The organism is Hansschlegelia quercus, assembly GCF_004310425.1.
In the GTDB taxonomy this organism is placed as follows: domain Bacteria; phylum Pseudomonadota; class Alphaproteobacteria; order Rhizobiales; family Methylopilaceae; genus Methylopila; species Methylopila quercus.
In genome coordinates this window covers 1-57323 of record NZ_SIUB01000012.1, presented here as the reverse complement: position 1 = coordinate 57323, position 57323 = coordinate 1, and the positions used below count along the sequence as shown (strand labels likewise).

51 protein-coding genes and 2 tRNA genes (1 of these 53 running past the window's edge) are annotated in these 57323 nt (G+C 65.4%); 6 read left to right on the top strand and 47 right to left on the bottom strand.

Going from position 1 to position 57323, the window contains the following annotated elements; all coding sequences use genetic code 11:
* From bamA to EYR15_RS16585, 34 genes are all read right to left on the bottom strand, one after another.
* Nucleotides 1–1435 carry the 5' portion of an outer membrane protein assembly factor BamA gene (gene bamA, locus EYR15_RS16750; protein WP_428977146.1) on the bottom strand. It extends 800 nt beyond the left edge of the window, so the window shows 1435 of its 2235 coding nt (coding positions 1–1435); the start codon lies at nt 1433–1435; its stop codon lies beyond the left edge, outside the window.
* 326 nt (nt 1436–1761) lie between these two features.
* Nucleotides 1762–2910 (bottom strand): RIP metalloprotease RseP, encoded by a 1149-nt coding sequence (gene rseP / locus EYR15_RS16745; RefSeq protein WP_131004724.1) that lies wholly within the window; start codon nt 2908–2910, stop codon nt 1762–1764.
* Nucleotides 2911–2956: 46 nt separating this feature from the next.
* Nucleotides 2957–4150 (bottom strand): 1-deoxy-D-xylulose-5-phosphate reductoisomerase, encoded by a 1194-nt coding sequence (gene dxr, locus EYR15_RS16740; protein WP_131004723.1) that lies wholly within the window; start codon nt 4148–4150, stop codon nt 2957–2959.
* Nucleotides 4144–4995 (bottom strand): phosphatidate cytidylyltransferase, encoded by an 852-nt coding sequence (locus EYR15_RS16735; protein ID WP_131004722.1) that lies wholly within the window; start codon nt 4993–4995, stop codon nt 4144–4146. The genes dxr and EYR15_RS16735 overlap by 7 nt, the downstream gene beginning before the upstream one ends.
* Complete coding sequence (locus EYR15_RS16730) at nt 4992–5759, bottom strand: isoprenyl transferase (protein ID WP_131004721.1); 768 nt, start codon at nt 5757–5759, stop codon at nt 4992–4994. Before EYR15_RS16730 ends, EYR15_RS16735 begins: the two co-directional genes overlap by 4 nt.
* A 138-nt stretch (nt 5760–5897) precedes the next feature.
* A complete protein-coding gene (gene frr, locus EYR15_RS16725) occupies nt 5898–6461 on the bottom strand; it encodes a ribosome recycling factor (RefSeq protein ID WP_131004720.1) in 564 nt (187 codons plus the stop codon).
* 52 nt (nt 6462–6513) lie between these two features.
* Nucleotides 6514–7245 (bottom strand): UMP kinase, encoded by a 732-nt coding sequence (gene pyrH, locus EYR15_RS16720; protein WP_131004719.1) that lies wholly within the window; start codon nt 7243–7245, stop codon nt 6514–6516.
* Nucleotides 7246–7250: 5 nt separating this feature from the next.
* A complete protein-coding gene (gene tsf / locus EYR15_RS16715) occupies nt 7251–8174 on the bottom strand; it encodes a translation elongation factor Ts (RefSeq protein WP_131004718.1) in 924 nt (307 codons plus the stop codon).
* 96 nt (nt 8175–8270) lie between these two features.
* Nucleotides 8271–9296 (bottom strand): 30S ribosomal protein S2, encoded by a 1026-nt coding sequence (locus EYR15_RS16710; RefSeq protein ID WP_131004717.1) that lies wholly within the window; start codon nt 9294–9296, stop codon nt 8271–8273.
* A gap of 159 nt (nt 9297–9455) precedes the next feature.
* Nucleotides 9456–12905 carry a DNA polymerase III subunit alpha gene (gene dnaE, locus EYR15_RS16705; RefSeq protein ID WP_131004716.1) on the bottom strand — a complete coding sequence of 1150 codons (3450 nt, stop codon included), beginning with the start codon at nt 12903–12905 and terminating at the stop codon, nt 9456–9458.
* A 321-nt stretch (nt 12906–13226) separates the two neighbouring features.
* The gene (locus EYR15_RS16700; RefSeq protein WP_131004715.1) at nt 13227–13922 is read right to left on the bottom strand and encodes an ABC transporter ATP-binding protein; all 696 of its coding nucleotides are present in this window, start codon (nt 13920–13922) and stop codon (nt 13227–13229) included.
* Nucleotides 13919–15211, bottom strand: coding sequence for a lipoprotein-releasing ABC transporter permease subunit (locus tag EYR15_RS16695; RefSeq protein ID WP_131004714.1), 1293 nt, complete (start codon nt 15209–15211; stop codon nt 13919–13921). The genes EYR15_RS16700 and EYR15_RS16695 overlap by 4 nt, the downstream gene beginning before the upstream one ends.
* Before the next feature lie 8 nt (nt 15212–15219).
* Nucleotides 15220–16542 (bottom strand): proline--tRNA ligase, encoded by a 1323-nt coding sequence (gene proS / locus EYR15_RS16690; RefSeq protein ID WP_131004713.1) that lies wholly within the window; start codon nt 16540–16542, stop codon nt 15220–15222.
* Between the two features lie 508 nt (nt 16543–17050).
* The gene (locus EYR15_RS16685; protein ID WP_131004712.1) at nt 17051–18166 is read right to left on the bottom strand and encodes a methyl-accepting chemotaxis protein; all 1116 of its coding nucleotides are present in this window, start codon (nt 18164–18166) and stop codon (nt 17051–17053) included.
* 87 nt (nt 18167–18253) lie between these two features.
* Complete coding sequence (locus EYR15_RS16680; RefSeq protein WP_131004711.1) at nt 18254–18535, bottom strand: DUF1467 family protein; 282 nt, start codon at nt 18533–18535, stop codon at nt 18254–18256.
* A complete protein-coding gene (gene mce, locus EYR15_RS16675; protein WP_131004710.1) occupies nt 18532–18936 on the bottom strand; it encodes a methylmalonyl-CoA epimerase in 405 nt (134 codons plus the stop codon). Before mce ends, EYR15_RS16680 begins: the two co-directional genes overlap by 4 nt.
* A gap of 143 nt (nt 18937–19079) precedes the next feature.
* Complete coding sequence (locus EYR15_RS16670; RefSeq protein ID WP_131004709.1) at nt 19080–20744, bottom strand: ribonuclease J; 1665 nt, start codon at nt 20742–20744, stop codon at nt 19080–19082.
* A gap of 3 nt (nt 20745–20747) precedes the next feature.
* Nucleotides 20748–21548, bottom strand: coding sequence for a biotin--[acetyl-CoA-carboxylase] ligase (locus EYR15_RS16665; protein WP_131004708.1), 801 nt, complete (start codon nt 21546–21548; stop codon nt 20748–20750).
* A gap of 10 nt (nt 21549–21558) precedes the next feature.
* Complete coding sequence (gene nuoN, locus EYR15_RS16660) at nt 21559–23007, bottom strand: NADH-quinone oxidoreductase subunit NuoN (protein WP_382238341.1); 1449 nt, start codon at nt 23005–23007, stop codon at nt 21559–21561.
* 28 nt (nt 23008–23035) lie between these two features.
* Nucleotides 23036–24538, bottom strand: coding sequence for an NADH-quinone oxidoreductase subunit M (locus EYR15_RS16655; protein WP_131004706.1), 1503 nt, complete (start codon nt 24536–24538; stop codon nt 23036–23038).
* Between the two features lie 5 nt (nt 24539–24543).
* Nucleotides 24544–26655, bottom strand: a complete 2112-nt coding sequence (gene nuoL, locus EYR15_RS16650; RefSeq protein ID WP_131004705.1) for an NADH-quinone oxidoreductase subunit L — start codon at nt 26653–26655, stop codon at nt 24544–24546.
* A gap of 2 nt (nt 26656–26657) precedes the next feature.
* Complete coding sequence (nuoK, locus tag EYR15_RS16645) at nt 26658–26963, bottom strand: NADH-quinone oxidoreductase subunit NuoK (protein WP_131004704.1); 306 nt, start codon at nt 26961–26963, stop codon at nt 26658–26660.
* Nucleotides 26960–27595: an NADH-quinone oxidoreductase subunit J gene (locus EYR15_RS16640; RefSeq protein ID WP_131004703.1), complete on the bottom strand. Its 636-nt coding sequence runs from the start codon at nt 27593–27595 to the stop codon at nt 26960–26962. The genes nuoK and EYR15_RS16640 overlap by 4 nt, the downstream gene beginning before the upstream one ends.
* An 88-nt stretch (nt 27596–27683) precedes the next feature.
* Nucleotides 27684–28172 carry an NADH-quinone oxidoreductase subunit NuoI gene (nuoI, locus tag EYR15_RS16635; protein WP_131004742.1) on the bottom strand — a complete coding sequence of 163 codons (489 nt, stop codon included), beginning with the start codon at nt 28170–28172 and terminating at the stop codon, nt 27684–27686.
* A gap of 23 nt (nt 28173–28195) precedes the next feature.
* A complete protein-coding gene (locus tag EYR15_RS16630) occupies nt 28196–28429 on the bottom strand; it encodes a hypothetical protein (protein WP_131004702.1) in 234 nt (77 codons plus the stop codon).
* Nucleotides 28426–29436, bottom strand: a complete 1011-nt coding sequence (nuoH, locus tag EYR15_RS16625; protein ID WP_131004701.1) for an NADH-quinone oxidoreductase subunit NuoH — start codon at nt 29434–29436, stop codon at nt 28426–28428. The genes EYR15_RS16630 and nuoH overlap by 4 nt, the downstream gene beginning before the upstream one ends.
* 4 nt (nt 29437–29440) lie before the next feature.
* Nucleotides 29441–31501 (bottom strand): NADH-quinone oxidoreductase subunit NuoG, encoded by a 2061-nt coding sequence (nuoG, locus tag EYR15_RS16620; RefSeq protein WP_131004700.1) that lies wholly within the window; start codon nt 31499–31501, stop codon nt 29441–29443.
* A 10-nt stretch (nt 31502–31511) separates the two neighbouring features.
* Nucleotides 31512–32822: an NADH-quinone oxidoreductase subunit NuoF gene (gene nuoF / locus EYR15_RS16615; protein ID WP_131004699.1), complete on the bottom strand. Its 1311-nt coding sequence runs from the start codon at nt 32820–32822 to the stop codon at nt 31512–31514.
* Nucleotides 32823–32824: 2 nt separating this feature from the next.
* The gene (nuoE, locus tag EYR15_RS16610) at nt 32825–33724 is read right to left on the bottom strand and encodes an NADH-quinone oxidoreductase subunit NuoE (RefSeq protein WP_131004698.1); all 900 of its coding nucleotides are present in this window, start codon (nt 33722–33724) and stop codon (nt 32825–32827) included.
* A 25-nt stretch (nt 33725–33749) separates the two neighbouring features.
* Nucleotides 33750–34934 (bottom strand): NADH-quinone oxidoreductase subunit D, encoded by a 1185-nt coding sequence (locus EYR15_RS16605; RefSeq protein ID WP_131004697.1) that lies wholly within the window; start codon nt 34932–34934, stop codon nt 33750–33752.
* Nucleotides 34927–35355: a GFA family protein gene (locus tag EYR15_RS16600; protein ID WP_131004741.1), complete on the bottom strand. Its 429-nt coding sequence runs from the start codon at nt 35353–35355 to the stop codon at nt 34927–34929. The genes EYR15_RS16605 and EYR15_RS16600 overlap by 8 nt, the downstream gene beginning before the upstream one ends.
* A gap of 8 nt (nt 35356–35363) precedes the next feature.
* The gene (locus EYR15_RS16595; RefSeq protein WP_131004696.1) at nt 35364–36014 is read right to left on the bottom strand and encodes an NADH-quinone oxidoreductase subunit C; all 651 of its coding nucleotides are present in this window, start codon (nt 36012–36014) and stop codon (nt 35364–35366) included.
* Between the two features lie 4 nt (nt 36015–36018).
* Entirely contained in the window at nt 36019–36600 is a 582-nt protein-coding gene (locus tag EYR15_RS16590) for a NuoB/complex I 20 kDa subunit family protein (RefSeq protein WP_131004695.1), read from the bottom strand.
* Nucleotides 36591–36956 (bottom strand): NADH-quinone oxidoreductase subunit A, encoded by a 366-nt coding sequence (locus EYR15_RS16585; RefSeq protein ID WP_131004694.1) that lies wholly within the window; start codon nt 36954–36956, stop codon nt 36591–36593. The genes EYR15_RS16590 and EYR15_RS16585 overlap by 10 nt, the downstream gene beginning before the upstream one ends.
* 353 nt (nt 36957–37309) lie before the next feature.
* Between EYR15_RS16585 and EYR15_RS16580 the strand changes: the two genes are divergently transcribed.
* Entirely contained in the window at nt 37310–37459 is a 150-nt protein-coding gene (locus tag EYR15_RS16580; RefSeq protein ID WP_131004693.1) for a lmo0937 family membrane protein, read from the top strand.
* A gap of 76 nt (nt 37460–37535) precedes the next feature.
* Here EYR15_RS16580 and EYR15_RS16575 read toward each other — a convergent pair whose 3' ends face one another.
* The 3 genes from EYR15_RS16575 to EYR15_RS16565 are packed head-to-tail and all read right to left on the bottom strand — an operon-like array spanning nt 37536 to nt 40314.
* On the bottom strand, nt 37536–38318 hold the full coding sequence (locus EYR15_RS16575) for an SDR family NAD(P)-dependent oxidoreductase (protein WP_131004692.1): 783 nt from the start codon (nt 38316–38318) through the stop codon (nt 37536–37538).
* 38 nt (nt 38319–38356) lie between these two features.
* The gene (locus EYR15_RS16570) at nt 38357–39148 is read right to left on the bottom strand and encodes an SDR family NAD(P)-dependent oxidoreductase (RefSeq protein ID WP_131004691.1); all 792 of its coding nucleotides are present in this window, start codon (nt 39146–39148) and stop codon (nt 38357–38359) included.
* Nucleotides 39145–40314: a zinc-dependent alcohol dehydrogenase gene (locus EYR15_RS16565; protein ID WP_131004690.1), complete on the bottom strand. Its 1170-nt coding sequence runs from the start codon at nt 40312–40314 to the stop codon at nt 39145–39147. The genes EYR15_RS16570 and EYR15_RS16565 overlap by 4 nt, the downstream gene beginning before the upstream one ends.
* A 167-nt stretch (nt 40315–40481) precedes the next feature.
* Between EYR15_RS16565 and EYR15_RS16560 the strand changes: the two genes are divergently transcribed.
* Complete coding sequence (locus EYR15_RS16560) at nt 40482–40973, top strand: hypothetical protein (protein WP_131004689.1); 492 nt, start codon at nt 40482–40484, stop codon at nt 40971–40973.
* On the opposite strand, the gene EYR15_RS16555 is transcribed toward EYR15_RS16560, so the two are convergent.
* Nucleotides 40970–42757 (bottom strand): thiamine pyrophosphate-requiring protein, encoded by a 1788-nt coding sequence (locus tag EYR15_RS16555; RefSeq protein WP_131004688.1) that lies wholly within the window; start codon nt 42755–42757, stop codon nt 40970–40972. The genes EYR15_RS16560 and EYR15_RS16555 overlap by 4 nt on opposite strands.
* A gap of 292 nt (nt 42758–43049) precedes the next feature.
* Between EYR15_RS16555 and EYR15_RS17040 the strand changes: the two genes are divergently transcribed.
* Nucleotides 43050–43196 carry a hypothetical protein gene (locus EYR15_RS17040; protein WP_165455535.1) on the top strand — a complete coding sequence of 49 codons (147 nt, stop codon included), beginning with the start codon at nt 43050–43052 and terminating at the stop codon, nt 43194–43196.
* A gap of 250 nt (nt 43197–43446) precedes the next feature.
* On the opposite strand, the gene EYR15_RS17035 is transcribed toward EYR15_RS17040, so the two are convergent.
* Both EYR15_RS17035 and EYR15_RS16550 read right to left on the bottom strand, forming a co-directional pair.
* Nucleotides 43447–43584: a hypothetical protein gene (locus EYR15_RS17035; RefSeq protein WP_165455534.1), complete on the bottom strand. Its 138-nt coding sequence runs from the start codon at nt 43582–43584 to the stop codon at nt 43447–43449.
* Nucleotides 43585–43781: 197 nt separating this feature from the next.
* Nucleotides 43782–46406, bottom strand: a complete 2625-nt coding sequence (locus EYR15_RS16550) for a sensor domain-containing phosphodiesterase (protein WP_131004687.1) — start codon at nt 46404–46406, stop codon at nt 43782–43784.
* A 745-nt stretch (nt 46407–47151) separates the two neighbouring features.
* On the opposite strand from EYR15_RS16550, the gene EYR15_RS16545 reads away from it, so the two are divergent.
* The 3 genes from EYR15_RS16545 to EYR15_RS16535 all read left to right on the top strand — a co-directional run bounded on the left by EYR15_RS16545 (nt 47152) and on the right by EYR15_RS16535 (nt 50577).
* Complete coding sequence (locus EYR15_RS16545) at nt 47152–48216, top strand: ATP synthase subunit B family protein (RefSeq protein ID WP_131004686.1); 1065 nt, start codon at nt 47152–47154, stop codon at nt 48214–48216.
* A 766-nt stretch (nt 48217–48982) separates the two neighbouring features.
* Nucleotides 48983–49798 carry an alpha/beta fold hydrolase gene (locus EYR15_RS16540; protein ID WP_131004685.1) on the top strand — a complete coding sequence of 272 codons (816 nt, stop codon included), beginning with the start codon at nt 48983–48985 and terminating at the stop codon, nt 49796–49798.
* Between the two features lie 335 nt (nt 49799–50133).
* Nucleotides 50134–50577, top strand: coding sequence for a DUF3597 domain-containing protein (locus EYR15_RS16535; RefSeq protein ID WP_131004684.1), 444 nt, complete (start codon nt 50134–50136; stop codon nt 50575–50577).
* Between the two features lie 154 nt (nt 50578–50731).
* On the opposite strand, the gene EYR15_RS16530 is transcribed toward EYR15_RS16535, so the two are convergent.
* The 7 genes from EYR15_RS16530 to lon form a co-directional block, all read right to left on the bottom strand.
* Entirely contained in the window at nt 50732–50926 is a 195-nt protein-coding gene (locus tag EYR15_RS16530; protein ID WP_131004683.1) for a hypothetical protein, read from the bottom strand.
* Nucleotides 50927–51103: 177 nt separating this feature from the next.
* Nucleotides 51104–51430: a DUF2059 domain-containing protein gene (locus tag EYR15_RS16525; RefSeq protein WP_245498373.1), complete on the bottom strand. Its 327-nt coding sequence runs from the start codon at nt 51428–51430 to the stop codon at nt 51104–51106.
* A 281-nt stretch (nt 51431–51711) separates the two neighbouring features.
* Nucleotides 51712–52902, bottom strand: coding sequence for a DUF2252 family protein (locus EYR15_RS16520; RefSeq protein ID WP_131004682.1), 1191 nt, complete (start codon nt 52900–52902; stop codon nt 51712–51714).
* Between the two features lie 331 nt (nt 52903–53233).
* Nucleotides 53234–53310 (bottom strand) — tRNA-Asp (locus EYR15_RS16515).
* 179 nt (nt 53311–53489) lie between these two features.
* Nucleotides 53490–53565 (bottom strand) — tRNA-Val (locus EYR15_RS16510).
* Nucleotides 53566–53702: 137 nt separating this feature from the next.
* The gene (locus tag EYR15_RS16505) at nt 53703–53978 is read right to left on the bottom strand and encodes an HU family DNA-binding protein (RefSeq protein ID WP_131004681.1); all 276 of its coding nucleotides are present in this window, start codon (nt 53976–53978) and stop codon (nt 53703–53705) included.
* 203 nt (nt 53979–54181) lie between these two features.
* Nucleotides 54182–56608, bottom strand: a complete 2427-nt coding sequence (gene lon, locus EYR15_RS16500) for an endopeptidase La (RefSeq protein ID WP_131004680.1) — start codon at nt 56606–56608, stop codon at nt 54182–54184.
* Between the last annotated feature and the right edge of the window lie 715 nt (nt 56609–57323).

Sequence of the window (57323 nt, the reverse complement as noted above, 5' to 3'; positions counted from 1 at the left end):
CCTCGGAGACCGGGAACCCGAAGCGGACACCGCCGCCATAGGTGTCGACCTTGTACGAGGTGTAATCGGTGTCGTCGCGGCGCTTCACATAAGCGTCGACGCCGGCCGAGACGCGGTAGCCGAGGAAGTACGGCTCGGTGAACGAGAAGTCGAAGCCCGAGACGTTCTGACCGAACTGCGCCGCGATGCGTGCGTACTGGCCGCGGCCGAGGAAGTTGCGTTCGCCGAGCGCGATTTCGCCGATGATGCCATCCTGCGAGGAGTAGCCGCCGGCGATCGAGAACTCGCCGGTCGCCTGATCCTCGACGTCCACATTCACGATGACTCGGTCAGGCGAAGAGCCGGGCTCCGTCGTGATCCGCACGGTCTTGAAGAAGCCGAGCGCCTTGATGCGCCGCTCCGCGCGATCGATGAAGATCTGATTGTAGGCGTCGCCTTCGCCGATATCGAACTCGCGACGGACGACGTAATCGCGCGTGCGCGTATTGCCGCGCACGTTGATCCGCTCAACATAGACACGGGCGCCTTCCTCGACCACGAAGGTCAGGCCGATCGTGCGCTGTTCGAGATTGCGGTCGCCGCGGGGACGGACCTGCGCGAAGGCGTAGCCGCGCGAAGCGAGCTCGAGCGAAGCGGCTTCGACCGATTTGTCGACTTCGCTCGCATTATAGGTCGAGCCCGTCGAGACCTGGAGCTTGCTCCTGAGGGTCGCGGCGTCGATCTCGGCGACATTCGATTCGACCTCGATCGGGCCGTACCGGTACTGCGCGCCTTCCTCGACCACGATCTTCAGCGTGAAGGCGTTGGTCTCGCGGTTCAGGTCGGCGTTCGCAGAGATGACTCGGAAGTCGGCGTAGCCGTGGTTCAGGTAGAACTTGCGGATCGCCTCGAGGTCGGCGTTGATCCGGTCCGGATCGTAGACGTCGGAGGTCTTGATCCAGCTCAGCCAGTTCGACTCGGTGGTCGACATCTGGTCGCGAAGCGTACCGTCGCCGAAGGCCTCGTTGCCTTCGAAAGCGATGGACTGGATCTTGGTCTTCCCACCCTCGTTCACCTCGAAGACCAGGTCGACGCGGCCGTTAGGCTGCGCGATCGTCTTCGGCTCGACGGTCGCCTCATAGCGGCCGGAGCGACGGTAGATTTCCTGGATACGCTGGGCGTCGGCCTGCACGAGCGCGGGGTTGAACGGGCCACGCGCCTTGGACTGAACCTCGGCGATCAGCACGGCGTCCTTCACCTTCGAGTTGCCCTCGAAGGCGACGCGGTTGATGACCTGGTTCTCGCTGACAGCGACCACGATGCCGCCGCCCGAGCGAGAGACGCGCACGTCGGAGAAGAGGCCCGAGGCGTAAAGGCCCCGGATGCCCTCATCGATCACGCTTTGAGTGATCGGGCCGCGGCCCGTGAAGTAGGAGCGAACGGTTTCCGCGTCCACGCGTTGATTGCCACGAACGACGATCGCGCTCGCACTTTGAGCATGCGCCTCGGAAGCGCCGAGAACTCCGGCCCCGGCACCGATCGCCAGCGCCTGAACGGCCACCGACGAGGCGAGGGCGAGCCGCCCGACTACTCGAACCATACGCTTCATCGGCAGACGGACCCCCGTACCGTATTTGCGCCCGCAACCGTCAGAGACGGCAGTCGTCAGCGGTGCGACCACGTCCGCTTCTACAGAAGTTTCCAGCACGTGCAAACTCGCTACTCAACGCACACGAGACGATTGACCCAAGCCGTTGCGGCCGGGCAACGCCGCCTCAGAATTCAGCCTAATGATGAAAGATGAACGATGTCGTTCCAGGTCGCGAAGATCATGAGAGCGAATACGAGCGCGAGGCCGATCCGCATGCCCATCTCCTGAGTTTTGGGCCCGAGCGGCCGGCCCCTCAGCGCCTCGATTCCATAAAAAAGCAGATGTCCGCCATCGAGCATCGGAATCGGCACAAGGTTCAGAAGGCCGATCGAAACCGAGAGAATCGCGGCGAGACTCAGCAGCGCGACAAATCCGAGCGACGCGAAGTCGCCGGACGTTTTCGCGATGCGGATCGGACCACCCAGCTGGTCCGTCGGCTCCCGACCCACGAGCATACGGCCGAGGTAGGCGGTCGTGCGCGTCACCTGAGACCAGGTCTCCTGCGCGCCAGCCGCGACCGCCTCCAGCGGTCCGAAACGCTCAACCCGCACGTTCTGCGGATTGGTCGAGCGCTTGATACCGAGCAGACCGATTCGCATCTTGTTGCCGAAGCCGTCCGTGATCTCCTTGAGGCGGGGCGTCGCCTCGAGCCTCACCGGCGCGCCGCCGCGTTCGACCGTCACCTTCAACGTCTGGTCAGCGCTCGTCTCGACGATGCGCTGCATGTCGCCAAATGACGAAATCTTCGTCCCGTCGATGTCGACGACAAGGTCGCCAGGCGCAAATCCCGCGGCGGCGGCCGCGCTGCCGGGCTCGACCTCGTCCACGACTGCGTCGGTCACCGGACGACCAGCGGCCATGAAAATCCCGGCGAAGATCGCGATCGCCAGCAGGAAGTTTGCGATCGGCCCCGCCGCGACGATGGCGGCGCGAGCGGGCAGCGGCGCGAAGAAGAAGCTGCTGCGCCGCTCCTGCGGGCTCATCCGCGCCAGCGCATCCACATCCGGAGCGCTGCCGGCGTTCTCGTCGCCTGCAAATCGCACGTAGCCCCCGAGCGGAATCGCGGCCAGGCGCCAGCGCGTGCCCCGACGGTCGTTGAAGCCGAACAGCTCCGGGCCGAAGCCGATCGAGAAGGCGAGCACCTTCACGCCCGTCCAGCGCGCGACCAGGAAGTGGCCGAGTTCGTGGATGAAGATCACGAGCGTCAGCACGAAGAGGAACGGCACGAGGTAGCCGAGTGTCGCCGAGCCTGCGCCGATCATCTCGTTCAAAAAGGACATCGAAACCTCGATGGTGGACGCAGCCGGCGGCGCGTCGATTCTCAAGTTAGTGCGCCTGCAGCGCCGCCTCTGGCAAGCTGCTGTCGGCCAATCGGCGAGAGAGCGCGTCGAGTTCAAGCGCCTCCTCAACCGTCTGCGGGGCGTTCCGTAGGGTGGCGGCATCGGCATCGGAGAGCGCATCTTCGACCACGCCGGCGATCGCCGAAAAGCCGATCCGACCATCAAGGAAAGCCGCGACCGCCACTTCGTTGGCCGCGTTCAGAATCGTAGCCGCGCCGCCGCCGGCCTCGAGCGCCTCCCGCGCCAGACGCAGCGCAGGGAAACGGGTGAGGTCCGGGGCCTCAAAGGTAAGAGTTCCGATCCGCCCGAGGTCGAGCCGCGCGGCAGGCGTCGAAATTCGCTCGGGATAGCCGAGCGCGTGGGCGATCGGCACGCGCATGTCCTGCGCCGCCAGCCCCGCCGTCACCGCGCCGTCGCGGAACGTGACGAGGCCGTGGATGATGGATTGAGGATGCACGACGACCTCGAGCCGGTCAGACCCGATTCCAAAAAGATAATGAGCCTCAATAAGTTCGAGGCCCTTGTTCATCAACGTCGCAGAATCGATCGTGATCTTGGCGCCCATCGACCATGTCGGATGCTTCAAGGCTTCCTGAGGACGTGCGGCGGCGATCGCCTCCGCGGGCCACGTCCTGAACGGGCCGCCGGAGGCGGTCAGCGTCATCGTCTCCACGGTGTCGAGACTTTGCCCGCCGAGCGCCTGGAGGAGCGCGTTGTGCTCCGAATCGACGGGGAGCAGCGTGGCGCCCGCGCGCTCCACCTCCCGCATGAATGCGGCGCCGGCGCAGACGAGGCACTCCTTGGTGGCGAGTGCGATCGTCCCGCCACGACGCACGGCCGCGATGGTGGGCGCCAGTCCCGCAGCGCCAGAGATCGCGGCCATCGTCCAATCGACGGGCCGGGAGGCGGCGTCGATGGCGGCCGAAGGACCGGCCGCGCTGGCCACGCCCGAGCCTTCCAAGGCCCGGGCGAGCGCGCCGCCCTGTCTCTCGTCGGCGACGACCGCCAGGCTGGCGCCAAGCCTCACGGCGATCTCCGCAAGCGCGGCGGCGTCGCGGCCGCCAACGACCGCCTCTACCTTGTAGTCCGCGCCTCCACGCTCGATCAGATCGACGGTCGCACGGCCCACAGATCCGCTGGCGCCGAGCAGCGTGACGCTTCGGCGCTCGCGCCTCACCATCGCAGGAGCCCCTGCCCGGCTGCCTCGAAGCCGCCGCGCGCGACGCCGATCGCCGCTGCGAAGGTCGCCGCGACGAGGAAGCCGTCCAGGCGATCCATCAGTCCGCCATGGCCGGGAATCAGGCTGCTCGAATCCTTCGCGCCGAACGCGCGCTTCATGCCGGACTCGAACAAATCCCCCCATTCAGCCAAAATGGCCGCGAGAAATGAGATCGCGGCGACCGGCAGGAGAACGCTTTCGCCGCCCGCCGCGGCCACCACCGTCCCGGCCACCGTTCCCACGATGGCGCCGCCGATCGCTCCGGACCAGGTCTTGTTCGGCGAGATGCTCGGAGCGAGCTTCGGGCCGCGGAGCGATCGTCCGACGAAGAAGGCCGCGATGTCCGTCGCCCATACCACGGCGAACAGCCAGAAAATCGCGAGCAGCCCGTCTTCCGGGTCGCGGCGCAGCGCGATCGCGCCGAGGAATACGGCCGCGCCGTAAGGGACCGAGAGACCCACGAGCGCCGCCGGGCGGCCGAGGATCGAGACGAGCGCAGCCCCGACGATCAACACGCCGGCGATGGGCCACGGGCCGAGCGGTAGAAGCGTCACGAGCGCAGCCAGCGCGCCGGCGAGACCGAGCGTTACGCCCGCAGCGCGCGCGGCGCGACGACGCGCCCGCGGCTCGCGCGCGGCGAGCCAGGCCCACTCGACACCGACGGCGACGCCCGCGACGATCCAGAACGCCGCGAACACGAACCCGCCGACGATGGCGGCGAACAGCGCGGCGGCGATCATCACAATCGCCGACAGCACGCGCCGCTGGAGCTCCGACATTCGCGCGGCCGCCCGCGCCTCTGTCATGCGCCGACCCCGGCGATGCGCCCGCCATAGCGGCGCTGGCGCGACCTGAAGCTCGCGATCGCCTCCTCGAACGTCGTTCGATCGAAGTCCGGCCAATGATCGGCCAAGAAGACGAACTCGGCGTAGGCGCTCTGCCATAGAAGGAAGTTCGAGATCCGCAATTCGCCGCTTGTGCGAATGACGAGGTCAGGATCCGGCACGCCCACCGTATCGAGATGCGCTTCCACCATCGCCGCATCGATCCGGTCCGGATCGATCGTCCCGTCGCGAACCGCCTCGGCGATTCTTCGCGTGGCGCTGGCGATCTCCTGGCGGCCTCCGTAATTGAAGGCGACGACTAGCGTCAGGCCGTTGTTGCCCGCGGTGAGGGTCTCCGCCTCGACCAGTAACGCGCCGATGTCCTCTGGCAGACCCGCGCGTTCGCCGATGACGCGAACTCGAACGTTGTTCTTGTGCAGCTCGGACAGGTCCCGGCGAATGAAAAGACGCAGCAGATTCATGAGGTCTGAGACCTCATCTGCCGGACGCGACCAGTTTTCGGAGGAGAAGCTGTAGACGGTGAGGTAGCTCACGCCGAACTCGCCCGCGGCCCGCACGGCGCGCTTCAGCGCCTCGACCCCGCGACGGTGCCCTTCGAAGCGCGGAAGCCCGCGCGCCGCGGCCCAGCGCCCATTGCCGTCCATGATGATGGCGACGTGTCGCGGTGCGCCGTCGCCCTCGGCTACGGCGCCCTCCGGCAATCTTGAGGCGTTGATGGTGGGCATGGCGGGTTCGCCCGGCGAAGTGAGATCGAAGCCTGTCCCGCGCCTAAGGCGCGGGTTCGTCATCATCGCCGGCGATACAGGCTCAATCGCCCGTATCGGCTCCGGCGGGTCCGGCCTCAGCTGGACCAGCCCAGCCTATCACACCTGGAGGATGTCTTTCTCCTTGGCTGCGAGCGCCTGGTCGATCTCCTCGACCGCCGCGTCCGTGGCCTTCTGGACCTGCTCGGCCAGCCGCTCGTGGTCATCCTTGCTGAGGTCGCCGTCCTTCTCGGACTTTTTCAGCGTGTCGAGCCCGTCGCGCCGCACGTGACGGGCGGCGACCTTGGCGGCCTCGGCATATTTGTGCGCGACCTTGACCAGCTCCTTGCGGCGCTCCGCGTTGAGCTCCGGCAGCGGGATCCGCATCAGCTGACCTTCGGTGATCGGGTTGAGGCCGAGATTGGCCTCCCGGATCGCCTTCTCGACGGCGTTGACCATGCTGCGGTCCCAGACCTGGACGCTCAGCATCCGCGCTTCCGGTACGCTGACCGTCGCGACCTGATTGAGGGGCATCTCGGCGCCATAGGCCGAGACGACCACCGGGTCGAGCAGGTTCGTCGAGGCGCGGCCGGTGCGCAGGCCTGCGAGATCGTTCTTGAGGGACGTGACCGCGCCATGCATGCGGCGCTTTAGGTCGTCGAGGTCGAGCGCGGCGTCGGCCATTGTCTGGTCGCTTCCTGTTTTTGGTCGCCGGGACGCGCGCGTCGTGCAGACGTCAGCTTGCGACCGTGGTCGCCCGGCCCTCGCCGCAGATCACCGAGGAGATCGACCCGGGCTCGTGAATGGAGAAGACGATTACCGGAAGTGCGTTCTCGCGGGCAAGCGCGAAGGCCGCCGTGTCCATGACCTTGAGATCCTGCTGGATGACCTCGTCATGGGTGACGCGATCGTAGCGCGTCGCCGCCGGATCCTGTTTGGGGTCGCTCGTGTAGATCCCGTCGACCTGAGTGGCCTTCAGTAACGCGCCGCAGCCCATCTCGACGGCGCGCAGAGCGGCCGCTGTGTCGGTGGTGAAGAACGGGTTGCCCGTGCCGGCCGCGAAGATGACGACCCGGCCCCGGTCGAGATGGGCAAGCGCGCGGGGCCGTGTGTACGTCTCACACACCGCCGGCATGTCGAGCGCGGAAAGCACCCGCGTCTGCACGCCCTGACGCATCAGCGCCGCGGCAAGCGCGAGCGCGTTCATCACGGTCGCGAGCATGCCCATATAGTCGCCGGTCGCCCGGTCGACGCCCTGCTTCGACACCTGGACGCCGCGGAAGATGTTGCCGCCACCCACGACGACCGCCAGCTCCACGCCGAGCGCATGCGCCGCCGCAAGGTCCGCGGCGATGCGGTCGACGGTCTCCTGATGAAGGCCGTAGGCGGAGGGGCCCATCAGGGCCTCGCCCGAAACCTTGACGAGGACGCGGTGATAAAGCGGCTTCGTCTCGGTCGCGGGCGTCACCGCGATCAACCCTTGGCCGCCGCCGCGACTTCCGCTGCGAAGTCGCTCTCTTCCTTCTCGACCCCCTCGCCGAGCGCGAGGCGGACGTAACCGATGATCTCGATCGGGGCGCCGACCTCCGACTCCGCCGCCTTCACCGCCTGCGCGACGGTCTTAGAGCCGTCGTGCACGAAAGGCTGCTCGAGAAGCGTGTTCTCCTTGTAGAAGGTCTTCACGCCGTTCTCGACGATCTTCTCGATGACGTTCTCAGGCTTGCCGCCCTCGCGCGCCTTCGACGCCAGAACCTCGCGCTCACGGGCGACGATCGCCGGATCGATCGATGTGGCGTTGAGGCCCTGCGGGTTGGTCGCCGCGACATGCATCGCGATCTGGCGGCCGAGCGCGAGCAGCGGCTCAGCCTTGCCCTCGGACTTGAGGCCGACGATCACCGCGATCTTGCCGAGGTTCGGGCCCACCGGGGAATGTACATAGGAGCCGATGACGCCCGCCGGAACCGAGATTTCGGCTGCGCGGCGCAGGGTCATGTTCTCGCCGATCTTGGCGATGGTCGCCTGGATCTTCTCCGCGACCGTGCCGCCGCCCGGATAGCTGGCCGCTTCGATCGCCGGCACGTCCTGGCCGACGCCAATCGCGACGGTCGCGATCGTCGCCACCATCTCCTGGAACTCGGGATTGCGCGCGACGAAGTCGGTCTCGGCGTTGACCTCGATGGCGACGCCTTTGCCGCCGGATACTGCGAGCGCGACGAGACCTTCAGCCGCGACGCGGCCGGCCTTCTTCGCGGCTTTGGCCAGACCCTTCTTGCGCAGCCAGTCGACAGCCGCTTCGATGTCGCCTTCGACCTCACCGAGCGCGTTCTTGCAATCCATCATGCCGGCGCCGGTCTTCTCGCGAAGCTCCTTCACCATGGCCGCGGTCACGTTCGCCATCGTAGTCCTCTGAAAATGCCGTGCGCCGCCCTCAGGCGGCGCAAATCTCTAAGAGGTCCCGCGCGGAACATCGCGCGGGACCGAAGCGAAAAGTTTTCAGGCCGCCAGCAGAGCGAGGTGCTCGCGCGCCTGCGCCACCCAACCGTCGCGATCGAAGCGGCCGTTCAGCTTCATGTCTGAATCCGCCTTGGCGACGTCCTCGGGCTTCATCGCCGCAAGCTGCCAGTAATGGTAGATGCCGTACTCGTTGAGCTTCTGCTCGAGCTGCGGACCGACGCCCGTCAGTTTCGAGAGGTCGTCCGGCGCGCCGCGCGGAGCGGCGAGCAGCTCGTAGACGTCCTCGGCCTGCTCGAGCGGAACCGCCGGCTCGTCGAGCGCAGGCTCGATGATCACGGGCTCTTCCTGCGCGCCGAGGTCGACGCCGACATCGCCCTGGCCGCGGCCGATGCCGTCGATCGCGGCGCGGGCGATCAGATCGCCATAGAGCGCGAGCGCGCGCCCGGCGTCGTCATTGCCCGGGATCGGATAGGTGATGCCTTCGGGATCGGAGTTCGTGTCGAGGATCGCGGCGACCGGAATGCCGAGGCGCTGGGCCTCCTTAACCGCGATCTGCTCCTTGTTGGTGTCGATCACGAAGATCAGGTTGGGCAGACCGCCCATGTCCTTGATGCCGCCGAGCGTCTTCTCGAGCTTGTCGCGCTCGCGCGACAGCGTCAGGCGCTCCTTCTTGGTGAAGCCCTGGGCCTCGCCAGAAAGCATCTCCTCGAGCTTGCGCAGGCGCTGGATCGAGCCGGAGATCGTCTTCCAGTTGGTCAGCATGCCGCCGAGCCAGCGGGAGTTCACGAAATACTGAGCCGAGCGGCGCGCGGAATCGGCGACGATGCCGGCCGCTTGGCGCTTGGTGCCGACGATCAGCACGCGGCCGCCGCCGGCGACGACATCGCTGACCGCCTGGAGCGCGCGGTGCATCATCGGCACGGTCTGCGCGAGGTCGATAATGTGGATGTTGTTGCGGGCGCCGAAGATGTACTGGCCCATCTTCGGGTTCCAGCGGTGGGCCTGGTGGCCGAAGTGAACGCCAGCTTCGAGCAGCTGACGCATGGTGAAATCAGGGATCGCCATTGGTTCGTTCGCTTTCCGGTTAGGCCTCCGCGGGCGTCCGCCGGCTCGACCTTCGAGCCTTGGCGCCGGAACGGCTTGGTTATCGCCGTCAGACCCGCGTGTGGGATGGCGCGGGTATAGGCGAAGAAAGCCGCAGAAAGCAAGCCGCGCCGCCGTCTCTCAGGCGGCCTCCACCGCGACAACTCCCGGAGCGGTCTTGAGCGCGCCCGCAACCTGCGGCGAGACCCGGTAGCGGCCGGGAAGCCTGATCTCGACCTCCGTCTCCTCTTCGTCGAGCATCAGCACTATCGAGACCTCGCCGTCTCCCGCCTCCAGCCTGCGCGAAAGGCCTTCGAACGCATCTGGGCCGCGCAGGAAGACGCGCACCGACTTCTGCATCTTCTCCGCGGCCTGATCGAGCGGCTCGACGTGCTCGAGCCGGATGCGGATCTCGTCCCCCTCGACCACCGCCTGCACCGTCACGATCACAGCGGTGTTCGGCTCCAGGAGGTCGCGATAGGTCGCGAGACCTTCCGAGAAGATCACCGCCTCATAATGGCCTGTCGGATCCGAGAGGGTGACGATGCCCATGCGATTGCCGGTCTTCGTCTTGCGCTCCTGCCGCGTCAGGACCGTCGCCGCAAGACGACCCGCGGTTGCGCCCGCCTTGGCGGCGATCGCGAAATCGGCGTAGCGGCGGATCCTCAGCTTTTCGAGCAGCGGGCCATAGTCGTCGAGCGGGTGGCCGGAGAGGAAGAAGCCGATCGCCTCATATTCGCGCTTCAACCGCTCGCCGGCGGGCCAAGGCTCGTAGGGCTTCGGCAGGATCGGCTCGTCGACCGCGCCGAAGAAGTCTGTCTGGCCGATCGCCTCGTCGCCGCGCAGCTTCGAGGCGACGCCCATGATCGCGTCGACGCTCGCCAGCGCCCGCGCCCGATCCGGCTCCAGCGCATCCAGCGCCCCGGACTGAGCGAGGCTTTCGAGCGCGCGCTTCGGGAGCGCCTTGACGTCGAGCCGCTTGGCGAGATCCTGCAGGTTGCGGTACGGCCGCTCGCGCCGACCAGCCACGACGCCTTCGACCGCCTGGCCGCCTACTCCCTTCAACGCCGCGAGCGCATAGAGGATCTCGCCATTCTCGACGTCGAAGCTGACGCTTGAGCGGTTTACGCAAGGCGGGCTCACCGAAATCTTCTGCCGAACCGCCTCCTGCCGGAATTCCGCGAGCTTGTCGGTCGACCCCATGTCGAGCGTCATAGAAGCCGCCAAGAACTCGACTGGGTAGTTCGCCTTGAGATAGGCCGTCTGGTAGGCGACAAGCGCGTAGGCCGCGGCGTGGCTCTTATTGAAGCCGTAGTCAGCGAACTTCGCGAGCAGCTCGAAGATCGTCGCCGAATCCGCCTTGCCGATCCCGCGCTCGACTGCGCCCGTGACGAAGCGCTCGCGCTGCGCGTCCATCTCGGATCGGATCTTCTTGCCCATCGCGCGCCGCAGCAAATCGGCCTCGCCCAGCGAGTAGCCGGCGAGCGTCTGGGCGACTTGCATCACCTGTTCCTGGTAGATCACCACGCCGAAGGTCTCGCCGAGGATCGGCTCCAGCTTCGGGTGCAGGTACTGCGCCTTCTCTTGACCGTGCTTTCGCGCGCAATAGGTCGGGATGTTCGCCATCGGACCCGGCCGATAGAGCGCGACCAGCGCGATGATGTCCTCGAAGCGGTCGGGCTTCATATCGGCGAGCGCGCGCCGCATCCCTGCGCTTTCCAACTGGAACACGCCGACCGTCTCGCCGCGCGCGAGCATCTCGTAGGTCGGAGCGTCGTCGATTGGGATTTTCTCCAGATCGAGCGCCACCCCGCGCTTCCTGAGCAGCGCGACGGCGGTGGTCAGCGTCGTCAGCGTCTTCAGGCCAAGGAAGTCGAACTTCACCAGACCCGCGGGCTCGACCCACTTCATGTTGAACTGCGTGACCGGCATGTCGGAACGCGGGTCGCGGTAGAGCGGCACGAGCTCCGACAACGGCCGGTCGCCGATCACGATGCCGGCGGCGTGCGTCGAGGCGTGGCGGTAGAGACCCTCGAGCTTCAGCGCGATGTCGAGCATCCGCGCGACGGAGGAATCGGCGGCCCTGGCTTCGCTGAGCTTCGGCTCGTCCTCCACCGCCTGCTTAAGCGTGACGGGGTTCGCCGGGTTCTGCGGCACCAACTTGCAGAGCTTGTCGATCTGCCCATACGGCATCTCGAGCACACGACCGACGTCGCGCATGACGCCGCGGGCCTGCAGCGTGCCGAAGGTGATGATCTGCGCCACGCGGTCGTGACCGTAGCGATTCTGGACGTAAGCGATCACCTCCTCGCGCCGGTCCTGGCAGAAGTCGATGTCGAAGTCCGGCATCGACACGCGTTCGGGATTGAGGAAGCGCTCGAACAGCAGGCCAAAGCGGAGCGGATCGAGGTCTGTGATCGTCAGCGCGTAGGCGACGAGCGAGCCCGCGCCCGAGCCGCGGCCGGGGCCGACCGGAATGCCCTGAAGCTTCGCCCACTTGATGAAGTCGGCGACGATCAGGAAGTAGCCCGGGAACTTCATGCCCACGATGACGCCGAGCTCGAATTCGAGCCGGTCCTCATAGGCCTTCACGTCAAGATCCGGCGCGGGGCCGTGCGCGGCGAGGCGGACGGCGAGGCCCGCGACCGCCTGACGCCGCAGCTCCGCCGCCTCCTCGGCGGCGTCGTCGCCCTGCCCCGCCCCAACGGTGAAGCGCGGCAGGATCGGCTTTCCGGTCTTTGGGCGATGGGCCGAGCGGCGGGCGATCTCGACCGTGTTCTCCAACGCCTCGGGCAAATCGGCGAACAGCGCCGCCATCTCGGCGCGGGACTTCAGATAATGCTCCGGCGACATCTGCCGTCGCTCGGTCTCGGCGAGAACGCGGCCTTCCGCGAGGCAGATCAGCGCGTCGTGGGCCTCGTAATCGCTCCGCTCGGCGAAGCGCGCGCCGTTCGTCGCGACGATCGGCAGGCCGCGCTCATAGGCGAGATTGACGATCGCGGCTTCGACAGCTTTCTCGCTAGCGAGGCCGTGGCGCTGGATCTCGACATAGAGCGCGTCGCCGAACAGGTCAGCAAGCTTGGCCAGCCGGACGCCTGCGACGTCGTCGGCGCCGTCGCTAAAGGCGCGGTCGATCGGCCCTTCAGGTCCCCCCGTCAGCGCGATCAGGCCCTCACAGCGGCCGTCGAGCATGTCGAGCGTCGCGTAAGGCGATCCGTCCGAATCGCCATCAAGGAAGGCGCGGCTGCTCAGCGCCATGAGATTGCGGTAGCCCGTCTCGCTGCGCGACAGCAGCACGATCCCGGGCCGCCTCGTCTCCCGCACCGGCCGGCCGGCGCCGCGCTGTTCGCGATCCTTGAAATCGAGCGCCAGCGTCAAGCCGACGATCGGCTGGATGCCGGAGGATGAGAGCTTCTCGGAGAACTCAAGCGCCCCGAACAGATTGTCGTCGGTGAGCGCCACCGCCGGGCGCTTGTCGGCCTTCGAGCCGGCAGCGATCTTCGCGATCGTCAGCGCGCCTTCGAGCAAAGAGAAGGACGACCGGACGTTGAGATGCACGAAGCCCGGATCGGCCTTCAGTCCTTCGCTCATCGTCCGCCTCCCGCTGAGCCGCGATCCTAGCGCCTGCGGCGGGTCGCGCCCGGACGGAGGGCGCCCTCCTCCACAGAAAACGATCAGACGCGGCCGAGAACATCGGCCCAGACCCATAGGGCGCCGAGGAAGGTCGCGACGGAGCTGAGCTCAAGGCAGCCGATGGCGAAGGCGCGGATGGGATGCATGTCCATGACTGAAGTCCCTGTGTTCCGTTATGTTCTTTTTTTGTTCCATTCTTGTTTCTGCATGTCAAGCGGCATCGGCGACTCTGATGGATTTGCGGGAGCGTATTCTGGCGAGAAGGCCGGCTAGGTGGCGTCAGGCGTCGACGAGGACGCCGTCCCTGAGCGTAATCCGTCGGTCCAGCGTGCCGGCAAGCTCAAGATTGTGAGTCGCGACGATGGCGGCGAGGCCCGAGGCGCGCGCGAGCGCGATGAGGGTCGAGAACACATGGGCCGACGTTGTCGGATCGAGATTGCCCGTGGGCTCGTCGGCCAGCAGCAGTTTTGGGGCGTTCGCCACGGCGCGGGCGATCGCGACGCGCTGCTGCTCGCCGCCGGAGAGCTCGGACGGTCGGTGCTGGAGCCGCGCGCCGAGACCGAGATAGGACAGGAGATCCTTCGCCCGCGACTTCGCTTCGGACGAAGTCAGGCCGCGGATCAGTTGCGGCATGACGACATTTTCGAGCGCGGAGAATTCCGGCAACAGATGGTGGAACTGGTAGACGAAGCCGACCTCATTGCGGCGCATCGCGGTACGCTCGGCGTCGGACAGTCCGACCGTGGGCCGGCCCTCGAACCAGACCTCGCCGCTATCCGGCCGCTCCAGCAGCCCTGCGACGTGAAGCAGGGTCGACTTCCCCGTGCCGGACGGCGCGATCAGCGCGACGACCTCCCCGGCCTCGATCACTCCGGAGGCGTCGACCAGCACGTCGACGGTCGCCTCGCCCTGGACGTAGCGGCGAGCAACGCGGTCGAGCATCAGCAGCGGCGTGTGGATCGGCTCGTCGGTCATTCGTTTCTGAGCGCCTCGATCGGCTCGAGGCTCGCCGCCCGCCATGCGGGATAAAGCGTCGCGAACACGGAGAGCACGAGCGCCATCAGCACGACAGTCGCGGTCTCGCGCGCGTCGGGGTCGGCCGGCAGACGGCTGAGGAAATAGACTTCGGGCGAGAACAGCTCGGTCCCGGTTAGATAAGCGAGGAAGGCGCGGATCCCTTCGACGTTCCAGCAGACCAGCATCCCCAGGGCGAAGCCCGCGAGCGTCCCGACCACGCCGATGCTGGCGCCGGTGATCAGGAATACGCGCATCACCGCGCCGCGCGTCATGCCCATGGTGCGAAGGATGGCGATGTCGCGGCCTTTGTCCTTCACCAGCATGATCAGGCCCGAGATGATGTTGAGGGCGGCCACAAGAACGATCAACGTGAGGATCAGGAACATCACGTTCCGCTCGACCTCGAGCGCCGAGAAGAACGTCTTGTTCCGGTCCCGCCAGTCGAGAAGGTAGAGCGGCCGGTCCGCCGCCTCCTGCAGCTTCGGCTTCACGGCGTCGATCGAGTCCGGGCGGTCGAGATAAATCTCGATCCCGGTGACGTCATCCTCGCGGTTGAAATAGGCCTGGGCCTCCGACAGCGGCATGAAAACGAAGGCGCCGTCATATTCCGACATGCCGATCTCGAAGATCGCGGCGACCCGATAGCCCTTTATGCGCGGCGTGACGCCCATGGGCGTCACCGCCCCGCGCGGACTGACGAGCGTGATCGTGTCGCCGGCGTGCAGGCCGAGCTGCTCGGCGAGCCGCTTGCCGATCAGCACCCCGCCGCCGTCGTCGAAATTCTCCAGCGTGCCCTCGCGGATGGTTCGGGAGACCAGCGTCAGCTTGCCGAGATCCTGGGCGCGGACGCCACGCACGAGCACGCCGTTTGCGCCAGCCTGAGAGGACGCGAGCGCCTGGCCTTCCACCAGCGGGATCACGAACTTGACGCCGGGCACGCCCTCCAGGCGTTGGGCGACGGGCGCATAATCGGTCAGCGACCCGTCGAGCGGCTGGGCGACGACGTGGCCGTTGATGCCGAGGATTTTGTTGAGGAGTTCAGTGCGAAAGCCGTTCATCACCGCCATGACGATGATCAGCGTCGCGACGCCAAGCGTGATCCCTAAAAACGAGAACCCCGCGATGACGGAGATGAAGCCTTCCTTGCGGCGCGCGCGGAGATACCGACCGGCGATCAGCCATTCGAACGCCGCGAACGGCTTCGTGGAGCCCAAGGGAGAACCGGCTTCGACGCCGCGCTCCGCCATGCGCCGGGTCAGCCGAGGATCGCGGTGAGGGCGGCTTCGGGACTCAGCGTCTCCGCGGCCCCTCCCGCCCGACGCTTGAGCTCGACCTGGCCGGCGGCAAGGCCCTTCGGCCCGACGACGAGGCGCCAAGGCAAGCCGATCAGGTCGGCGGTCGCGAATTTGGAGCCGGGCCGATCGTCCGTGTCGTCGTAGAGCACGTCCACTCCTGAAGCCGTCAGCTTGGCGTAAAGGTCTTCGCAGGCGGCGTCGACGCCGGCGTCGCCCGGCTTCAGGTTGATGAGCCCGACCCGGAACGGCGCAATCGCATCCGGCCAGATGATTCCGGCGTCGTCATGGCCGGCTTCGATCGCCGCTGCGGCGACGCGGCTCGGCCCGATGCCGTAGGAACCCATGTGGACGGGCGTCTCCTTGCCGTCAGGCCCGGTGACGAGCGCCTTCATCGGAACCGAATATTTCGTCCCGAAATAGAAGATGTGGCCGACCTCGATGCCGCGCGCAGTGACCTGGGCCTCGGCGGGAATCGCGCCGAAGGCGGCCTCGTCGTGCATCTCTTCGGTGGCCGCGTATGACGCCGTCCACTTGTCGACGACCGCCTGCAGACCGGCCGCATCGTCAAAGTCGACGTCAGCGTCCGGCGCTTCGAAGCCGAGAAAATCCTTGTGGCAGAACACCTGGCTCTCGCCGGTCTTCGCCAGGATGATGAACTCGTGGCTGAGGTCTCCGCCGATCGGGCCGGTATCCGCCGCCATCGGGATCGCCTTGAGGCCGAGCCGCTCGAAGGTGCGTAGATAGGCCACGAACATGCGGTTGTAGGCGGTCTTCGCCCCCTCCGCGTCGAGGTCGAAGGAATAGGCGTCCTTCATCAGGAACTCGCGCGAGCGCATCACGCCGAAGCGCGGGCGGCGCTCGTCCCGGAACTTCCACTGAATGTGGTAGAGGTTCTTCGGCAGGTCCTTGTAGGACCGCACGCCGGCCCGGAAGATTTCGGTGATCATCTCCTCGTTGGTCGGGCCGTAGAGCAGATCGCGCTCGTTGCGGTCCTTGATGCGCAGCATCTCCTCGCCATAGGCGTCGTAGCGGCCGCTCTCGCGCCAGAGATCGGCGAGCTGGAGCGTCGGCATCAGCAGCTCGATCGCGCCTGCCCGGTTCTGCTCCTCGCGGATGATGTCGGAGATCTTATTCAGCACTCTCAGGCCGAGCGGCAGCCAGGCATAGATGCCGGCGGCCTCCTGCCGGATCATGCCGGCGCGCAGCATCAGCCGGTGCGAGACGATTTCCGCCTCTTTCGGCGCGTCGCGCAGGATGGGCAGGAAGTAACGGCTGAGGCGCATCGAGTGACCCAAGGACCTACGAACGAATCTTCGCCCGGCGCAGGCAGCATATCCCGGACGGCCGGCACGAAAGCCGAAGGGCCTGTGAAACACAAGTAAATGACGCTGAGGGGCGTTCGCTTCTTTTTTCGGCGCCACGTGCCTAGGGAGATGACAAGTCCCTGCGGGGCCGCTAGTCTCTCCGCATAACAAAGGAGCCAGCCGGCGGCTTTCGCCTCACCGGTCAACCCCGGCTCCGCACTTGGGAGGACGCCCGTCCCCGGAGCGCTTCACGGCGTTCCAGCCTGACGCCGAAAGTCCCGCACCACTCGCGGCGTCGGTCTTCGGACGGAATGCGCACTGAAAAGCAGCAAGGCTTCGGCCTTGCTTTTTTTTGCCTTCCATCGGCCCGTCCTCGCTTTTCAGGAGGTCGGTTGAGCGGATTCGACGGACGGCGGCGCTTATCCACGAAGAAGAGAGCGCCGCCCCCGCCTTGACCGAAAGCCGCCTCTTGGCCCGAGAAGCGACCTCAGCGGGCGAGCACGCGAGCTGCGTCCCGCGTAACGCCGACCGCCGCGGTCACCTGAGCCACGGCGGCGGAGATCGCGGCGACGTTGTCGAAGATGCCGTTTACCGCTCCTGAGGCGCTATGCATGTTCGACGACATGTCCCGGGTCACGCCGCGCTGCTGCTCCATTGCCGCGGCGGTTGCCGCCACATGCTCGCGCATCACTTCGAACGAACTTCCGATCGAGGCGAGAGATGAGACCACCTCTCCCGAGATCATCTGAACCTGATCAATTTCGGAGCTGATCTGCTCAGTCGCCTTCGCCGCATCGTTAGCCAGCTTCTTCACCTCTTGGGCGACCACCGCGAAGCCGCGGCCAGCATCGCCGGCGCGCGCCGACTCAATCGTCGCATTCAAGGCGAGCAAATTGATCTGCGCCGCGATGTTCTGGATCAGGTTGACGACTCCGCTCATGGAATCCGCGGCCTTACTTAGACGCTGCGCGGACTCGCCAGCCGCCATCGTGGTGGCGCTGGCGCTCGTTGTCGCCGCATGAGACTTGACCATCCCTTCCGCGATCTGCTCCACCGACGCCGCCAATTCCTCGGCCGCCGCCGCCATCATGCTGACGTTGCTCGCCGCCGCCTGGGTAGCGCCGGACGCAGCCGTCGACTGGCTTGAAGACTGGCCGAGCGTTTGATCAATCTCGGTGAAGTTATGGTCGATGATCCGCCGGAGATCGGTCAGCAGCTTGACCTGCGACGTCACGTCGGTTGCGAACTTCACAATCTTGTACGGTTTGCCGGACCGGTCCTTAAGCGGGTTGTACGAAGCCTCGATCCAGACTTCTCGTCCTCCCTTGGCAATGCGCTTGAACTGCGTCGCCTGGATTTCTCCGGATCGCAGACGCTGCCAAAAGGCGCGGTATTCCGGCCCCTGAGCCTCTATAGGATCGACGAACATGCTGTGATGTCGGCCGGTGATCTCCTCAAGCGAGTAGCTCACGACGCTCAGAAAGTTGTGGTTCGCGGTAATTACGTTGCCATCGAGATCGAACTCAATGATCGCCTGAACCTTGTTGAGGGCGTCGAGCTTGGCCTCCTGCTCCGCACCCGTCTTTGTCTTACGCCAAAACATCGCCTCTTCCCCCAGACCGCCTTTGTGGGCACACGAAAAGCTAGCCGGCGAAAGGTTAATAAGGTTGCAATTGGCTAGACCGGCAACCTAGCTGACCCGGTCGAAGCGAGGAAAAAGAGGGATGTCGTCGAGGGTAAACATTGTTTGGGTAAGCGAGACATAGACGACGCCGAAGACGATCGTCGCCACGATCGTGGTGATAATCGCGATGCGCGCGACCCGCGTGACCGTTGGTGCCCCGGGTTCCGTGCCGGGCGTGATCTCGCCAGCCTCGGACTGGCTGCGCACCCCGAAGGGCAACACCACGAACAGCGTTGTCCACCAGACGACGAAGTAGACCGCAAGCCAGCTGACGAAGGAGAAGATCAAGCCTGCTCGAGCTCCACCAGCGTCCCCAGCATGTCCTTGGGGTGAAGGAACAGGACGGGCTTGCCGTGCGCGCCGGTCTTGGGCTCGCCGGAGCCGAGCACGCGCGCGCCCTGAGCCTTCAGCTGATCGCGCGCCGCAATGATGTCGTCGACCTCGTAGCAAACATGGTGGATGCCGCCGGCCGGCGAGCGATCGAGGAACGCCTGGATCGGCGAGTTCTCGCCGAGCGGCTCAAGCAGCTCGATCTTGGTGTTCGGCAGTTCGATGAAGACCACGGAGACGCCGTGATCAGGCTCCTGGGCGACCGGCGTGACCTTGGCGCCGAGCGTATCGCGATAGACCGCGGTCGCGGCCTCGATGTCCGGCACGGCGATGGCGACGTGGTTCAGGCGGCCGATCATCGCAAAGTCCCTCCACAGAGCGACCGGGCGTCATCCCGGCTGGAGCGAAGCGTAGAGCCGGGATCGTACGCCGAGACAAGCGCTCCATTTTGATGACGATCCCGGATCGGCGTTCTGCGTCGTCCGGGAGGACGCTTTGGTTCTCAGACCTTCAGCACCGCCACGTGGCAAACCGGCTTCTTGCCCCAGACCAGGTTGAGTTCGGAGCGTAGCGCACGCTCGATCGCGGTCACGACCAAGCCGCGGTCCCGGCGCTTTTGCCGCGGCAAGCCATCGAGACAGTCGAGCACGGTGTCGCGAATGACCTCCAGCATCGGCGTGCCTTCGTCATCCCGCGGCGGCAGGCCGGTGAAGCGCACCTCAGGATCGCCGGCGACGCCGCCCTGCCCGTCAAGCGCCACCGCGACCGACACGACGCCGGCGAAGGACAGCTTGCGACGTTCGCCGACCGCCGGCTCAGTCGCGTGGATCATGACCTTGCCGTCCTTGAACATGCGGCCGGTGACGATCTGGTCGACCACCTCAGGGGCGCCGCCCGCGACGCGGATGACCTCGCCGTCATGCACCCGCAGGACCTTCGGCACGCCCGCCTTCTTCGCGACGATCGCGTGCTCGGCCATGTGCACCTCTTCGCCATGCACCGGGACCAGCAACTTGGGCTTCAGCCAGCCGTAGAGCAGCGTGAGCTCCTCCTGCTGGGGATGCCCGGAGACGTGGGTGAAGTGGGTGCGGTCAGTGATGACCTCGGCGCCGCCGGCGATCAGGCCGTTGATGATGGAGCCGACCGCCTTCTCGTTGCCGGGAATGGCGCGCGAGGAGAAGATCACGCGGTCGCCCTTGGCGAGCGTCACCAGCGGGTGGTCGCCCTGCGCGACGCGGGCAAGCGCTGCGCGTGGCTCGCCCTGACTGCCGGTCATCATCGCGACGACCTTGTCGCGCGGCAGGTAGCCGTAGGCGTCGGGCTCGAGGAAGTCCGGGATGCCGTCGAACATGCCAAGCGCACGGCCGACCTCGGCCGCCCGCCACATGGCGCGGCCGATCAGCACGACCTGGCGGTCGGCAGCCAAGGCGGCGTCCGCGACCGCGCGCAGGCGCCCCACATTCGAGGCGAAGGTCGTCACCGCGACGCGGCCCTTGGCAGCCTTGATCAGCCCCGCAAGGCTCGTCGCGACTTCCGTCTCGGACGGCGACAGGCCGGGCCTCGTCGCGTTGGTGGAATCGCCGATGACCGCGGCGACGCCCTCTTCACCGAGTTCGCGCAGGCGCTTCTCGTCCGTCGGCAGGCCGAGCACGGGCGTCTTGTCGATCTTCCAGTCACCGGTGTGGACCACGAGGCCCGCCGGCGTGCGGATCGCGAGCGCGCAGGATTCCGGGATCGAATGTGCGACCGTGACCATCTCGATATCGAACGGCCCGACGGTGAAGCGCTGGCCCTGATTGACGACGCGCACGTCGATCTTGGGCGCGCCGCGCTCGGCCGCCCGCTTCGACTCGAGCATCGCGGCGGCGAACGGCGTCGCGTAGACCGGGCAGCGAAGCTCGGGCCACAGGTCAAGAAGCGCGCCGTAATGGTCTTCATGCGCGTGCGTCAGCACCAGCGCGTCGATCTCGCCGCGCCTCGCTTTCGCAAAGCGGATGTCAGGCAGGATGAGGTCGATGCCGGGCGTCGCGGCGGCGTCGCCGAACATTACGCCGCAGTCGACCATCAGCCAGCGTCGTTTGTTACCTTCGCCATAGCCGTAAAGGCCGGCGTTCATGCCGATTTCGCCCACTCCGCCGAGCGGCGCGAAGACGAGGTCCGAAGCCATTTTCTATCCTTGCGCGGCTGGGGCCGAGGCGGCCGCGCCGAAATAAACGTCGCCGGCGGAGATCGCAGTGGCGATGCCGGTAGCAGCCCGTACGACGAGCCGGCCGCTGTCGTCGATCGATTCGAAGCGCCCGCGGATCGTTCGGCCGCCAAAATCGACCGAAACCTGTGCGCCAAGCCCTGCGGCGCGCGCCATCCAGGCCTTGCGGACCGCTGGCAGGCCTCGCCCGCTATCCCACACTTCGAGCCAGCCGACGAACGAGTCCGCAAGCGCCACGAACAGCGCTTCGGCCTCGACCGCGTCGCCGCGAGCCGCGAGCGAGGTTGCGGGATAAGGTAGACCTTCCGGCGCGGAGACGACGTTGACGCCGATCCCCACCACGACGGCGAGCCGGCTGTCCTTGAGCGCATTAGCCTCCAGCAGGATCCCCGCGAGCTTCGCGCCGTCGACGATCACGTCATTCGGCCATTTCAGCTCCGGCCGCGCGTCGCGTGCCTGAAGCGAGGGCGCGACCTGACGAAGCGCGGTTTCGAGCGAAAGCCCCGCGACGAAGCCGAGCGTCGCCGCGGTGGCGGGCGAGGCCTCGACAGTGGTCGCAAAGCTCGCCGCGAGATTGCCGCGCTCGGTCGACCATTCGCGACCGCGTCGGCCCCGGCCTTCCGTCTGCGCGCGCGCGACGACCCAAGCCGGCCCCCTGCCCTCGCGCGCAAGCGCCATGGCTTCGGCGTTGGTCGAGCCAATCGTGTCGTAGGCTTCCAGCGAGTGGCCGGCGGCGACCGCGACCGCGCCGAGCGCAAAGCTCATCGAGGCGGCCTTAGAACAGTGACTGCGCGGCTGAGGCCGCGGCGGCCGTCAGCGGGCTGGGATAGACGAAATAGAGGATCGTGAAGCCGCCCGAGACGGCGAGAACCACCTTCGCCGCGAAGGTCATCGGGGCGAACTCCACCGTCGCGTCGTCGAAATAGATGATCTTGACGATGCGCAGGTAGTAGAACGCGCCGACCACGCTCAGCACGAAGCCGATGACGGCCAGCGGGTAAAGCCCGGTGTTCACCGCGGCATAAAAGACGTAGAGCTTGGCGAAGAAGCCCGCCATCGGCGGAATGCCGGCGAGCGAGAACATGATCATCGCCAGCACGAAGGCCATGGCGGGTTTGGTGCGCGATAGACCGGCGAGGTCGCCGATGTCCTCGACGTAGCGATCGCCGATCCGCATCGAGAGGATGCAGGCGAAAGCGCCGAGCGTCATGGCGACGTAGATCGCGACATAGATCGCGACGCCCTTCACGCCTTCCGGCGTACCGGCGGCGAGACCGACGAGGGCGTAGCCCATGTGGCCGATCGAGGAATAGGCCATCAGGCGCTTGATGTTCTTCTGGCCGATGGCGGCGAACGACCCGAGCGCCATCGAGGCGATCGCGACGAACACCACGACCTGCCGCCATTCCGTCGTCACCGTCGGGAACGCCTCGGAGACCACCCGCACGAACATCGCCATGCCCGCGACCTTGGTGGCGGAGGCGAAGAAAGCGGTGATCGGCGTCGGCGCGCCTTCATAGACGTCCGGCGTCCACATGTGGAACGGCACGGCCGAGACCTTGAAGGCGAAGCCTGAGATCAGGAACACGATGCCGAAGATCAGCGCCATCGAGGACTGACCTGTCGACAGCGACTGCGCGATTTCGGCGAAGCCGATCGCGCCTGTCGCGCCGTAGACCAGCGACGCGCCGTAAAGCAGCATGCCGGAGGACAACGCGCCGAGGACGAAGTACTTCAGCCCGGCTTCCGTCGAGCGAACGTCGTCGCGGTGGATCGCGGCGATGACGTAGAGCGCGAGCGACTGGAGCTCGAGGCCGAGATAGAGCGCGATGAGGTCGCCTGCCGAGATCATCAGCGCCATCCCCAGCGTCGAGAGCACAACGAGGATGGCGTATTCGAACCGGGCGAAGTGCTGGCGCTTCATGTAGTCGAACGACAGCGCAAGCGCCGCGAAGGCTCCGATGAAGGCGAGCGCCTTCATGAAGCGCGCGAACGAGTCGAGCCTGAACGAGCCGCCGAAGCTGGCGACGTCGTCCACGGGCAGGACGAGGACCAGCACGGTCGCGAGCGCGAGCAGACCGAGCGCAAGCCCGTTCACGAGTTTCGTCGCGCGATCGCCCATCATGGCGCCGATCAGCACGAGAACGAGCGCCCCGACCGCGAGCACGATCTCGGGGAGCGCCGGGGCGAACGACGGGAGAGCGGTGGCTTCCATCGCGGTCAGGACTCGTTCTTGGGGCTGCGGGCTTCGGTCATCGCGCGGCCACCTTGCTGGCGGCGTCAATCGCCGCGTGCGTCGTCTGGAGCATCGCGTCGACGGTCGCGGCCGACATGTCGAGCACCGGTGCCGGCCACACGCCGTAGACGATCGTCAGCACGGCGAGCGGGACCAGCAAGGCGATCTCCTTGCGCGAAAGGTCCGGGATTGCCTCCAGCCCCGGCCTGATCGGCCCAAACACCACGCGGCGATAGAGCCAGAGCGCGTAAGCCGCCGACAAGATCACGCCCGTCGTCGCGAACAGCGCGACCCAGCTGTTCGCGCTGAAGGCGCCGATCAGCGTCAGGAACTCGCCGACGAAGCCGGACGTGCCGGGCAGACCCACGTTGGCCATGGTAAAGACCATGAAGGCCGCCGCGTACCACGGCATCTTGTTCACGAGGCCGCCGAAGGCCGCGATCTCGCGGGTGTGCATGCGGTCGTAGACCACGCCGACGCACAGAAACAGCGCGCCGGATACGAGACCGTGACTCACCATCTGGAACACCGCGCCCTGCACCCCCTGGGGGTTCAGCGCAAAGATGCCCATCGTCACGAAGCCCATATGGGCGATCGAGGAGTAGGCAATAAGCTTCTTGATGTCCTCCTGCATCAGCGCGACCAGCGAGGTGTAGATGATCGCCACCACCGAGAGCGTCCAGACGAGCGGCGCGAACTCCGCGCTCGCTAGCGGGAACATCGGCAGCGAGAAGCGCAGGAAGCCGTAACCGCCCATCTTCAGCAGGATGCCGGCGAGGATCACCGAGCCCGCGGTCGGCGCCTCGACATGCGCGTCGGGCAGCCAGGTGTGCACCGGCCACATCGGCATCTTCACCGCGAAGGAAGCGAAGAAGCCGAGCCACAGCCACCACTGCACGCCCGCCGGGAACTTGAAGGCGAGCAGCTGCTGGATGTCGGTCGTGCCCGCCGCGCCGTACATCGCGAGAATGGCGACCAGCATCAGCAGCGAGCCGAGCAGCGTGTAGAGGAAGAACTTGAAGCTGGCGTAGACCCGGCGCGCGCCGCCCCAGATGCCGATGATCAGGAACATCGGGATCAGCCCACCCTCGAAGAACAGGTAGAACAGCACGAGGTCGAGCGCCGAGAAGACGCCGATCATCAGCGTCTCGAGCGCGAGGAAGGCGATCATGTATTCGCGGACCCGGAACGTGATCGAGGTCCACGACGCCAGGATGCAGAACGGCATCAGGAACGCGGTCAGGATGATGAACGGGGTCGAGATCCCGTCCACGCCCATCCGGTAGTTGATCGCGCCGCCGAGCCATTCCGCGTTCTCGACGAACTGGAAGCCGGGATTCGACGGGTCGAACTTAGCCCACAGCACGAGCGAAACCGCGAAGTTCACCACCGTCGTCCAGAGCGCGACATGACGGACGTTCCTGAGCGCCGCCGCGTCGTTCCCGCGGATGATCAGCAGGAAGACGACGCCGACCATCGGCAGGAAGGTCAGCAGCGAGAGGATGGGCCAGTCGGTCATCGCCGTCACAGCCCCCGAACCATGAACCAGGTGAACAGGGCGGCCACGCCGATCAGCATCGCGAAGGCGTAGTGATAGACGAAGCCGGTCTGCAGCCGCACCACGCGGTCGGTGACGTCGATCACCCGCGCGGATAGTCCGTCCGGGCCATAGCCGTCGATGATCTTGCCGTCGCCGGTCTTCCAGAGGAAGCGTCCGACCCACTTCGCGGGCCGCACGAAGATCAGGTCGTAAAGCTCGTCGAAGTACCACTTGTTCAGCAGGAACCGGTAGACGGCTGGCGCCGTCCCGGCGAAGCGCGCCGGCAGGTCCGGCTGTTTGATGTAGAACAGCCAGGACAGCGCGAAGCCCAGCACCATGGCGACGAACGGCGAGTAGACGACCCAAGCCGGAACCTCATGCATGTGATGCATGATCTCGTTGTGCTCGCCCGTGAAGAGCGCCTCGCGCCAGAACTCCTCGTGCCCTTCGCCGATGAAAGAGCCGTGGAACACGATGCCGGCCAGCAGCGCGCCGATCGCCAGCACGAACAGTGGCGCCAGCATCACGCGCGGGCTCTCATGGACATGGCTCATGGTCTCAAGCGACGCCCGCGGCGCGCCATGGAAGGTCAGGAAGATCAGCCGCCACGAGTAGAACGAGGTCAGCAGGGCCGCCGTCACCAGCAGCACAAAGGCGTACAGGCCGGGACCTGAATGGGCGGCGTATGTCGCCTCGATCACGGCGTCCTTGGAATAATAGCCAGCCGTGAGCGGGAAGCCTGTGAGCGCCAGTGTGCCGATCACCATCATCCAGTAAGTGACCGGGATCAGGCGGCGCAGGCCGCCCATGTTCCGCATGTCCTGCTCATGGTGCATCGCGTGGATGACCGAGCCGGAGCCGAGAAACAGCAGCGCCTTGAAGAAGGCGTGCGTGAACAGATGGAAGATGCCGACGCCATAGGCCCCGACGCCGAGCGCGGCGAACATGTAACCGAGCTGCGAGCAGGTGGAGTAGGCGATCACCCGCTTGATGTCGTTCTGCACGAGCCCGACAGTCGCTGCGAAGATCGCCGTCGTCGCGCCGACGACCGTGACGAAGGCTAGCGTATCCGGCGCGTGCTCGAAGATCGGCGACATGCGCGCGACCAGGAACACCCCGGCCGTCACCATGGTGGCTGCGTGGATCAGCGCCGAGACCGGCGTCGGACCCTCCATCGCGTCCGGCAGCCACGTGTGAAGGCCGAGCTGCGCCGACTTGCCCATCGCGCCGATGAACAGCAGGAACGAGATGACCGTCAGCGCGTGCCAGTCATGGCCGAGGAAGTGGATGGTTTTGTCGGCCATGTCGGGCGCGGCGGTGAAGATCGTCTCGAACGAGACGCTGCCGAACAGCGCGAAGGTCGCGAACATGCCGAGCGAGAAGCCGAAATCGCCGACGCGGTTGACGACGAAGGCTTTTATCGCGGCCGCGCAGGCCGAGGGCTTCTGGTACCAGAATCCGATCAGCAGATAGCTTGCGAGGCCGACGCCTTCCCAGCCGAAGAACATCTGCACGAGGTTGTCGGAGGTCACCAGCATCAGCATGGCGAAGGTGAACAGCGACAGATAGGCGAAGAACCGCGGACGGTGCGGGTCCTCGTGCATGTACCCCGTCGAGTAGAGGTGGACGAGCGCCGAGACCGTGTTCACGACGACCAGCATGACGGCGGTCAGCGTGTCGACCCGGAAGGCCCAATCGAGCTCAAGGTTGCCGGCGGAGATCCAGCGCATGATCCGGACATGGGCGTCGGCGTCGTTCAGCGTGACATCGACAAAGGCGAGCCAAGACAGGATCGCCGAAACGAACAGCAGCCCCGTCGTCACCAGCTCCGCCAAGCGCGAGCCATAGGCCGCCGGCTCGACGGGGCCGTGATCGTGGTCGTCATGGGCGTGCGTGAGCTCGTCGCCGCCGGTCGGATGCGCGTGGTCGCCGTGAGCGGCATGGCTTACGTGCGCACGGCCATGGTCGTGATGACCGTGATGAAAGGCGTCGACCGGACCGACCGCGCCCGGATGCCGCTTACGGGCGCCGAAGAGCGCGATGCCGCCGGCGATGATCGCGCCGAGCAGCGGAAGGAAGACGATGAGGAAATACATCGTCAGCCCCTCATCCGGTTGATGTCGGAGACCGCGATGGTGCCGCGGTTGCGGAAGTAGACCACGAGGATGGCGAGGCCGATGGCGGCTTCCGCCGCGGCCACCGTCAGCACGAACAACGCGAAGATCTGCCCCTTCAGATCGCCCATGTGGGTGGAGAAGGCGACGAAGTTGATGTTCACCGCGAGCAGGATGAGCTCGATCGACATCAGGATGACGATGACGTTCTTGCGGTTGAGAAAGATGCCGAACACGCCGAGCGTGAACAGGATCGCCGCGACGACGAGATAGTGCTCGACCCCGATCACCGGACGCCTCCGCCTTCAGCGATGCCCTGCCCCGTCGGCGGCGTGACGACCTCGATCGCCTCCGACGGCCGGCGCGTGTTCTGGACAGTGATGTCCTGCCGCTTCACGTCGAGCCGGCGCTCGCGCAGCGTCAGCACAATCGCGCCGATCATGGCCGTCAGCAGCACAAGGCCCGCCGCCTGGAACAGCAGCAGATAGTCGGTATAGAGCACACGGCCGATCGCCTCGGCGTTGGTGACGTCCGTCGGGATCGGCGCACGGGCCTGAGTCACGGGCAGCGAGCCCGCCGCGGTCCACCCGCCGACGACCAGCACCAGTTCGGCCAGCATCACGAGGCCGACCAGAACGCCGACCGGCAGATATTGCAGGAAGCCCTCGCGAAGCTCCGCGTAGTCGACGTCGAGCATCATGGTCACGAACATGAACAGCACGGCGACCGCGCCGACATAGACCACGACCAGGATCATCGCGAGAAACTCGGCGCCCATGAGCACAAACAGCCCCGCCGCGTTCACGAACGCCAGGATCAGGAACAGCACGGAGTGGACGGCGTTCTTCGACGAGATGACCATCAGCCCCGAGGCCACGGTCACGCTCGCGAAGAGGTAGAAGAAGATGGCGGGCAGGGTCATGCGCGGTCCCTGAGTCCGGCGGGCTGCCGGCTGAGTACGGCGTGAGGGCGGGAAGGTAAAGAGCGGGCGGAAGTCGTTCGCACGCGCCTCACCGATACGGCGCGTCGAGCGCGATGCGGCGGGCGACCTCGCGCTCCCAGCGATCGCCGTTCGCGAGCAGGCGCTCCTTGTCGTAATAGAGCTCCTCCCGCGTCTCGGTCGCGAACTCGAAGTTTGGCCCCTCGACGATCGCGTCGACAGGACACGCCTCCTGGCAGAAGCCGCAATAGATGCACTTCACCATGTCGATGTCGTAGCGCGTGGTGCGCCGCGTGCCGTCGTTCCGGCGCGGGCCGGCTTCGATGGTGATCGCCTGTGCGGGACAGATCGCTTCGCAGAGCTTACAGGCGATGCAGCGCTCCTCGCCGTTGGGATACCGGCGCAGCACGTGCTCGCCCCGGAAGCGCGGCGAGAGCGCGCCCTTTTCGTAGGGATAGTTGATGGTCGCCTTCGGACGGAAGAAATAGCGCATCGACAGGAAGAACGCCGAGACGAACTCCTTCAGCAGCAACTGTTTGGCAGCCTGGTCGAGCCGCATCTCGAACCTCATCATCCGCGGGCTCAGCCCGCAAGAAACTCAGCAGCGACGTAGCCGACGACCGCGACTTCCACGATCGTCGTCACGATAACGACCGGACCGGCGAGCCGGCGGATCGTCGTGAATTTCGCGGCGTCCTCAGGTGACGCCCGTTCGATCTGCCGGTCGAGACCGGCGTTTAGCGCCTTCGCGCCGAGCAGCCCGATCAGCGCCCCGGCGAGCGCTCCAATCAGAGCGCCGAGGGTGGCGGGACTCACCCCGGCGCCCAGCCCGTGAACTGCAGCACCCCGGCGACGGCAACGACCATGAACAGCGAGATCGGCAGGAAGACCTTCCAGCCGAGGCGCATCAGTTGGTCGTAGCGGTAGCGGGGCACGAAGGCCTTCACCATCGCGAACATGAAGAAGACGAGGCTCATCTTCAGCACGAACCAGATGACCCCCGGCACCCAGGTGAAGGGGATGAATGGGATCGGCGAGAGCCAGCCGCCGAGGAACAGGATCGTCGTCAGCGAGCACATGGTCAGGATCGCCACGTATTCGCCGAGCATGAAGAGAAGGTACGGCGTCGAGCCGTATTCCGTCATGAAGCCCGCGACGAGTTCCGACTCGGCCTCGACCAGGTCGAAGGGCGGCCGGTTGGTCTCAGCGAGCGCGGAGATGAAGAAGATCACGAACATCGGGAACAGCGGCAGCCAGTACCAGCCGAGCAAGCCGAGCCCTGTGTCCTGCGCGCGCACGATGTCAGAGAGGTTCAGCGAGCCAACGCAGAGCAGCACCGTGATGATCACGAAGCCGATCGAGACCTCGTAGGACACCATCTGCGCGGCGGCGCGGAGCGCCGACAGGAACGGATATTTCGAGTTCGAAGCCCAGCCGCCCATGATGACGCCGTAGACGCCGAGCGACGAGATCGCAAACACGTAGAGCACGCCGACATTGAGGTCGGCGATCGCCCAGCCGTCGGCGAGTGGGATCACCGCCCAAGCGGCGAGCGCGAGGAAGCAGGTCGCGAGCGGCGCGAGCAGGAAGACGATCTTGTTCGAGCCCGCCGGGATTACGGGCTCCTTCAGCACGAACTTCAGCAGGTCGGCGAAGGACTGGAGCAGACCGAACGGCCCGACGACGTTCGGTCCACGCCGCATCTGCACCGCCGCCCAGACCTTGCGATCGGCGAGCAGGATGTAGGCGATGAACACCAGCAGCGCGACGAGCAGCGCGACGCTCTGGACCAGAATCAGCAGGACGTGGAGGAAGGTTTCCATCGGTCTATTCCGCCGCCTGCGCGAAACCGGTCCGCTTCAGCGCGCTCATCTCGGCCATGACGGCGGAGGCGCGGGCAATCGGGTTCGAGAGGTGGAAGTCGGGCATGGCGCCCGCGAAAGGCGCCGAGCCGAGCGTCCCGCCGATATCAGCGAGCTTCGCGATGTCAGCCGGGTCGCCGGCTGCGATCTCGCCAAGCGCAGCCATATGCGGGTGCGCCTGGAAGAGCGCCGCGCGAAGCTGATTCAGCGTGTCGTAGGGCAGCTTCGCGCCCAGCTGTTCGGAGAGCGCGCGGAGGATCGCCCAGTCCTCGCGGCCTTCGCCGGGAGGGAAGGTCGCCCGGTTTGCGACCTGCACGCGGCCTTCGGTGTTGACGTAGAGGCCGACCTTTTCGGTGTAGGCCGCGCCCGGCAGGATGACGTCGGCGCGATGCGCGCCGCGGTCGCCATGCGTGCCGAGATAGACCACGAAGGTGCCCGGCGCGACGTCGATCTCGTCGGCGCCAAGCAGGAAGGCGACGTCGAGCGCGCCCGATGCCGCCATCTCGGTTGCGGTCATGCCGCCCTCGTCCGGCACGAGGCCGAGGTCAAGCGCGCCGACGCGGGAGGCCGCGGAGTGGAGCACGCACAAGCCGCCCTTCTCTCCCGCAAGCTTCGCGGCCGCCGCCAGAACGGCCTCGCCGCCCTCGCCGACGAAGGCGCCAGCGCCGACGATCACCAGCGGACGCTCGGCCTCCGACAGCACGCGAGCGAAGGAATGCTTGCCTTCGACGAGTTCGGTGAGCGAAGCCGGTCCGGCGCCGATATGCTCCGAGCCGTAGGTCAGATCCACGCGCTCGCCGACCAGACCGACGCGGACGCCGCCGCGCCGCCAGCGCTTGCGGATGCGCGCGTTCAGCACCGGCGCCTCGTGCCGCGGATTGCTCCCGACCAGCAGGATCGCGTCCGCCTCGTCGATCGCGGCGATTCCGCCGTTGAAGATGTAGGAGGCGCGGCCGTGTTTTGGATGCAGCGCGGAGCCGTCCTGACGGGCGTCGACATTGATCACGCCGAGCCGGCCGAACAGGTCCTTCAGCGCGAACATCTCCTCGACCGCGGCGAGGTCGCCAACGATCGCGCCGACCCGCGCCTTGTCGGCCGCCCTGATCTTCGCGGCCACGACGCCGAGCGCCTCGGGCCAAGAGGTCGGCCGCAGCCTGCCGTTCTCGCGGACATAAGGCCGGTCGAGCCGCTGCGTCCTCAGACCGTCCCACACGAAGCGCGTCTTGTCGGAGATCCACTCTTCGTTCACGTCCTCGTTGATCCGCGGAAGGATGCGCATGACCTCGCGGCCCCGGCTGTCCACCCGGATCGCGGAGCCGAGCGCGTCCATCACGTCGATCGACTCGGTCTTCGCGAGCTCCCAGGGCCGCGCCTTGAAGGCGTAGGGCTTCGAGGTCAGCGCGCCGACCGGGCAGAGGTCGATCACGTTGCCCTGCAGCTCCGACGACATCGCGCTTTCGAGATAGGTCGTGATCTCCATGTCCTCACCGCGGCCGATCGCGCCGATCTCAGGCGCTCCAGCGACTTCGGCGACGAACCTCACGCAACGCGTGCAGTGGATGCAGCGCGTCATCGTGGTCTTCACGAGCGGGCCGATATACTTGTCCTCGACCGCGCGCTTGTTTTCGAAGTAGCGCGTGCCGGAGACGCCGTAGGCCATCGCCTGATCCTGCAGGTCGCACTCGCCGCCCTGGTCGCAGATCGGGCAATCCAGTGGGTGGTTGATGAGCAGGAACTCCATCACCCCCTCGCGCGCCTTCTTCACCATAGGCGACCGCGTGGAGACGACCGGCGGCTCGCCGTTCGGCCCAGGACGCAGGTCGCGCACGCCCATCGCGCAGGACGCGACCGGCTTCGGCGGACCGCCCTTCACCTCGACGAGGCACATCCGGCAATTGCCGGCGATCGACAGCCGCTCGTGATAGCAAAAGCGCGGGATCTCGGCCCCCGCGGCCTCGCAGGCCTGCAGGATCGTGTATTCGGCCGGAACGTCGACCTCGGCGCCGTCGACGATGATCTTGGTCATTCGCCTACCCTCACTCCGCCGCCACGGCCGCGATCGGATAATCCGCCGGCGTCGAGTTGCGCGAGTAGTCGTCGATGCGCTTTTCGATCTCGTGGCGGTAGTGCCGGATCAGGCCCTGCACCGGCCACGCCGCGGCGTCGCCGAGCGCGCAGATCGTGTGGCCTTCGACCTGGGTCGAAACCTCGAGCAGCATGTCGATCTCGCGCTTTTCAGCGCGCCCCTCGGCCATGCGGTTCACGACCCGCCACATCCAGCCCGTGCCTTCGCGGCAGGGCGTGCACTGACCGCAGCTCTCGTGCTTGTAGAAATAGGAGATGCGGGCGATGGCCCGGACGATGTCGGTCGACTTGTCCATCACGATGACCGCCGCGGTGCCGAGACCCGACTTCAGGTTCCTGAGCGTGTCGAAGTCCATCGACAGGTCCTGACACTGATGCTCAGGCAGGACCGGAACGGACGAGCCGCCGGGGATGACCGCCATCAGATTGTCCCAGCCGCCGCGGACGCCGCCGCAGTGCTTCTCGACGAGCTCGCGGAAGGTGATCCCCATCTCCTCCTCGACGTTGCACGGCCGCTCGACGTGGCCAGAGATCGAGAACAGCTTGGTGCCGGTGTTGTTCGGCTTGCCGAGGCCGGCGAACCAGTCGCCGCCGCGCCGCAGGATCGTGCCTGCGACCGCGATGGACTCGACGTTGTTCACCGTGGTTGGCGATCCATAGAGACCCATGTTCGCGGGGAACGGGGGCTTCAGGCGCGGCATGCCCTTCTTGCCCTCGAGGCTCTCGAGCAGCGCCGTCTCCTCGCCGCAGATGTAGGCGCCGGCGCCGTGGTGGACGTAGATGTCGAAGGGGTAGCCGTGGACATTGTCCTTGCCGACGAGGTTCTCGGCATAGGCCTCGTCGACGGCGCGCTGTAGCGCCTCGCGCTCGCGGACATATTCGCCGCGGATGTAGATGTAGCAGGCGTTGGCGTGCATCGCGAAGGACGCGATCAGGCAGCCTTCGATCAGGAGATGCGGGTCGTTCCGCATGATCTCCCGGTCCTTGCAGGTGCCGGGCTCTGACTCGTCGGCGTTGACGACAAGATAATGCGGCCGGCCTTCCTGGGGCTTCGGCATGAAGGACCACTTGAGCCCCGTCGGGAACCCGGCGCCGCCGCGGCCTCGCAGGCCGGACGCCTTCATCTCGGTGATGATCCAGTCCTTGCCCTTCTCGAGCAGGAACTTGGTGCCGTCCCACGCCCCGCGGCGGAGAGCAGACTGAAGGTCGGCGCCGCGGCGGCCGTTGAGGTTGGTGAAGATGCGGTCGCGATCGGTCAGCATCGTCAGCCCTCCTCGCCACGCGGCTTGGCTGGCGGCGAGACGTCGTCCGTGCCGCCCTTGCCGCCTGCCCAAGACGGTTGGCCTTCCCGACGACTGCGGTCGGCCGGCCGCGCGTCGGCCTGCACCGGCTTCTCGGCCTTGCCAGCGTCGGGCTGGGCCTCGGCGTCGCCCTTGCCCTTCGCGAGCTTGGCTTCGGGCCGCGACGCTTCCGCCGGACGCCCTGCGGAATCCGCCTCGGTTGCGTCCGCGCCGCCCTGCTCGTCGAAGCGTTTACGCCACGCGCCAACGACGGAGCCGTCATACAGCGTCTCGTCGGTGAGGGAGGTGTCTTCGCCTTCCGGCGCAGAACACGAGCGGCCGATCTGGGAGCCGGTCTTCACGGCGCGGCCGGCGCGCAGATCCTCGAGCAGCGCCTCGAGATTCTCCGGCGTCAGGTCCTCGTAATAATCGTAGTTGATCTGGACCATCGGCGCATTCGAACACGCGCCGAGGCACTCGACCTCGAGCCAAGACAGCTTGCCGTCCGCGGTCACGTGGCGCTCGTCGCCGATGACCTTGCGGCACACGTCTTTCAGCGCGTTCGCGCCGCGCAGCGCGCAGGGCGTGGTGCCGCAGAGCTGCACGAAGCGCTCGCCGACAGGCGCGAGATTGAACATCGTGTAGAACGTCGCGACCTCCATCACGCGGATGGTCGGCATCGCCAGCATCTCGGCGACCCGGCGGATCGCGGGTTCGGGCAGCCAGCCGTCATGCTGCTCCTGCGCCTTCCACAGCAGCGGGATGACGGCCGACATCTGCCGGCCTTCCGGATATTTCGCGATCTGCCCTTCGGCCCAGCGCAGGTTGTCCTGCGTGAAGGCAAAGTCGTCGGGCTGAACAGCTGCGAGGCGACGGACGGACATCAGGCCACACCCTCAACGAACGCGCTCACCGGTCGACCTCGCCAAAAACGATGTCGAGCGAACCGAGGATCGCCGAGACGTCGGCCAGCATCGAGCCGCGACAGAGATGATCCATCGCCTGCAGGTGGGCGAAGCCCGGCGCGCGGATCTTGCAGCGATACGGCTTGTTGGTGTCGTCGGCGACGAGATAGACGCCGAACTCGCCCTTGGGCGCCTCGACCGCCGCATAGACCTCGCCGGCCGGCACCCGGTAGCCCTCGGTGTAGAGCTTGAAGTGGTGGATGAGGCCTTCCATCGACCGCTTCATCTCGGAGCGCTTCGGCGGCGCGACCTTGCCGTCCATGGTCGCGATGCAGCCCTTCTCGACCCTGAGCTTCGCGCAGGCCTGCTGCATGATGCGGGCGGACTGGCGCATCTCTTCCATGCGGATGAGGTATCGGTCGTAATTGTCGCCGTTCTTCCCGACGGGGATGTCGAAATCCATGTCGGCGTAGCACTCATAGGGCTGCGACTTGCGCAGGTCCCACGCCGCGCCCGATCCCCTCACCAGCACGCCGGAGAAACCCCAGGCCCAGGCTTCGTCAAGCGGCACGACGCCGATGTCGACATTGCGCTGCTTGAAGATGCGGTTCTCGGTCAGGAGCTGGTCGATCTCGTCGAGCGCCCTGAAGAAGCCGACGCACCAATGATCGATGTCGTCGACCAGTTCGGGCGGCAGATCCTGATGCACGCCGCCGGGACGGAAATAGGCCGCATGCATGCGCGAGCCCGACGCGCGCTCATAGAACACCATCAGCTTCTCGCGCTCCTCGAAGCCCCACAGCGGAGGCGTCAGCGCGCCGACGTCCATCGCCTGCGTGGTGACGTTGAGGAGGTGCGAGAGGATGCGGCCGATCTCGCAGTACAGAACGCGGATGAGCTGTGCGCGAATCGGGATCTCGATGCCGAGCAGGCGCTCCGTGGCGAGGCAGAACGCGTGCTCCTGGTTCATCGGCGCGACATAGTCGAGCCGATCGAAATAGGGCATCGCCTGAAGATAGGTCTTGGTCTCGATCAGCTTCTCGGTGCCGCGGTGAAGCAGGCCGATATGCGGATCGACGCGCTCGACGACCTCGCCGTCGAGTTCGAGGATCAGGCGCAGTACGCCGTGGGCCGCAGGATGCTGCGGGCCGAAATTGATCGTGAAATTGCGGATGTCGGCTTCAGCCACCGGCGCTCTCCCCAAAGGACGTCGCCTCGTCGCGCGGGGACTTTCTGGTAGGATTGGCGAAGCTGTAGTTCGCCGGCTTGTCGTCCATCCAGATCTCAGCCGTAAAAGGCAGACTGGATGGATCGTCGAGCGCCTGCGCCGCAACCTCCATGCCGCTCCCGTCGCGCATGCGCCAGAACAGCGAACTGCCGCAGTTCGAGCAGAAGCCGCGTTCCCCGAAATCGGAAGAGGCATAGAACCGGAGCTGGTCTCCGCCTGAAAGCTCGAGGCTGGCCGGCTCTATGGACGTGTACATGTAGACGCCGCCCGTCCACCGCCGGCACATGCCGCAATGGCAAACGCCCATCTCGGCGCTCTTCAAGGCTGCAGAGAACGCGACGGCGCCGCAAAGGCACCGCCCCCGAACCGGCTCGTCCGTCATCCCGACGCTCACTGCGGCTGCTTCGCCTTCTCGTCGCCGGGCAGGACGTAGTCCACCCCTTCCCACGGCGACAGGAAATCGAAGTTGCGGAATTCCTGGTTGAGCCGGACCGGCTCGTAGACCACGCGCTTGACCTCGTCGTCCCAGCGAACCTCGACAAAACCCGTGGTCGGGAAGTCTTTGCGAAGCGGGTGGCCTTCGAAGCCGTAATCCGTCAACAAGCGGCGCAGGTCGGGATGGCCCGTGAACAGGATCCCGTAGAGGTCATAGGCCTCGCGCTCGAACCAGAGCGCGCCCGGGAAGACCGGCGTGATGGAGGCAACCGGCGTCTCGTCATCGGTCTCGAGCTTCAGCCGGATGCGCGCGTTCTTATAGGGCGAGAGCAGGTGGTACACGACGTCGAAGCGCTTCGCGCGCGCCGGCCAGTCGACGCCGCACACGTCGATGAAAGACACGAAACGACATTCCGGATCGTCGCGCAGAAAGGTCACGACCTCGACGACGTCGCCGGCCTCGCAGCGCAGCGTGAGTTCGCCGAGCGCGACGGCGGCGGCGCCGATCTTCGACCCAAGTCCCGCCGCGATATGGGCAGCGAGTTTCTGGAGACCCTCGGTCGGTTCGGGGCGGACGTCGTGCTGCGAAACGTTCGAGCTGGTCATGCTCTCACCGCTCGATCGTGCCGGTGCGGCGGATCTTCTTCTGCAGCAGCAGGATGCCGTAGAGCAACGCCTCCGCCGTCGGAGGACAGCCCGGCACATAGATGTCGACCGGCACCACGCGGTCGCAACCGCGCACGACGGCGTAGGAGTAATGATAATAGCCGCCGCCGTTGGCGCAGGAGCCCATCGAGATGACGTAACGCGGCTCCGGCATCTGGTCGTAGACCTTGCGGAGTGCGGGAGCCATCTTGTTGGTCAGCGTGCCGGCCACGATCATGACGTCGGACTGCCGCGGGCTCGCGCGCGGCGCGAAGCCGAATCGCTCCACGTCGTAGCGCGGCATCGAGGCCTGCATCATCTCGACCGCGCAGCAGGCGAGGCCGAACGTCATCCACATCAGCGAGCCGGTGCGCGCCCACGTAATGAGGTCTTCGGCGGAGGTGACGAGGAAGCCCTTGTCGGCGAGTTCGGCGCTGACTTCGCCGAAGAACTGGTCGTCATGACCGATAGGCCGGCCGGACGGATCGACGAGACCCTTCGGCTGAGGCGCGACCATCGTCTGCGGGCGGACGTCGCTCAATCCCATTCCAGCGCTCCTTTCCGCCACTCGTAGACGAAGCCGACCGTCAGCACGCCGAGGAACGCCATCATCGACCAGAAGCCGAACAGGCCGACATGCTTGAAGGCCACGGCCCAGGGAAACAGGAAGGCGACCTCGAGGTCGAAGATGATGAACAGGATGGCGACCAGATAGAAGCGGACGTCGAACTTCATCCGTGCGTCGTCGAAGGCGTTGAACCCGCACTCGTAAGCCGAAAGCTTCTCCGGATCGGGGTTCTGGTAGGCCAGCAGAAACGGCGACACGAGCAGCGCAGCTCCAATCGCGAGCGCCACGGCGAGGAAGATTACGAGCGGGAGGTAATCTGCGAGCAGATCCGTCATCGCGTCGGCAGTCTCCGATCGTCGCGCAGACATTTCAGAACCGCCTTGCGGCGTCGCGGCGCTGCGACGAGGCGCCGCTACGGGACGCTTAGACCCCTGAGACTAAAGGTGCAAGGCGCGCCGAAGCGGAAACGGAAGAATTCCAGACTGCGGTTCGCAAGCAGTTCTGGCCAGGCTCTTTCCCTTGATTACGCAGGGGTTCGGCGGCTGGTTTACGTGGCGAGGAAAGCCGCGACCGGGTTTCGGTTTGCTCTTTCCTGCCCGGCTTCGATCCGCGGCGTCCGCGCCGCAGTCGATCACGGACGCGAGAGCGCTAGATCTCCTCACGACCACGTCATCGAGGAGAACAGGTCATGCTTTGGACGCTCGCCGCTATTCTGCTTATCGCCTGGGTGCTCGGCTTCGTGGTGTTCCACGTTGCAAGCGGCCTGATCCATCTGCTGCTGATCGTCGCCGTGATCGTCGTGGTGCTGCGACTCGTACGAGGCCGCCCAGCCGTCTGACTGCTGTGAGGCGCATCTGAAAAGGACCGGCGCCGCTGAGCGCCGGTCCTTTTTCGTCGAAGCGTCCTTGCCGCGTTCAGTTCGCGGAGCCGGGCTCCGCCATGCTGCGATGCGCCTTTGCGAGCAAGGGCGCCGGCGTGACGTTGGCCAGCGCGGACTGGAGCTTGTTCTTCCATCCGGCGACGACGTCACCCTCGCCGTTCATCATCGCCTTGAAGCCGACCTCAGCGACCATCGCAGGATCGTCCTTTTTCTGGACGCCAACCTTGGTGTCCATCAAGTCGCCGCGCTCAAAGAACTCGGTGTCGGTCGGTCCGGGCATCAGGCAGGAGACGGTGATGGCGGTGTCCTTCAGCTCGTCGCGCAGCGCGAACGAGAAGCTGTTCAGAAAGGACTTGGTGCCGTTGTAGACTGCCTGGAACGAGCCAGGCATGAAGCCGGCGATCGAACCAGTGATCAGGATCCGGCCCTGGTTGCGCGTCCTCATTGCATTGCCGACGCGGTGGATGAGGTAGATCGTGCCGGTCACATTGGTGTCGACCACCTTGCGCGCCTGGTCGAAGTCCTGGTCGAGGAAGCCTTTGCCGAGGCCCCTCCCCGCATTCGCCAGCAGGGCGTCGACGGGACGATCGCCGATCGCGGCGATGAGCTCATCATTACCGTCGGTGGTCGAGAGGTCTGCTTGGACCGTCTTCACTTCAGCGCCCGACTGACGCAGCGTGGCGGCGGCGGACTCCAGTTGGTCGTCGTCGGAGGCGATGATGAGGTCGAAGCCGTTTGCGACGCATTGCTTGGCGAGTTCGAGGCCGATGCCGACGGAAGCGCCGGTGACGACTGCGAGCGGACGTTGGGAAGCCATTGCGATCTCCTGTCGAGTTTGGTTGGCGCGAGCCTCGCTTAGTCGGCGGACCCTGGCTTCGCGCCCTTGCCATGGATTGCGGCCAGCACCGGCGAAGGAGTGACGTTCGCGACGGCCGCGATGATCTTGTTTTTCCAGCCTGAGACGACGTCGCCGTCGCCGTTCATCATCGCCTTGAAGCCGATGGCGGCGACGGTGACCGGATCGTCCTTCTTGATCGTCTGGGCCTTCGTGCCCTGCAGGCCGGCGCGGTCAAAAATCTCCGTCTCGGTCGCGCCGGGCATCAGGCACGTGACGGTGACGCCGGCGTCTGTCAGCTCCTCGCGCAAAGCGAACGAGAAGCTGTTCAGGAACGCCTTCGTCGCGTTGTAGATCGCGTGATACGAGCCCGGCACGAAGCCGCCGATCGAGCCGGTGATCAGGACCCGACCCGAGCCGCGGGCGCGCATCCTGTTCCCGATCTGATGGACCAGCCGAAGCGTGCCGACGACGTTGGTGTCGACGACCTTCCGCGCTGCGTTGAAATCCTGGTCGAGGAAGCCTTCGGCGAGTCCGATGCCAGCGTTGGCCAGCAGCGCGTCGACCTGCCGGTCGCCGACTGCGGCTATGAGCCTGTCGACGCCTTCTAACGTCGAAAGATCCGCATCCAGAGCGACGACGTTGGCCCCGCGCTCCCGAAAGAAGCCGGCGGCGGCTTCGATCTTGCCGTCATCGGAGGCGACGACGAGGTCGAACCCGCCATCGACGCACTGCTTGGCGAGCTCGAGACCGATGCCCGAAGACGCGCCCGTCACCACCGCGAGCGGGCGGACGCTTCCTCCGGATGTCATGGCCGCATCACCACCTTGATGCAGCCGTCGTGCTTGTCGCGGAACGTCTTGTAGAGCTCGGGCCCTTCCTCGAGCGTCGCGCGATGGGTGATGACGAAGGACGGGTCGATCTCGCCCTTCTCGATCCGCTCCAGCAGCGTCGGCAGATAATGCTGAACCGGCGTCTGAGCCATCCGGAACGTCAGCCCGCGATTGATCGCGGAGCCCATCGGGACCTTGTCGAGGAAGCCGCCATAGACGCCCACGATCGAGACCGTCCCGAAATTGCGGCAGCAGTGGATCGCCTGCCGCAGCACATGCGGCCGGTCGGTGCCCATGAACAGGGCGACCTTCACCCGGTCGAGCACACTGTCGGCGCTCGCCGTCGTGTCGGGCTCCGTGCCGACCGCGTCGATGCAGGCGTCCGCGCCACGACCATGCGTGAGCTGCATGATCCGGTCGTAAATGTCCTCCTCATGGAAATCGAGCGTCAGCGCGCCAGCGGCCTGCGCAAGGGCCAGTCGCTCCGGCACCGTGTCGATCGCGATGACGCGCTCGGCGCCAAGCAGGAAGGCCGAGCGGATCGCCATCTGGCCGACCGGTCCGCAACCCCAGATCGCGATCGTGTCGCCTTGCTGGATGTTGCAGAAATCTGCGGCCATGTAGCCGGTGGGGAAAATGTCCGAGAGGAAGAGGACCTGCTCATCGCTGAGATGGTCGGGCACCTTGATCGGTCCGACGTCGGCGAATGGCACGCGGAGATATTCCGCCTGGCCGCCGGCGTAGCCGCCGAGCAGATGCGAGTAGCCGAAGAGGCCTGCAGGCGACGAGCCCCACAACTTCGACGCCATGTCCTTGTTCGGGTTCGAGCGCTCGCAGCCGGAGAAAAAGCCGCGCTTGCAGAAGAAGCATTCGCCGCAGGAGATGGTGAAGGGAACGACGACCCGGTCGCCGACCTTGAGGTTCTTGGTCGCCGCGCCGACCTCGACGACCTCACCCATGGTCTCGTGACCAAGGACGTCGCCGCTCTTCATGCTCGGGATCACGCCATCATAGAGGTGGAGGTCCGAGCCGCAGATCGCGCAGGCCGTGACCTTGATGATCGCGTCGGTCGCGTCAACGATGGTGGGATCAGGAACGCTCTCGCAGCGGATGTCGCCCTTGCCGTGCCATGTCAGCGCTTTCATGGATCGTCTCCCTTGGCGTTTTCACAGAAGAAGCAGTCAAGCTTCCCCTTCGTTCCGCAGGAACTGCGTGAAACCGGCTCGTCCTTGAGAACGCCACGCGAGGTGTCCCTGGGGGTTGCGCCGCTATAAAATCGCCGTGCCGATTTACGAGGATTGCGGTCAAAGGGATGAGCGGTCCGGAGAATAATTTCGGCGCTTCGGTGCCGGCCTGGCGGGCGCGGCGACTGCGTGCGTATCTCATGGCACAGTCAGCCTCCGGGGCGGCGGCGGAAGCGGCCGGCGATCCTCGGGCGGTTCCAAGCGAGTTGGCGCACCGGGCCGAAATGCGGCGTTGGCTGAACGGCTGGGACCGCGCGAGCGGCGCCGACGCTCCCGCCGCGCCGAAGCCGCCGAGCGCCCGGCAGCTTGCCAGCATCACGCGTTGGGAGGCCGGGACCGGCCGATTGCCTTTGGCGGAAGGCGCGCTGCGCCGGGATATTCTGGAGGCCGTCGCCGACGCGATGCTATCGGTCCAGCCCCTCGCGTTCGGCGCGATCGCCGCCGCCCATCGCGAAACCGTCAAACGCTGCCGTGAAGCGGGTCTGCCGGCGCCTAGGGCTTCGCGCTATCGACGATGGCTCAAGCTCACCGGACGCGTCGGCGCCCGAACTCAACCCTAGTCCCCTGACCCTGGCAGCATCGACGCGAGCGCTTGGCGGGCGGTCTGCTTGAGGACGCGGCCGGCGTTCGGGTCGCGCGGCCAGGACGTCATGAACGCGCGGATCTGCTTCAACGTGAGATGCGGCGGCATCGGCGGCGTATCCGGATCCGTGCGCACTTCCAGCACCACTGGCCGGTCGGCTTTCAAAGCAGCATCCCAGGCGGCGCCGAGCTCCTCGGGGTCGTCGACATAGAGGCCTTTCAACCCGATGAGCTCGGCGAAGCGGTGATAGGGCACGTCCGGCAGGACCTGGGTCGCCTCGAATTTCGGATCGCCCTCCATCACCCGCTGCTCCCAAGTGACTTGGTTGAGGTCCTGGTTGTTGAGCACCATCACGACGAAGTTCGGCGTCGCCCAATCCCGCCAATATTTCTGGACGGTGATGAGCTCCGCCATGTTGTTCATCTGCATCGCGCCGTCACCGACCATCGCGATCACCGGCCGCTCGGGATAGGCGAATTTGGCGGCAATCGCGTAAGGCACGGCAGCCCCCATCGAGGCGAGGCCGCCTGACAGCGACGCCATCATGCCGCGGCGGATCTTGAGGTCGCGAGCGTACCAGTTGGCGCAAGACCCGCTGTCGGAGGTCAGGACCGCGCCGTCCGGCAGGCGCGGGCTGAGCTCCCAGAACACGCGCTGCGGGTTGACCGGATCAGCCGGCGCCAGCGCGCGTTTCTCAAGCGTCTTCCATGACTGCGTGACGCTCTCCTCGACCGTTTCGCGCCAGGAGCGATCCTGCTTGCGCGCGATCAAAGGGATCAGCGCCCGTAGCGTCTCGACTGCGTCGCCGACCAGGGGAACCTCCACCGGGTAGCGTAGCGACAGCATGCCGGGCTCGAGGTCTATCTGCACGGCGCGGGCCTTGCCGGGCTCGGGCAAGAACTCTGAATAGGGAAATCCGGTGCCGACCATCAGCAGCGTGTCGCAACCTTCCATGAGGCCCGCGCTCGCGGACGTTCCCAGCAGGCCGATCGAGCCGGTGACGTAAGGCAGGTCGTCCGGCAGCGCCGCCTTACCGAGCAGCGCCTTGGCGACGCCGGCGCCGAGCAGGTCGGCGATCTCGATCACCTCGTCGGCGGCGTGCATCGCGCCGGCGCCGACGAGGATCGCCACCTTCTCCCCGGCGTTCAGCACGTCGGCGGCGCGGCGGAGGTCATGATCGAAGGGAACCACCTTCGGCCGAGAATAACCGACCCCTGACTGCACCGCCCCATGGGCGCGCGGCGGCTCCTCGTAAGCCGCTTCCTGCAGATCGTTCGGGAAGATCAGCGCGGTCACGCGTCGTTCGCCGATCGCGATCCGGCAGGCGCGGTCGATCAGATGGCGCACCTGGCCCGGAACCATCGCCTGCTCGCAGAACGCGCCGGCGACGTCCTTGAACATCGACTTGAGGTCGAGCTCCTGCTGGTAGTGCGCGCCGATCGCGGTGCGCGCCTGCTGGCCCGATATCGCCAGCACCGGCATGTGATCGAGCCGGGCGTCGTAAAGGCCGGTGATGAGGTGCGACGCGCCGGGGCCCGAAGTGGCGAGACAGACGCCGAGTTCGCCCGTGAACTTGGCGTGAGCAGAGGCCATGAAGGCCGCCATCTCCTCGTGGCGGACCTGCACGAACTCGATGTCGCCGTCTCGTCTGTTGAGCGCGCCGAGCAGGCCGTTGATGCCGTCGCCGGGATAGCCGAAGACCCGCGTCACCCCCCAGGCCTTGAGCCTCTGCCAGAAGTAGTCGCCGACTGTGATGGCCATGACGCCAGTCTCCTATGTCGGGGGGTCGCCGGGTGTCCTCAAGCAACATCGAAGCGCGTGCGCCGGTTCCTTTTAGGGAGCGGCCGCCGCTGCGACCATCGAGCACGGCGGCGCGTCGTTTCTGACCGATCGCAGGGGGTTCGATTGATTTTCCTCACCTTTCCTCAATGAGCCACCAGCCAAACAAGCGCATCAACGGCCGCCGAGGCGCGGCTCGCGCGGGGAGATATGGTTGAAGGTCTATGAGCGCCACGAAAGAACGATCAGGCGCCGGGTCGACAGAGCGACCCTGATGGTCTCGAGGCAGCTCAAGCTGATCGCTCAACTGAAGCGGGAAGGCTTGCCGACCTTCCACGCCGAGCGATACATGGAAGACATCCACGCGAGCTTGGATGCGCTGAACACATCGCTCGCGGAAACGGAGACGACGTTGATCTAGTCGGGAGCCGTCGCGCGTCGCCCTCGCCGGCCCACGATCCCGCGGGGTTCCCCGATGCCTGAAGGTGCGCCAGTCACGATCGTGCCGAACGGCGTTACATCGAACGGACGAAGCTGCAGTCGTGAGAAAGGAAGTCTCAGCCGACCCGACCGGAGGCTGGGCTTCAGAGGGCTATGCCCCGCTCACAGAACTTCTTGGAGGGAGTGACAGAACTCCTACCAGCGGCCTCCGGCGTGGCGGGCCGAAGGCGTCAACTCGCCAAAGCCCTATGCCCTTCCGCGGCGGCCCGTTCTAGAAGATCGGCTTCGTACAGAGTTTCGCCTTCAAGCGTCGCGATCTCGATGGCGGATTGTTTTGGCTGATCCTGATGATCACGGATGATCTGCACGGCCTCTGTCGCCGTCTCCGTGACGACGACGACACTTCCGTCGCTTGGACCCCAGGCAATTCGGTATGGCATCTCGCTACCTCTCCGGCGCAGGTAGCCGTATCATGGTTAATAGATGGTAAACCTACGATGAACGGCGCCGTGTCTTGGCGCAGCATGAGGTTAGGTCGCGCATGTCAGGAGATTGAGCACGAGCGTCATTCCGCTGCGACGACTGACGGCCGCCCTCGGCTTCGATAAGCGGCGTTAAGGTACGACTGCATGTCCTTTGGCGGCAGCGGGCGGCTGAAAAAGAAGCCTTGGACTTGCTGACAGCCCTCCTGACGTACGAGTTCCAGCTGTTCGGCCGTCTCGACCCCTTCAGCGACGATCCCCATACCCAGCCTTTCGCCGATGCCGACGACGGCGCGGACGATCGCGGCAGCGTCTGGATCGGCGATGTCCTTGATGAACGCGCGGTCCAGCTTGATCTTGTCGAAGGGAAATCTGCGAAGGTAGCTCAGGCTCGAGTAACCTGTGCCGAAGTCGTCTAGAGCAACCGCCACGCCTCGCTGACGGAGGCGATGCAGGCTCTCCAAAATAGCCTCCCCATCATCCAACAGTACGCTTTCGGTCACCTCTAGCTTCAGACGCTGAGGCGGAAGGCCGCTCAACGTCAATGCCTCGAGGACCGCCGCTTCAACCCCGCCCCGCCTCAGTTGAACGCCGGAGACATTCACCGCGACCTTCACTCCCTCGGGCCAGTTCCGAGCCTCTCGACAAGCCTCACGGAGAGCCCACGTGCCGAGCGGGACGATCAGGCCTGTCTCTTCCGCCAGCGGGATGAACTCAGCCGGAGACACCTCGCCTCTCGTCGGGTGCGACCAACGCATCAGGGCTTCGCAGGACACCACCAAACCGGTCTTCAAATCGATGACGGGCTGGTAGACGAGGCGGTAGTCGCCCCGGCGTACGGCCTCCTTCATATCCAGGCCAAGCTGACTACGCGCGGCTATCCGCGCCCCGGTATCGGCGTTGTACGAGCGGTACGCGCCTCGACCAGCCGCTTTCGCCTCGTAGAGGGCCATGTCCGCCCGTTTGAAGACCTCGTCGACATCATCAGCCTGGTTGGTCGAGATGGTGATCCCCACGCTGAGACCGACCTCGACCATATGGCCGTCGATATGGACGGGCTCGCTGACAGCTGCGATCAGCCGCTCTGCGAAACCAGCCGCGCTTTCGTATTCGTTCAGGTAACCCAACACGACGACGAACTCGTCGCCTCCCAGGCGCGCCAGCGTGTCGTAGGGTCTAAGGACGGCGCTCATTCGGTCGGCGACTATGCGAAGAAGAGTATCCCCGGCCATATGCCCAAAGCTGTCGTTCACAGCCTTGAACCTGTCGACGTCGCAGGCCAGGACCGCGACCCCATCCGCGGATCGCGCGGCATGAGCCAACGCATTGCGGAGCCGATCGCGAAACAACGTCCGGTTGGGCAATTCGGTCAGAGGATCGTGAAGCGCCATGTGGCGGATTTTTTCCTCGGCGTTTCGTCGGTCGGTCACGTCCCGAAGCGCAGCCACATAGCCCACGAACGCGTCGCTCTTTGGATCGCGCGCCAGCCGGACGGACGCCTCGACCCAAACGTAATGGCCCGCCTTGTGCCGGTGGCGCACGACCTCGACCACTCGGGCGCCCTTGCCGTTGAAGACCCTCGACCAGAGTTCCTGGAACAGAGGAATGTCCTCCGGATGCGCCAGATCCTGCGGCCGGGTCCCGATGATTTCTTCGGGCTCGTATCCCAGCACCGTGCGAACGGAAGGCGAGACATACAGACGCTGCATATTGAGGTCGCCGAGGACGATGACGTCGTTGGCGTTCTCGGCGATGAGGCGCAGCTGTTTTTCGCTTTCCTGAACGCCCTTCTCGGCGGCGCGCTGCTCGCTGACGTCCGTGAACGTCAGGACACGCCCGCCATCTGGTAGAGGCGTGTTGCGAACGTCGAGGTCGGGCCCCCCGGCGCGCGTCCAAGTCATTCTGGGCCGAAGCGCCTTAAGACGATCCGCGGCGGAGCTTGCGCCTTCCTCTCGTGCAAGATCTTCGGGAGCGCCCCGTTCGACAAGGGCTCGATGAAGCTCTTCGTAGGGCGTTCCAAGCCGCAGCAGCTCGTCCGGGAGATCGAGCAGAATCTGAGCGCGGCGATTCGATATGCGCACCACGTTCTCGTGGTCGAGCATGACGAGGCCCTGGTCCATGTGATCGAGCGTCAGCCGCAACGTATCCTCGGCAAGGGAACGCCGAGCCACTTCCGCCTGCAGGTCCTCGTACGCGGAAAGCGCCTTTTTCTGAGCGCGCTCGGCTTCGCTCCCGGCGAGGCGCACCCGTAGCGCCGACTCGACGAACACCGCGATGTCTAGAAGCGAGCGTCTCTCCTCGGCGCCGAAGCTTTTACGCGGCGAGGTGTCCGCGATGCACATGGTCGCCCGGTTCGGCTCATCGCCGAGGGCAATCGGAACCCCGGCGTAAAACCGGAGGAATGGTTCGCCCCAAACGAGAGGGCTCGACGAAAACCGCGGATCGACTTGGGTATCGAGCACGACGAGAGGCTCGTGCGGGGAGTTCAGCGATGTCAGGGAGCAGAACGCAATATCTCGGGGGGTGGAGGAGAGCTCGAGGCCCTTCCTTCCGATAAACCACTGACACTCCGCTTCGAGCTGAGAAACGAACGCAAAGGGTACGTTGAAAAGCTCGGCCGCAAGGCGGCAGACGGCGTCCAGCGACCTCCGCTGGTCGTCATCCGGAACGGGCGAGCGTGCGTTCATCTCGGAGAAATCGGACGACATTCCCACAAGCCCGCTTGCAACTCTCCCCTGCGTATAATGAGCGTTACAAGTTAAAATAGCGTCTCCACGGTGCTTCAACTGCTGCAAAATGAACGCTTGGGGCGCATTCCAGCGTTGCTCGCGCGCTGCTTCTCGGAGCGACTTACGACTCCGCGTCTCCTTCTTTCCGCATGCGAAACAGTAGCAGATCGCGAGACGCCCGTAGTCTGACCAGTTCCTCCTCCATCACGAGAAGCTTTTGGTCGGTTGCTCCCGACGCCTTCCCGAGCCGGCTGAGCAAGGCCTGATGGAGCGCCAGCTCCATCACCCGCGTAGCCGCAAGCCGGATGTCTCTTCGAAGCTCCTCCAGCGCGGCTTCAGTTTCATCGCTCATGGCCATCGAACGGGGAAACGCTCCCGCCGTTCCCTCCCGGCCTCATCGCACAGAGTCGGATCTCACGACGCCCATCCTCTAGCTCTTGTTGGTCGTCCGCCTACGAAATGCCCGCAGAACCGCGAGGTCTTCCTCATGGTGACCAGCTCGCAGCTGTTCCTCTAAGCGCAGACGCTTGGAACGATCATAAGCGCGGAGGCTTATTCCCTTGCGTCTCGCGCCCCGCAAAGCGCGAGGCTAGTCGACTAAGGCGGTTTTCGTTGCGCGAGCCAGCCGCGCCTACTCTCAGGAGGGTCCCATGAATTCAATTATCTATCTCGTAGGTTTGGTGGTCGTCGTTCTCTTCATCCTGTCGCTTTTGGGGCTCCGCTGATGAACGAGGGCACGCCGGCAACATCCAGCGAGGCTGGGTACGTCGACTGGGGCGCGATTTTCGCGGGAGCAGTCGTGGCGGCGGGCGTATCGCTCGTTTTCACGACCTTCGCGAGCGCCCTTGGACTGGGATCGGTCTCCGTCGGAAAAGACGGCGGGATTAGCACCTTCGGACTGATAATCACGGCGCTCTTCGTCGCCATCTCCATTGTCGCTGTTTACATGCTGGGCGGCTACGTGGCCGGCCGCATGCGGCGCGGCGTCGCCGACGCCACTCGTGACGAAACCACAGCACGGGACGGGCTCCATGGCCTCGTCGTTTGGGGTCTCGGCATGCTCGTCGCGGGAAGCTTTGCTGCGTCCCTTATCGGCGGCACTGCGCGGACGGTAGGAAGCGCCGCCCAGACGGCGGTCCAGGCGACTGGCTCGGCGGCAGGTGGTCTTGCTCAGGGGGCCGGGCAACTTCTCGGAGGCGCTGTCAGCGGCGTTGGACAAGCCGTTGGAGGCGCAGCAAGCGCCGCGCCTTCGCTCAAAGACATGCTTCCCGCGGGAGCGCAGGGAAATCCGGTGGACTATCTGGTCGATCAGATGGCGCGGCCGAATGGCCAAAATCCCGGCCAGCCACAGGATCCCGCTGCGGCGCAAAAGCAAATCGCCACGATCCTTACGAACGTGGTCAGCACCGGCAATATTTCTGACTCAGATCGCGTGTTTCTTCGCGATCAGGTGGTGGCGCGAACTGGTTTGAGCGCGGAGGAAGCCGATGCGCGCGTGAAGGAGGCCGTGGACAAGTCGCAAGCGATCCGCGCCGAGGCTCAGAAGAAGGTCGACGACGCCAAAGCGGAAGCCGAGCGCCTGAAGGTCGAAGCTCAGAAGCGTTTTGACGACGCCAAAGCTCAGGCCGAGGAAGCAGCCGAGAAGGCCAGAGTGGCAAGTATCCTGACGGCGTTCCTGCTCGCCGCCTCGGCTCTCATCGCTGCTGCGGCGGCGTTTATCGGAGCGGTCTGGGGCGGACGTCATCGCAACGAAGGCCGGATCTGGCGGGGCCTTACCTACCACAGGTAACGCCGCCGACCTGGCTGACCGCCGCTCCCGCCATCGCGACAGGAGCGGCGGCATCCCGTGCAACGATGTGGCTTCTGGACCTCGTTTATTAAGACAGCCACCGTTGGCTCGATCTTGTAAAGCAAGGTCGGCCTCACCGATCGCTTGAGAACCCGCTCGGCTGAGGGATCTGTGGCTATGGACGATGAGGGAAGAGCCGTCATACACGACGGCCATTTTGCAATTGGGCGCGATTCGGCATCGGAGGCTTGCATCACCAGCCATCGACTAGCTGAATCGGCACAGACCGTCCGTGCTCGACCTTTGCGACCGGCCGCTTAGTCACCCGGCGTTATGAAGACTGTTTGTCTGAGCCGAAAACTGCGGCGAGTCGTCGGTCGCCCGCAGTCTGCCGAGCAGATCGTGGAGGCTGGAGGGAAGCTTGTGAGCGCCCTCAGCCGGCATGACATCCCGCAGCGCTCTGCCAAGTTCTTCGACAATCAGCGTCTGTCTCTCATCCATTGTCGCCCACCTTCCCATTGGGCCAACGGCTGACCGGCAGGGCAGTTCCTAGAATTTCCAAAAAGGGTTTAAGGATCCGTACAGCACACGCGCGCACTGCCTGATCAATGGAGCCGGAATTGTGAGCTTGGGGCATTAGGCTCGCTTCTTGCCGCACGGATCAGAAGGTCACGGCGAACAAAACGCTGGCTGCGACGTTCGAGAGCAATCAGCCCTTCCGAACCGCGCACAGCTCGCTGCGCACGCGGCGAGTCACGGAGACCTCATGTTTGTTGAAGCCAAAGACGGAACGAACCTGCACGTGAAGGACGCCGGGACCGGCAAACCCGTAGTCCTCATCCACGGCTGGCCGCTGACTGGCGACATGTTCGAGTACCAGACCCTGGCCCTGCTCGAAGCCGGCTATCGCGTGATCACCTACGATCGTCGAGGCTTCGGCCAATCCGGTCATCCTGCCGGCAGCTACGATTACGACACCTTCGCCGACGATCTCGCCGCCGTGCTGGACAAGCTGAACCTTACCCAGGCGAACCTGGTCGGCTTCTCGATGGGGGGCGGCGAAATCGCGCGCTACCTCACCCGGTACGGCGCCTCCCGGGTTGCCAAGGCGGTGCTTGTCGGCTCCGTGGTTCCCTATGTCCTCAAGGACGGCTCCAATCCGGACGGTGTCGACGAAAGCGTTTTCGAGGAAATCCGAGCAAACATCCGGAAGGACCGCTTTGACTTCCTTCAGACGTTCGGCAAGCAGTTCTATGGCGTGGGTCTCATCTCGCAGCCGGTAAGCCAAGCGCTGCTGGACTGGACGTTCACTCTCGCGCTCATGGCGAGCCCAAAGGCGACCATCGACTGCGTCGACGCTTTCAGCCGGACGGACTTCCGGGGAGATCTAGCATCCTTCACAGTCCCGACTCTCATCATCCACGGGACCTCCGACAAAACGATCCCGATCGATGCGACGGGGCGCGCAGCCGCTCGCGGGATCGCAGGCGCACAGCTCATCGAGTATGACGGCGAGCCCCACGGTCTCTTCGCCACCGCGCCTGATCGACTGAACAGAGACCTCATGGCGTTCATCGGCTGATCAACGCCGAACGGCTCGACGCGGCTTCCGCTTAAAACCGCGTCGAGCATTGTTTCTTAAGGTTTCGGCGTCTGAAAGCGTTCTGCGTCTGTCGATGAGAACGAATCGGGCCTAGGCCGTTTTGTTCTCAGATACCGGTCTGCCGGTCAGCTTATGCCGGCCCTCAATAGGTAGCGATGCGCTACGAGCGCCATGGGCATTTTCACTGCTTAGCGATTGCGGACGTTTCGTGCTGATCGACGGCGCCAACTCTCTGTTTTTGCATGGAGCCGGTGGTCACAGCATCTCCTAACGCTAGTTCGGCACGTACCAATCAGAGCCAGGAAGGCCGAATCATGAGTATCTTCGAGACAATCAAGAACGCCATCTTCGGATCGGAAGCGAAGGCGAGTGAGGCTCAGACTTCACCTGCAACGCCTGCACCGACAATCTCGCCATCGGCCGACCGGACCGCTGCTCCGACCACGTCTCCCTCCGCCAGCCCAGCCGCCACCTCGAGCGCGTCTCCGCAATCTTCCTCCAGCGAGGTCGATGTCGCTGCGGTGCTCGACGGAGCTGTCGCCAAAAGCGGTCAGAAGCTCGATTGGCGCCACTCGATCGTCGACCTCATGAAGGCGCTCGGCCTCGACAGCAGTCTCTCCAAGCGGCACGAGCTCGCTGAGGAACTCGGATACTCCGGCGACAAGTCCGACAGCGCCGCCTTGAACGTATGGCTCCACAAGCAGGTCATCGCGAAACTCAAGGCGAATGGCGGCAAGGTGCCCGCCGACCTCGCATAGGCTCCCTAGGCCCCGGTTTTGCGTTGAGGCGGGCCGATGCTCGCCTCAACGCTCTGAAGCGGTCATCGAGCCCCGGAGGGTTCAACGCCCCCGCCACATGGAGCGAGAGCGACCAAAACCGCGCTGACGGCCTTTGTCTGCGATCGCGTTGCTGTTAGGCGGTAGTTTCAACTGTTGGAAGACCGACAGCTTCACTTTCGGAAGTGAGCGTCTGCGCGATCTCTTCTTGCGTCACCGAGGCCTCCGGAAAGGCCTTGTGAAGCTCGGTCGCCGCCGATTGCACGTCCAGCGGGCCTTTTGAGCCCACGACCACGTCGGCGATCTCAACTGCAAGGGACAGTTTGCTCATCGTCTTCCTCCGGAAGGCAGGTGACGCAACTCGCTTATGCCGAATTCAACCGACAGACGCTGGTCTTAGTTCCTAAGGCAGATGCCTTGGAGCTTGGTCTCTCTCTGCGCAAAGCGCATCGCGATCCATAAATCCTAGGACGCGACGTCGATGACGCGGCTATCGCGTCCGTAGAGGCTACTTCGTCCACCCATGGGCTTTGGCGGTCGCCGCCACCTTCGCCTGCAGCTCAGGCGCAAGGCGCGCCATCCATTGCGAGATGCCGTTCACCTGAGCCTGCGCCAGCTGGGGTTGGGCCTTTAAGAGCGCCCGGCCGGCCGGCGTATCGTAGAAGGCCGAGATCGCATGGAGATCGGCCGGGTTAAGCGCCTGGGCGAACGACTGCGCCGTAATTGCCAACAGCTCGTCGTAGTGATCGCTCATCAGCGGAAGCACGACTTCCCGCACGACGGCGTTCGCCTTCTCGCGGTCAGGCACGCCGGCTTGCTGAACGTAACCGACCATGGGGTCCGCCATGGATGCGAACAACGCAGTCCTATCGCCCTGCATCTTCGCGACAACCGCTTTTGCAGCCTCCAAAGCGGCTGGATCCGCTGGTTGCTGAGCGTATGCCGCGGGCGCGACGAGCAGGCTTAAGGCCGTTACGACAAAGCCAAGACGCATGCCAGGCAACTCCATCCATACAGTGAAGTGCCCTGTTCGAGACCTTCACGCCCGCTGATTATCGGCGATCTGCCAGGCGCGGAAAACCGCCGAGGCGAGAAGTTCGGGCGCCTGCGCGGGCGCTAAGCTTCTGCCATCGCATAATCACGGCAGTGCTGAAGATAGGCGACCTCATGCGAGCCGGAGAGCTCGACCACGCTTCGCCAGAGCCACAGCGGAGCATCGAGGTCGCTCTTTCGCTGCGCCGCCAACGCACCCCGCCAGGCCTTTCGGTCTTCCGAGGCCATCTGCCGAGCATGGGCCCGACCGACGACCCATGCGAGATACCGAGCGGAGCGGAGCGCTTCCGACCGGCTGAATTGCTCAACCTCCAGCTTCAGATCTTGAGGATGGAGTTCTCGAATGAAGATGGAGCGTCCATCAAGCGTTGTCGCCGCCATCCGCTCACCGAGGTGTGGCGACAATGCGCGAGCGCCCGCAACGACCCTCTCAGCATCATCGGTCGGCATGGAAGCCCTGTCGGTCGACGGCGCCGCCGGCTCGGCCGCCTCTTTTATGTCGATGAGGGCGAAGCGCTCTCGCTTGCCCTTGCGCCGCACGCCGATGATTGCGGCATATCGCAGAAGGCCAAGGGAGCTGCAGCCCTTCATCCAGTAAGCGGCGTCGACAAGTCGCGCCTTGAACTCATTGGTCGGCAGCGACAGGACCGTCCGCGCTATGACGGGGTTCGCAAGCGCTTCCGCCAATTTCTGGCGTTCGTCTTCTCCTAGCTCCCAGAACTTCTTCCCGATCGGGATTCGCGGATCGGCGCCTTCGAGACGCTCGCGGGCAAGGTGGTGCCAACGCCGGCCGAGCGCTCGACGACGCACTGTCCTGACGACGTCAGGTTCCGGTCCGGCTTCTTCAATCTCCGCCGCTGGATCGAGCAGCGCGGCTTCGTAGCCTTCGACGACCTGCTCCATCATCTGCGCGGTAACGACGCCCGGCAGATCCGACCCCCGGGTGGCGCTCGCGAGCGACAGACCGAGGCGGATGATGTCGAGCGCGGGGTTCCCGATCACCGTTTGGTCGAGGTCGCGGATCTGGATCTCCAGCCCGCCCTTGCCGTCGGCGAGAGGGCCCAGATTGCCGAGATGGCAATCACCGCAGATCCAGACTGAGGGGCCTTCCGGCACCTCAGCAGCCAAGGGAGAAGCGGCCAACCACTCATAGAATTTGAGGGTGTTTCCTCGGACATAAGCATGTGCGGACCGCGCCATTTTGAACCTGCGTGCCTGCTCCAGCAGGCGGCTACGTTCGGCGGTAGAAGGCATAGGCTGTTACTCAATCACAGGAGCGTGATCAGACAGCGTTGGGACGGCAATGTTAGTTCCGGAGGAGGTCGAATAGTTCAAGGGCACAGCTTCTTAGCTGTCTTCCACACCATCGGGGGCATGGCCAAGCCTTCTAGTCCCCGGAGATCAAGCGTTTTGCCGGCGTCGCTGATGAGGCGTCGAAGAGTGCGCTCGCGGCCCTCCTCTACGCCTTGGCGCAAGGCAGACCGGGCAAACGGCGCGACGGGTAAAGAAGAGGGAGACGTATCAACTCGCCGGTCGGCCTGAGGCTTTCGGCTTCTAAGGGTTCTGTCCAACCCCTAGAGAATCTTGGCGGGAGTGACGGGACTCGAACCCGCGGCCTCCGGCGTGACAGGCCGGCGCTCTAACCGACTGAGCTACACCCCCAATCGGGCTGGCCCGACGAAGTTCGGGGTTGGTACGGGAGCCGGCGGGGGCTGTCAAGCGCGCCGGCCAGCCTCGGCCGGGGAAGATCGCCGCGTTGCATAAAGACGTCACGCCGCGCCTCCCGCGGCGCGCCGGGCTGTGGATCAGCAAGAGCCAAGAGCCTGGATTTTCAGAGACTCTGGTGGGCGGTGACGGGCTCGAACCGCCGACCCTCTCGGTGTAAACGAGATGCTCTACCAACTGAGCTAACCGCCCGGGAGCGCGGACTCGATCGAGACCGCTGAAGTTCAGGGAGCGCCATCGGCGCTCCCCTGCCGGCCCGGGGCTATCACCCGGGCGGGCCGGCGCGGCCCAGCGGCCCTATCCTTAGGGCGAACGCCGGGCTTGTCGCGTCAGACGTTGACGGCGTCCTTGAGGGCCTGGCCGGCCTTGAACTTCGGCGTCTTGGACGCCGGGATCTTGATGGTTTCGCCCGTGCGCAGGTTGCGGCCGACGCCGGCGGCGCGCTTCACGACCGCGAAGGTGCCGAAGCCGACAAGACGGACTTCCTCGCCCTTCTTCAGCGCCGAGATCACCGCGTCGAAGGTGGCGTCGACGGCCTTGGCTGCGTCGAGCTTGGTGAGACCCGACGTCTCCGCGACTTCCGCGATCAGATCGGACTTGTTCATCATTATCTCCATGAGCGCGATCGGACCCGCGTCGCGGCGAGCCCCCTCGAATAAGGGGCGCACCCTTTATCGAAATCGCCGTGCACGCAAGTGCGGTAAACCTAGAAATCTCTCAGTTTTGAGCCTTTTTACGCCTCGGGAGGTAACGCAAGGAGGCCCGGGACGGTGGTCCCGGGCCTCCAAGTCAGGCTATGCCGATTCGATCAGTGCGCGCGGATCGCCGCGCCGTCCTCGTCGATCCCGACCGGGACAGGAGCGGCGACCTGCGGCTCCTCCCACTCGATCGGCTCCGGCGCTCTGGTCAGGGCCTTGGCGAGCACCTCGTCGACCACCCGCACCGGGATGATCTCGAGCTTGTTCTTCACGCTGGCCGGGATGTCCGCCAGATCCTTGGCGTTCTCCTCAGGAATCAGCACCGTCTTGATGCCGCCGCGTAAGGCGGCGAGCAGCTTCTCCTTCAAGCCGCCGATCGGCAGCACGCGGCCGCGCAGCGTGATCTCGCCCGTCATCGCGATGTCCTTGCGGACAGGGATGCCGGTCATGATCGACACGATCGCCGTCGCCATCGCTACGCCGGCCGATGGGCCGTCCTTCGGGGTCGCCCCCTCCGGAACGTGAACGTGGATGTCGCGCCGGTCGAACAAAGGCGGCTCCACGCCGAAGTCGATGGCGCGGGAGCGCACGTAGGACGCAGCGGCGGAGATCGACTCCTTCATCACGTCCTTCAGGTTGCCCGTCACCGTCATGCGACCCTTGCCGGGCATCATGACGCCTTCGATCGTCAGCAGCTCGCCGCCGACCTCGGTCCAAGCGAGCCCGGTGACGACCCCGACTTGGTCCTCGGCCTCTGCCTCGCCGTAGCGATAGCGCGGCACGCCGAGATACTCCTCGACCTTGGCCTCGGTCACCTTCACGCTCTTCTTGCGCTTGGCGAGCATCAGCTCCTTGACCGCCTTGCGCGCCAGATTGGCGAGCTCGCGCTCGAGGTTGCGGACGCCGGCCTCCCGCGTGTAGCGGCGGATGACCTGCAGCAGCGCCGCCGGCTCGACTGAGAACTCCTTGTCGGACAGGCCGTGCTTCTTGATCACCTCGGGCAGCAGGTGCCTGCCAGCGATCTCGAGCTTTTCCTCCTCGGTGTAGCCGGCGATACGGATGATCTCCATCCGGTCCATCAGCGGGCCGGGGATATTCAGAGTGTTCGCGGTCGTCACGAACATCACGCTCGACAGGTCATAGTCGACCTCGAGGTAATGATCGTTGAACGAGGAGTTCTGCTCCGGGTCGAGCACCTCCAGCAGCGCGGACGCGGGGTCGCCCCGGAAGTCCATGCCCATCTTGTCGATCTCGTCGAGCAGGAAGAGCGGATTCGCCTTCTTCGCCTTCTTCATCGATTGGATGACCTTGCCGGGCATCGAGCCGATGTAAGTGCGGCGATGACCGCGGATCTCCGCCTCGTCGCGCACGCCGCCGAGCGACATGCGGACATATTCACGGCCCGTGGCCTTGGCGATCGACTTCGCGAGCGAGGTCTTGCCCACGCCGGGAGGCCCGACGAGGCACAGGATCGGCCCGGTCAGCTTGTTCGCGCGGCTCTGCACGGCGAGGTACTCGACGATCCGCTCCTTCACCTTCTCAAGCCCGAAGTGATCGGATTCGAGCACGCGCTCGGCGGCCGCCAGATCCTTCTTGACCTTGGACTTGACGCCCCACGGGATCGACAGCAGCCAGTCGAGATAGTTGCGCACGACGGTGGCTTCCGCCGACATCGGGCTCATCTGCCTCAGCTTCTTGAACTCGGCGTCGGCCTTTTCGCGGGCTTCCTTCGACAGCTTGGTCTTGGCGATGCGCTCCTCGAGCTCAGCCAGATCGTCGCGGCCGTCATCGTCGCCCAGCTCGCGCTGGATCGCCTTCATCTGCTCGTTGAGGTAGTACTCGCGCTGGGTCTTCTCCATCTGGCGCTTGACGCGCGTGCGGATGCGCTTTTCGACCTGAAGGACCGAGACCTCGCCCTCCATCAGGGCCAGCACCTTCTCCAGGCGCGCCATGACGTCGACGAGCTCGAGGACGCTCTGCTTCTCCGGGATCTTGACCGCGAGATGCGAGGCGACGGTGTCGGCGAGCTTCGAGGCGTCCTCGATCTGCGCGACGGCGCTGACCACCTCGGGCGAAACCTTCTTGTTCAGCTTGACGTAGTTCTCGAAGTCCGACGTGACCGAGCGCGCCAGCGCCTCAACCTCGACGGGCTTCTCGATCACGTCCTCGACGGGCTCGACCTCGGCCTCGAAGAACTCGGTCCTGTCGGTGTAGCCGAGGACGCGGCCGCGCGACTGCCCTTCGACCAGCACCTTCACAGTGCCGTCCGGCAGCTTCAGCAGCTGGAGCACGGTCGCGAGCGTGCCGAGCTCATAGATCGCGTCGGTCGCGGGCTCGTCGTCGGTCGCGTTCTTCTGCGTCGCGAGCAGAATCGGCCGGTCGGCTTTCATGACCTCTTCGAGCGCGCGGATCGACTTCTCGCGGCCGACGAAGAGCGGCACGATCATGTGCGGGAACACCACGATGTCCCGAAGCGGCAGCACGGGATGGACGGCGACCCCGCCCGATTTGCCGGGCGCGCGCGATTTTGCGGTCATGGCGTTCTGTCCTTTCAACGGCCGGCGTCTCGGGAGGAAGACGCTTGGACCGCTTATGCCGGCGCGGCGCTCCCCGCGAGCCTGTCAGAGGCCTCGCGATCGGCCGCCCGAGGGGGGCGCGTCGCCCGCAGCCTTTGAGACTCAAAGAACAGCGGCGACGTTTCGATGGATTAGGTGGCCACGCCCGTGGGGGGTGTCAAGAACGCGAAAGGCGGCGTCGTGTGCGGCGCGGCGAAAGCGGCTGCGCGGATGCGATCAAAGGGAGGCGGCGTGGATGTCCAGCGGACCGGCGCTGTGCGTCAGACGGCGCCCTCGACGTGCCGCGCTTGTTCTGGAATCAGTCGCCGCTGGGGGACGAGGATGAGCCGCAACGCACGTCCCGCTCGTGCCAGCGCCGTCGCGTTTATGGATCTCGGTATGACGGCGGAGCGATGGATATGGATGTGCGACATCCTCCGGCGGCCCGGAAGAAACTCGTCCAGCTCTGATCAAACAGCGAAGTCTGATGGGAAGCGCGGGAGCGCCGGGCCACCGTCAGGGGGTAGTTCAGTTGCCGGTCGCCCGGCGCTCCACGCACGGCATTTTTGCGAACTCCGCAGACGACTCCGGGACCTCGCGGCTTTCCCGGCCCAACCCGTTGAGGCTCGGCCTCGGGCGAAGACTTCGTCCTCCGGCCTTTGGAGCCGGCGTTCGAAACCCTCGCCGCCACACGATC

Bases quoted from the DNA above. Each gene is read 5' to 3' on its own strand.
- EYR15_RS16535 (WP_131004684.1), top strand. From the start codon at position 50,134: ATGAGTATCTTCGAGACAATCAAGAACGCCATCTTCGGATCGGAAGCG.
- EYR15_RS16695 (WP_131004714.1), bottom strand. From the start codon at position 15,211: ATGGCGGAGCGCGGCGTCGAAGCCGGTTCTCCCTTGGGCTCCACGAAG.
- EYR15_RS16565 (WP_131004690.1), bottom strand. From the start codon at position 40,314: ATGAAAGCGCTGACATGGCACGGCAAGGGCGACATCCGCTGCGAGAGC.
- EYR15_RS16670 (WP_131004709.1), bottom strand. From the start codon at position 20,744: ATGGCTTCGGACCTCGTCTTCGCGCCGCTCGGCGGAGTGGGCGAAATC.
- EYR15_RS16710 (WP_131004717.1), bottom strand. From the start codon at position 9,296: ATGGCGATCCCTGATTTCACCATGCGTCAGCTGCTCGAAGCTGGCGTT.
- EYR15_RS16575 (WP_131004692.1), bottom strand. From the start codon at position 38,318: ATGGCTTCCCAACGTCCGCTCGCAGTCGTCACCGGCGCTTCCGTCGGC.
- EYR15_RS16665 (WP_131004708.1), bottom strand. From the start codon at position 21,548: ATGAGCTTTGCGCTCGGCGCGGTCGCGGTCGCCGCCGGCCACTCGCTG.
- EYR15_RS16505 (WP_131004681.1), bottom strand. From the start codon at position 53,978: ATGAACAAGTCCGATCTGATCGCGGAAGTCGCGGAGACGTCGGGTCTC.
- EYR15_RS17040 (WP_165455535.1), top strand. From the start codon at position 43,050: ATGGTCTCGAGGCAGCTCAAGCTGATCGCTCAACTGAAGCGGGAAGGC.
- EYR15_RS16585 (WP_131004694.1), bottom strand. From the start codon at position 36,956: ATGACGGATCTGCTCGCAGATTACCTCCCGCTCGTAATCTTCCTCGCC.
- nuoG (WP_131004700.1), bottom strand. From the start codon at position 31,501: ATGACCAAGATCATCGTCGACGGCGCCGAGGTCGACGTTCCGGCCGAA.
- EYR15_RS16685 (WP_131004712.1), bottom strand. From the start codon at position 18,166: ATGTTTTGGCGTAAGACAAAGACGGGTGCGGAGCAGGAGGCCAAGCTC.
- nuoF (WP_131004699.1), bottom strand. From the start codon at position 32,822: ATGCTGACCGATCGCGACCGCATCTTCACCAACCTCAACGGCCGCCGC.
- EYR15_RS16530 (WP_131004683.1), bottom strand. From the start codon at position 50,926: ATGAGCAAACTGTCCCTTGCAGTTGAGATCGCCGACGTGGTCGTGGGC.
- nuoI (WP_131004742.1), bottom strand. From the start codon at position 28,172: ATGCGGCTCGACCAGGCTGCCAAACAGTTGCTGCTGAAGGAGTTCGTC.
- EYR15_RS16580 (WP_131004693.1), top strand. From the start codon at position 37,310: ATGCTTTGGACGCTCGCCGCTATTCTGCTTATCGCCTGGGTGCTCGGC.
- nuoE (WP_131004698.1), bottom strand. From the start codon at position 33,724: ATGTCCGTCCGTCGCCTCGCAGCTGTTCAGCCCGACGACTTTGCCTTC.
- lon (WP_131004680.1), bottom strand. From the start codon at position 56,608: ATGACCGCAAAATCGCGCGCGCCCGGCAAATCGGGCGGGGTCGCCGTC.
- nuoL (WP_131004705.1), bottom strand. From the start codon at position 26,655: ATGTATTTCCTCATCGTCTTCCTTCCGCTGCTCGGCGCGATCATCGCC.
- EYR15_RS16550 (WP_131004687.1), bottom strand. From the start codon at position 46,406: ATGTCGTCCGATTTCTCCGAGATGAACGCACGCTCGCCCGTTCCGGAT.
- dnaE (WP_131004716.1), bottom strand. From the start codon at position 12,905: ATGAGCGAAGGACTGAAGGCCGATCCGGGCTTCGTGCATCTCAACGTC.
- EYR15_RS16555 (WP_131004688.1), bottom strand. From the start codon at position 42,757: ATGGCCATCACAGTCGGCGACTACTTCTGGCAGAGGCTCAAGGCCTGG.
- rseP (WP_131004724.1), bottom strand. From the start codon at position 2,910: ATGTCCTTTTTGAACGAGATGATCGGCGCAGGCTCGGCGACACTCGGC.
- tsf (WP_131004718.1), bottom strand. From the start codon at position 8,174: ATGGCGAACGTGACCGCGGCCATGGTGAAGGAGCTTCGCGAGAAGACC.
- EYR15_RS16640 (WP_131004703.1), bottom strand. From the start codon at position 27,595: ATGACCCTGCCCGCCATCTTCTTCTACCTCTTCGCGAGCGTGACCGTG.
- EYR15_RS16560 (WP_131004689.1), top strand. From the start codon at position 40,482: ATGAGCGGTCCGGAGAATAATTTCGGCGCTTCGGTGCCGGCCTGGCGG.
- proS (WP_131004713.1), bottom strand. From the start codon at position 16,542: ATGCGCCTCAGCCGTTACTTCCTGCCCATCCTGCGCGACGCGCCGAAA.
- EYR15_RS16595 (WP_131004696.1), bottom strand. From the start codon at position 36,014: ATGACCAGCTCGAACGTTTCGCAGCACGACGTCCGCCCCGAACCGACC.
- EYR15_RS16570 (WP_131004691.1), bottom strand. From the start codon at position 39,148: ATGACATCCGGAGGAAGCGTCCGCCCGCTCGCGGTGGTGACGGGCGCG.
- EYR15_RS16590 (WP_131004695.1), bottom strand. From the start codon at position 36,600: ATGGGATTGAGCGACGTCCGCCCGCAGACGATGGTCGCGCCTCAGCCG.
- EYR15_RS16730 (WP_131004721.1), bottom strand. From the start codon at position 5,759: ATGCCCACCATCAACGCCTCAAGATTGCCGGAGGGCGCCGTAGCCGAG.
- EYR15_RS16525 (WP_245498373.1), bottom strand. From the start codon at position 51,430: ATGGTCGGTTACGTTCAGCAAGCCGGCGTGCCTGACCGCGAGAAGGCG.
- dxr (WP_131004723.1), bottom strand. From the start codon at position 4,150: ATGGTGAGGCGCGAGCGCCGAAGCGTCACGCTGCTCGGCGCCAGCGGA.
- mce (WP_131004710.1), bottom strand. From the start codon at position 18,936: ATGATCGGCCGCCTGAACCACGTCGCCATCGCCGTGCCGGACATCGAG.
- frr (WP_131004720.1), bottom strand. From the start codon at position 6,461: ATGGCCGACGCCGCGCTCGACCTCGACGACCTAAAGCGCCGCATGCAT.
- EYR15_RS16540 (WP_131004685.1), top strand. From the start codon at position 48,983: ATGTTTGTTGAAGCCAAAGACGGAACGAACCTGCACGTGAAGGACGCC.
- EYR15_RS16655 (WP_131004706.1), bottom strand. From the start codon at position 24,538: ATGACCGACTGGCCCATCCTCTCGCTGCTGACCTTCCTGCCGATGGTC.
- EYR15_RS16545 (WP_131004686.1), top strand. From the start codon at position 47,152: ATGAACGAGGGCACGCCGGCAACATCCAGCGAGGCTGGGTACGTCGAC.
- EYR15_RS16700 (WP_131004715.1), bottom strand. From the start codon at position 13,922: ATGACCGACGAGCCGATCCACACGCCGCTGCTGATGCTCGACCGCGTT.
- EYR15_RS16520 (WP_131004682.1), bottom strand. From the start codon at position 52,902: ATGCCTTCTACCGCCGAACGTAGCCGCCTGCTGGAGCAGGCACGCAGG.
- nuoH (WP_131004701.1), bottom strand. From the start codon at position 29,436: ATGGAAACCTTCCTCCACGTCCTGCTGATTCTGGTCCAGAGCGTCGCG.
- EYR15_RS16735 (WP_131004722.1), bottom strand. From the start codon at position 4,995: ATGACAGAGGCGCGGGCGGCCGCGCGAATGTCGGAGCTCCAGCGGCGC.
- EYR15_RS16600 (WP_131004741.1), bottom strand. From the start codon at position 35,355: ATGACGGACGAGCCGGTTCGGGGGCGGTGCCTTTGCGGCGCCGTCGCG.